Annotated in this window: 46 protein-coding genes and 4 tRNA genes (2 of these 50 cut by a window edge); 23 read left to right on the forward strand and 27 right to left on the reverse strand. The window is 69.6% G+C overall.

Going from position 1 to position 57,671, the window contains the following annotated elements; all coding sequences use genetic code 11:
- A protein-coding gene (locus RAC69_RS01925; RefSeq protein WP_375084744.1) for a beta strand repeat-containing protein crosses the window boundary here: on the reverse strand, positions 1-13,249 show its 5' portion. 4,877 nt of this gene lie to the left of the window's left edge; 13,249 of the gene's 18,126 nt are visible here — the first part of the coding sequence; its start codon is at positions 13,247-13,249; its stop codon lies beyond the left edge, outside the window.
- 313 nt (positions 13,250-13,562) lie between these two features.
- Between RAC69_RS01925 and RAC69_RS01930 the strand changes: the two genes are divergently transcribed.
- Positions 13,563-14,114, forward strand: a complete 552-nt coding sequence (locus RAC69_RS01930) for a helix-turn-helix domain-containing protein (RefSeq protein WP_375084746.1) — start codon at positions 13,563-13,565, stop codon at positions 14,112-14,114.
- A 23-nt stretch (positions 14,115-14,137) separates the two neighbouring features.
- A complete protein-coding gene (locus RAC69_RS01935; protein WP_375084749.1) occupies positions 14,138-15,187 on the forward strand; it encodes a 2,3-butanediol dehydrogenase in 1,050 nt (349 codons plus the stop codon).
- Between the two features lie 78 nt (positions 15,188-15,265).
- Here RAC69_RS01935 and RAC69_RS01940 read toward each other — a convergent pair whose 3' ends face one another.
- From RAC69_RS01940 to RAC69_RS01980, 9 genes are all read right to left on the reverse strand, one after another.
- Positions 15,266-15,718, reverse strand: a complete 453-nt coding sequence (locus tag RAC69_RS01940; protein WP_375084751.1) for a BLUF domain-containing protein — start codon at positions 15,716-15,718, stop codon at positions 15,266-15,268.
- Positions 15,715-15,969, reverse strand: a complete 255-nt coding sequence (locus RAC69_RS01945) for a hypothetical protein (protein ID WP_375084753.1) — start codon at positions 15,967-15,969, stop codon at positions 15,715-15,717. The genes RAC69_RS01940 and RAC69_RS01945 overlap by 4 nt, the downstream gene beginning before the upstream one ends.
- Before the next feature lie 4 nt (positions 15,970-15,973).
- Entirely contained in the window at positions 15,974-16,228 is a 255-nt protein-coding gene (locus RAC69_RS01950; protein ID WP_375084754.1) for a hypothetical protein, read from the reverse strand.
- A 92-nt stretch (positions 16,229-16,320) separates the two neighbouring features.
- A complete protein-coding gene (locus RAC69_RS01955; protein ID WP_341934372.1) occupies positions 16,321-16,659 on the reverse strand; it encodes an ATP-dependent DNA ligase in 339 nt (112 codons plus the stop codon).
- Positions 16,660-16,995: 336 nt separating this feature from the next.
- The gene (locus RAC69_RS01960) at positions 16,996-17,271 is read right to left on the reverse strand and encodes a hypothetical protein (RefSeq protein WP_375084756.1); all 276 of its coding nucleotides are present in this window, start codon (positions 17,269-17,271) and stop codon (positions 16,996-16,998) included.
- A gap of 53 nt (positions 17,272-17,324) precedes the next feature.
- On the reverse strand, positions 17,325-17,663 hold the full coding sequence (locus tag RAC69_RS01965; protein ID WP_375084757.1) for an ATP-dependent DNA ligase: 339 nt from the start codon (positions 17,661-17,663) through the stop codon (positions 17,325-17,327).
- A gap of 295 nt (positions 17,664-17,958) precedes the next feature.
- A tRNA-Val gene (locus RAC69_RS01970) sits at positions 17,959-18,030 on the reverse strand.
- 25 nt (positions 18,031-18,055) lie between these two features.
- A tRNA-Cys gene (locus tag RAC69_RS01975) sits at positions 18,056-18,126 on the reverse strand.
- A gap of 53 nt (positions 18,127-18,179) precedes the next feature.
- Positions 18,180-18,252, reverse strand: a tRNA-Gly gene (locus RAC69_RS01980).
- A gap of 152 nt (positions 18,253-18,404) precedes the next feature.
- Here RAC69_RS01980 and RAC69_RS01985 point away from each other — a divergent pair.
- The 7 genes from RAC69_RS01985 (at position 18,405) to RAC69_RS02015 (ending at position 23,457) form a co-directional block, all read left to right on the forward strand.
- Positions 18,405-18,480: transfer RNA gene (locus tag RAC69_RS01985), tRNA-Val, on the forward strand.
- 243 nt (positions 18,481-18,723) lie between these two features.
- On the forward strand, positions 18,724-19,191 hold the full coding sequence (locus tag RAC69_RS01990) for a hypothetical protein (protein WP_375084759.1): 468 nt from the start codon (positions 18,724-18,726) through the stop codon (positions 19,189-19,191).
- Positions 19,192-19,211: 20 nt separating this feature from the next.
- Positions 19,212-20,390, forward strand: a complete 1,179-nt coding sequence (locus tag RAC69_RS01995) for a zinc-dependent alcohol dehydrogenase (RefSeq protein ID WP_375084760.1) — start codon at positions 19,212-19,214, stop codon at positions 20,388-20,390.
- Positions 20,391-20,455: 65 nt separating this feature from the next.
- A complete protein-coding gene (locus tag RAC69_RS02000) occupies positions 20,456-21,616 on the forward strand; it encodes a glutathione-independent formaldehyde dehydrogenase (RefSeq protein WP_375084762.1) in 1,161 nt (386 codons plus the stop codon).
- 1 nt (position 21,617) lies between these two features.
- On the forward strand, positions 21,618-22,175 hold the full coding sequence (locus tag RAC69_RS02005) for a type 1 glutamine amidotransferase domain-containing protein (RefSeq protein WP_375084764.1): 558 nt from the start codon (positions 21,618-21,620) through the stop codon (positions 22,173-22,175).
- A gap of 95 nt (positions 22,176-22,270) precedes the next feature.
- On the forward strand, positions 22,271-22,879 hold the full coding sequence (locus RAC69_RS02010; protein WP_375084765.1) for a TMEM175 family protein: 609 nt from the start codon (positions 22,271-22,273) through the stop codon (positions 22,877-22,879).
- 155 nt (positions 22,880-23,034) lie between these two features.
- Positions 23,035-23,457, forward strand: coding sequence for a GIY-YIG nuclease family protein (locus RAC69_RS02015; RefSeq protein ID WP_375084766.1), 423 nt, complete (start codon positions 23,035-23,037; stop codon positions 23,455-23,457).
- 52 nt (positions 23,458-23,509) lie between these two features.
- Here RAC69_RS02015 and RAC69_RS02020 read toward each other — a convergent pair whose 3' ends face one another.
- The gene (locus RAC69_RS02020) at positions 23,510-23,890 is read right to left on the reverse strand and encodes an SPW repeat protein (RefSeq protein WP_375084768.1); all 381 of its coding nucleotides are present in this window, start codon (positions 23,888-23,890) and stop codon (positions 23,510-23,512) included.
- 94 nt (positions 23,891-23,984) lie between these two features.
- Here RAC69_RS02020 and RAC69_RS02025 point away from each other — a divergent pair, with 94 nt between their 5' ends.
- The gene (locus RAC69_RS02025; RefSeq protein WP_375084770.1) at positions 23,985-24,659 is read left to right on the forward strand and encodes a Pr6Pr family membrane protein; all 675 of its coding nucleotides are present in this window, start codon (positions 23,985-23,987) and stop codon (positions 24,657-24,659) included.
- Here the strand turns inward: RAC69_RS02025 and RAC69_RS02030 are convergent.
- From RAC69_RS02030 to zapE, 3 genes are all read right to left on the reverse strand, one after another.
- On the reverse strand, positions 24,638-25,216 hold the full coding sequence (locus tag RAC69_RS02030) for a type II toxin-antitoxin system PemK/MazF family toxin (protein ID WP_375084771.1): 579 nt from the start codon (positions 25,214-25,216) through the stop codon (positions 24,638-24,640). The genes RAC69_RS02025 and RAC69_RS02030 overlap by 22 nt on opposite strands.
- A 19-nt stretch (positions 25,217-25,235) precedes the next feature.
- Positions 25,236-26,474, reverse strand: coding sequence for an ammonium transporter (locus RAC69_RS02035; RefSeq protein WP_341934367.1), 1,239 nt, complete (start codon positions 26,472-26,474; stop codon positions 25,236-25,238).
- A 114-nt stretch (positions 26,475-26,588) separates the two neighbouring features.
- Positions 26,589-27,641, reverse strand: coding sequence for a cell division protein ZapE (gene zapE / locus RAC69_RS02040; protein ID WP_375085297.1), 1,053 nt, complete (start codon positions 27,639-27,641; stop codon positions 26,589-26,591).
- 146 nt (positions 27,642-27,787) lie between these two features.
- On the opposite strand from zapE, the gene RAC69_RS02045 reads away from it, so the two are divergent.
- Positions 27,788-28,681: a sulfurtransferase gene (locus tag RAC69_RS02045; protein WP_375084772.1), complete on the forward strand. Its 894-nt coding sequence runs from the start codon at positions 27,788-27,790 to the stop codon at positions 28,679-28,681.
- 18 nt (positions 28,682-28,699) lie between these two features.
- Positions 28,700-29,131, forward strand: a complete 432-nt coding sequence (locus RAC69_RS02050) for a SufE family protein (RefSeq protein WP_341934365.1) — start codon at positions 28,700-28,702, stop codon at positions 29,129-29,131.
- Here the strand turns inward: RAC69_RS02050 and RAC69_RS02055 are convergent.
- Positions 29,115-30,269, reverse strand: a complete 1,155-nt coding sequence (locus tag RAC69_RS02055) for an alpha/beta hydrolase (RefSeq protein WP_375084774.1) — start codon at positions 30,267-30,269, stop codon at positions 29,115-29,117. The genes RAC69_RS02050 and RAC69_RS02055 overlap by 17 nt on opposite strands.
- A gap of 25 nt (positions 30,270-30,294) precedes the next feature.
- Here RAC69_RS02055 and RAC69_RS02060 point away from each other — a divergent pair, with 25 nt between their 5' ends.
- From RAC69_RS02060 to RAC69_RS02075, 4 genes are all read left to right on the forward strand, one after another.
- The gene (locus RAC69_RS02060; protein WP_375084775.1) at positions 30,295-30,876 is read left to right on the forward strand and encodes a DUF3000 domain-containing protein; all 582 of its coding nucleotides are present in this window, start codon (positions 30,295-30,297) and stop codon (positions 30,874-30,876) included.
- Entirely contained in the window at positions 30,869-32,062 is a 1,194-nt protein-coding gene (locus RAC69_RS02065; RefSeq protein WP_375084776.1) for a ribonuclease D, read from the forward strand. The genes RAC69_RS02060 and RAC69_RS02065 overlap by 8 nt, the downstream gene beginning before the upstream one ends.
- A 74-nt stretch (positions 32,063-32,136) precedes the next feature.
- Positions 32,137-33,342 (forward strand): thiolase family protein, encoded by a 1,206-nt coding sequence (locus tag RAC69_RS02070; protein WP_375084778.1) that lies wholly within the window; start codon positions 32,137-32,139, stop codon positions 33,340-33,342.
- Positions 33,343-33,348: 6 nt separating this feature from the next.
- Positions 33,349-35,508, forward strand: coding sequence for a 3-hydroxyacyl-CoA dehydrogenase NAD-binding domain-containing protein (locus RAC69_RS02075; RefSeq protein ID WP_375084779.1), 2,160 nt, complete (start codon positions 33,349-33,351; stop codon positions 35,506-35,508).
- Between the two features lie 95 nt (positions 35,509-35,603).
- Here the strand turns inward: RAC69_RS02075 and RAC69_RS02080 are convergent, their stop codons facing one another.
- From RAC69_RS02080 to RAC69_RS02090, 3 genes are read right to left on the reverse strand one after another with little or no spacing between them, the layout of a single operon-like run.
- On the reverse strand, positions 35,604-37,247 hold the full coding sequence (locus RAC69_RS02080) for a GMC oxidoreductase (RefSeq protein WP_375084781.1): 1,644 nt from the start codon (positions 37,245-37,247) through the stop codon (positions 35,604-35,606).
- Positions 37,244-38,164, reverse strand: a complete 921-nt coding sequence (locus RAC69_RS02085; protein ID WP_375084782.1) for a diacylglycerol kinase — start codon at positions 38,162-38,164, stop codon at positions 37,244-37,246. The genes RAC69_RS02080 and RAC69_RS02085 overlap by 4 nt, the downstream gene beginning before the upstream one ends.
- Before the next feature lies 1 nt (position 38,165).
- The gene (locus RAC69_RS02090) at positions 38,166-39,788 is read right to left on the reverse strand and encodes an FAD-binding oxidoreductase (RefSeq protein ID WP_375084783.1); all 1,623 of its coding nucleotides are present in this window, start codon (positions 39,786-39,788) and stop codon (positions 38,166-38,168) included.
- Between the two features lie 20 nt (positions 39,789-39,808).
- Between RAC69_RS02090 and RAC69_RS02095 the strand changes: the two genes are divergently transcribed.
- From RAC69_RS02095 to RAC69_RS02110, 4 genes are all read left to right on the forward strand, one after another.
- Positions 39,809-40,417: a TetR/AcrR family transcriptional regulator gene (locus RAC69_RS02095; protein WP_375084784.1), complete on the forward strand. Its 609-nt coding sequence runs from the start codon at positions 39,809-39,811 to the stop codon at positions 40,415-40,417.
- Complete coding sequence (locus RAC69_RS02100) at positions 40,414-41,865, forward strand: glycerol-3-phosphate dehydrogenase/oxidase (protein ID WP_375084785.1); 1,452 nt, start codon at positions 40,414-40,416, stop codon at positions 41,863-41,865. Before RAC69_RS02095 ends, RAC69_RS02100 begins: the two co-directional genes overlap by 4 nt.
- A 248-nt stretch (positions 41,866-42,113) precedes the next feature.
- The gene (locus RAC69_RS02105) at positions 42,114-42,788 is read left to right on the forward strand and encodes a TetR/AcrR family transcriptional regulator (RefSeq protein ID WP_375084786.1); all 675 of its coding nucleotides are present in this window, start codon (positions 42,114-42,116) and stop codon (positions 42,786-42,788) included.
- A complete protein-coding gene (locus tag RAC69_RS02110; RefSeq protein WP_375084787.1) occupies positions 42,785-43,360 on the forward strand; it encodes a hypothetical protein in 576 nt (191 codons plus the stop codon). The genes RAC69_RS02105 and RAC69_RS02110 overlap by 4 nt, the downstream gene beginning before the upstream one ends.
- 27 nt (positions 43,361-43,387) lie before the next feature.
- On the opposite strand, the gene dxs is transcribed toward RAC69_RS02110, so the two are convergent.
- The 5 genes from dxs to dut form a co-directional block, all read right to left on the reverse strand.
- Positions 43,388-45,328 (reverse strand): 1-deoxy-D-xylulose-5-phosphate synthase, encoded by a 1,941-nt coding sequence (dxs, locus tag RAC69_RS02115; RefSeq protein ID WP_375084789.1) that lies wholly within the window; start codon positions 45,326-45,328, stop codon positions 43,388-43,390.
- Positions 45,329-45,483: 155 nt separating this feature from the next.
- Complete coding sequence (locus RAC69_RS02120) at positions 45,484-48,366, reverse strand: aconitate hydratase (RefSeq protein ID WP_341934352.1); 2,883 nt, start codon at positions 48,364-48,366, stop codon at positions 45,484-45,486.
- Positions 48,367-48,474: 108 nt separating this feature from the next.
- Positions 48,475-49,221, reverse strand: coding sequence for a DUF3159 domain-containing protein (locus RAC69_RS02125; protein ID WP_375084791.1), 747 nt, complete (start codon positions 49,219-49,221; stop codon positions 48,475-48,477).
- Positions 49,218-49,805 carry a DUF3710 domain-containing protein gene (locus tag RAC69_RS02130; RefSeq protein ID WP_375084793.1) on the reverse strand — a complete coding sequence of 196 codons (588 nt, stop codon included), beginning with the start codon at positions 49,803-49,805 and terminating at the stop codon, positions 49,218-49,220. Before RAC69_RS02130 ends, RAC69_RS02125 begins: the two co-directional genes overlap by 4 nt.
- Complete coding sequence (gene dut / locus RAC69_RS02135; RefSeq protein WP_341934349.1) at positions 49,798-50,271, reverse strand: dUTP diphosphatase; 474 nt, start codon at positions 50,269-50,271, stop codon at positions 49,798-49,800. The genes RAC69_RS02130 and dut overlap by 8 nt, the downstream gene beginning before the upstream one ends.
- 12 nt (positions 50,272-50,283) lie before the next feature.
- Between dut and RAC69_RS02140 the strand changes: the two genes are divergently transcribed.
- Positions 50,284-50,748, forward strand: a complete 465-nt coding sequence (locus RAC69_RS02140) for a DUF3093 domain-containing protein (protein ID WP_375084795.1) — start codon at positions 50,284-50,286, stop codon at positions 50,746-50,748.
- 81 nt (positions 50,749-50,829) lie between these two features.
- On the opposite strand, the gene RAC69_RS02145 is transcribed toward RAC69_RS02140, so the two are convergent.
- The gene (locus RAC69_RS02145) at positions 50,830-51,123 is read right to left on the reverse strand and encodes a DUF4193 domain-containing protein (RefSeq protein ID WP_096715394.1); all 294 of its coding nucleotides are present in this window, start codon (positions 51,121-51,123) and stop codon (positions 50,830-50,832) included.
- A 196-nt stretch (positions 51,124-51,319) separates the two neighbouring features.
- Here RAC69_RS02145 and sepH point away from each other — a divergent pair, with 196 nt between their 5' ends.
- Complete coding sequence (gene sepH / locus RAC69_RS02150; RefSeq protein WP_375084797.1) at positions 51,320-52,366, forward strand: septation protein SepH; 1,047 nt, start codon at positions 51,320-51,322, stop codon at positions 52,364-52,366.
- A gap of 69 nt (positions 52,367-52,435) precedes the next feature.
- Here the strand turns inward: sepH and RAC69_RS02155 are convergent, their stop codons facing one another.
- Complete coding sequence (locus tag RAC69_RS02155; RefSeq protein WP_375084798.1) at positions 52,436-53,557, reverse strand: alkaline phosphatase family protein; 1,122 nt, start codon at positions 53,555-53,557, stop codon at positions 52,436-52,438.
- A gap of 58 nt (positions 53,558-53,615) precedes the next feature.
- Here RAC69_RS02155 and RAC69_RS02160 point away from each other — a divergent pair, with 58 nt between their 5' ends.
- Positions 53,616-56,057 carry a DNA topoisomerase (ATP-hydrolyzing) subunit A gene (locus RAC69_RS02160; protein WP_375084799.1) on the forward strand — a complete coding sequence of 814 codons (2,442 nt, stop codon included), beginning with the start codon at positions 53,616-53,618 and terminating at the stop codon, positions 56,055-56,057.
- A 42-nt stretch (positions 56,058-56,099) separates the two neighbouring features.
- On the opposite strand, the gene RAC69_RS02165 is transcribed toward RAC69_RS02160, so the two are convergent.
- Both RAC69_RS02165 and RAC69_RS02170 read right to left on the reverse strand, forming a co-directional pair.
- Complete coding sequence (locus tag RAC69_RS02165; RefSeq protein WP_375084800.1) at positions 56,100-57,005, reverse strand: arginase family protein; 906 nt, start codon at positions 57,003-57,005, stop codon at positions 56,100-56,102.
- A 37-nt stretch (positions 57,006-57,042) separates the two neighbouring features.
- Positions 57,043-57,671: the 3' portion of a 3-oxoacyl-ACP synthase III family protein gene (locus tag RAC69_RS02170; RefSeq protein ID WP_375084801.1), read on the reverse strand. 304 nt of this gene lie beyond the right edge of the window; the window shows 629 of its 933 coding nt (coding positions 305-933); its start codon lies off the right edge, out of view; its stop codon occupies positions 57,043-57,045.

Raw genomic sequence — 57,671 nt, forward strand, 5'->3', positions numbered from 1 at the left:
GGCCGGGGAGCAGCACACCGGGGCGGGTCGGATCGGGCCAGACGTACTGCGGAGCCGTCGACCCCGTGAGGCGATCCGTGAGCGAGACGCCGGTCAGCGTCACGTTGCCGGTGTTCTGCAGCGAGTAGGTCCAGGTGACGATGTCGCCGGCCACTCCCTCCGCCGCGGGGTCGAGATCAGCATCCTTCGTCACGACGATCGATGCCCGGATGCCCTGCGTGTCGACGGTCTCGATGCCTGCAGGACTCGTGACGGGTCCGCCGCGGGAGCTGCCGCTCGCCGTCGCCGTGTTCGCGATGGAGCCCGCGTCGACGTCGCTCTGCGTGATCGTGTAGTCGGCCGCGGCCGTGGCCGACTGACCCGGAGCGAGCACGCCGGGCGTGCCCGGCCAGTCGATCTTCGGCGTGCTGAGGCCGGGCATCGGGTCTGCGAGCGTGATGGCGCTCACCGTGACGTTGCCCGAGTTCGTGATGCGGAACGTGTAGTCGACGGTTCCTCCGACGCCTCCGTCGCCGTCGATCACTCCGTTCTTCACGACGGTCAGCGCAGCGGCGGGCTGCACGGTGTTGACCACGACGGGGTTGGAGTCGGCGACGACGATCGTGCCCTGCTCGGTCACCGCTTCGACGCCCGCGACGTTGCGGACGAATCCGCGGTCGATGTCGGCCTGGGTGAGGGTGTACCTCGCTGTGCCGACGACCGTGTCACCCACGAGGAGCTCGCCCTCTGCACCCGGCCAGTCGATCTCGGGCAGCGAGAGGCCGGCGAGCCGGTCGATCAGCCGCCCCTCCTGAACGGTCACGTTCCCGGTGTTCGTCACGACGAGCCGGTACTCGATCACGTCTCCCACGGCTCCGATGCCGGGCTCGAGCAGGCGTCCGCTCTTGACCGTGGTCAGTTCGGCGTCCTCCGCGATCGGGACGGTGGCTGAGTCCGTGCGCTCGACGGCGGATCCGTCCGGTGCCGTCGCGGTCAGCGTGGCGGTGTTGTCGACGCGTCCACGATCGACGTCGGCCTGGGTCAGCTCGTACTCGGCGGTCGCGCTGGCCGATGCCCCGGGCGCGAGCACCCCGGCCTCGGCCGGCCACACGACCTCGATCGCCGAGAGCCCGACGAGCGGATCCGTGAGCCCCGCATCGCGCAGCGTCACGTTGCCGGTGTTGAGGAGCTGGAACGTATACCGGACGGTGTCGCCGGCACGACCTGTCGCACCGGGCTCCAGGACGCCGGACTTGGTCACGGTCGCGTCCGGTGCGGCTGCCACGGTCGGCACGACCACGCGGTCGGAGTCGTCCGATACGACGGAACCCGAGGGGTCGGTGCCGGAACCGGTGGCGATGTTCGCGACCCCGCCGCGGTCGACATCGGACTGCGTGATGACGTAGCGCGCCGTGCCGATGAGCGTCTCGCCCGGGGCGAGCACGCCCTCGGCGCCCGGCCAGACCACTGCGATGTCGGAGAGGTCCTCCAGCTCGTCGACGATGCCCACGTCGTCGAGGGTCACGTTGCCGGCGTTGCGGACGGTGACGGTGTACTCGATCACATCGCCGACCGCTCCCGTTCCGCCGGTCGCGAGTGCCGCCGACTTGGTCGTCTTCACGGCGGGTGCCGCGTCGTCCAGTGCGGTGACGACCTCGGCCGAGGTCGCGGTCACGGCGTCCCCACCGGGGGCGGTCGCGCTCGCCGTCGCCGTGTTCGCGACCGAACCGGCGTCGATATCGGCCTGCCTGACGACGTAGGTCGCTGTCGCCGTGGCGACCTCGCCGGGTGCGAGCACGCGGTCGACGGTCGGCCAGGTGATGACGGGGGTGCTGAGACCCGGGAGCGAGTCGGCGAGCACGACGCCCGAGAGCGTCACGTTCCCGCTGTTCTCGATCGTGAAGGAGTAGTCAATCGTGTCGCCGGCAGCGCCGCCGGACGGGAGGTCGTCCTTCGTGACGACGAGCGCGGGAGCGGCGGTGAGCGGAACCGTGGCTGGCGCGGATGCCGTGACGGGGGCGCCACCGTTGGGCGGTGTGCCGGTTCCCGTGACAAGGCTCGTCACACCGCCGGCGTCGACGTCGGCCTGCGTCAGCGTGTAGGTGGCCGTGGCCCTGACCGACTCGCGCGGTCCGAGGACTCCGACCGGGGTCGTCCAGGTGTAGCTCGGCGCGCCGACGCCGGCGAGGGCATCGGCGAGGGCCACTCCGCTGAGCGTGACGTTGCCGTCGTTGGTCAGCACATACGTCCAGGTCACGACGTCACCGGCTCGCCCTGTCGCGCCGTCGGCGAGGCGTCCGCCGTTGACGACCGAGAGGCGAGGTGCGGTGGTCTGGGTGGGGACGACGCTCTCCGGCGAGGACACCGTGATCGGCTCACTGCGCGCAGGCGTACCCGACGCGGTCGCCGTGTTCACCACACGCCCCGCATCCACATCCGCCTGCGTGATCACATACGACCCCACAGCCGTCGCCGTCTCCCCCGGAGCGATCACACCAGGAGCACCCGCCACCGGCCACACCACATCCGACAACACCACCCCCGGCACCGCATCCGACAACACCACACCCGACACCGTCACATTGCCCGAGTTCGTCACCCCGAACTCATACGACACCACATCACCCACCGCGCCCGACCCCGACGCCACACCCGACTTCGACACCACCAACCCCGGAGCCGGAAGAACCGTATTCACCCGCACCGTATTCGTATCCGCCGCCACACGACCCCCACCAGGAGTCCGCGCCGCCACCGACGCCGTGTTCTCCACGAACCCACGATCCACATCCGCCTGCGTCAAGTCATACTTCCCCCGACCCGTCGCCTGCTCCCCCACACCCACACGACCAGGCCGCGACGCATCCGGCCACACGATCGACACGTCATACAGACCCACCATCGGATCCACCAACACACCATCCGTGACCGTCACATTCCCCGTATTCGTCACCACCACCTCGTACTCCACCGTGTCACCCACCACACCGATACCACCCACACCCAACACACCCGACTTCACCGCAGACAACGCGGCTCCGGGGGTGATCGGGACGGTGGCCGTCGCGGTGGCCGGGGCGAGAGTGCCGCGGACAGGGGTTCCGGTGACGGTGACGGCGTTCGAGACGGCCCCGGCGTCGACGTCGGACTGCAGGAGCGTGTAGGTGGCGGTGGCGGTCGCCGCCGCGCCGGGCGCGAGGACGCCGGGCCGAGCGGGGTCGGGCCACGAGACGGTCAGCGGGCCGAGACCCGAGAGCGCGTCGTCGAATGCGACCTCGCTCACGGTGACGTCGCCGGTGTTGACGACCGAGAAGCGGAACTCCACGGTGACGCCCGCTCGGCCGGTCGCGCCGGGGGCCAGCGAGCCGCGCTTCGTCGCCGTGAGCGTCGGCGTCGCATCGGCGAGCGGCGTCGTCGCCGTGGCGTCGGCGGAGGCCACAGCGACCGCTCCGGGAGCGGTCCCGAACGCGCGGGCGACGTTGACGACCTCGCCCGCGTCGACATCCCCCTGCGTCACGGTGTACCGCGCCGACGCCGTGACCGCGTCGCCCGGGGCGAGCACGCCGGTCTCGCCGCTCGGCCACGCGCCGAAGACGACGCCGGAGAGCCCCTCGAGCTGATCCGTGAGGCCCGCGCCGGTGATCGTCGTGTTCCCGGTGTTGCGCACTGTGAACGTGTACGCGATCGAGTCTCCCAGCGCGCCCGTGCCCGAGAGCGCGTCGTCCTTGGTCAGCGAGAGCGCGGGGGCACGGTCCTCGGTGGCGAGAGCGACGGCGTCGGATGCCGTGACCGGCGCGCCAGAAGGGCTGAGGCCGGAGACCGTGGCGGTGTTGGTGACTCCGCCGGCGTCGACGTCCGCCTGCGTGACCGTGTAGGTCGCAGTGGCGGTGACCGTCTCCGAGGGCCGGAGCACGCCGGTCGCCCCAGGCCACGCGCCGACGCTGATCTGCGAGAGGCCGGGCAGCGGGTCGCTGAGGGCGATCGCGTCGATCGTGGTCGTGCCGCCGTTCGTGACCGTGAACGTGTATGTGACGACGTCTCCTACCGCGAGGTCGGAGTCGCGCGATGCGGTCTTGTCGAGAGTGAGGCCAGCGGTCGACGAGATCGGCACGGTGGCGGGCGCCGTCGCGGTCACCACGGCCCCGGAGGGCGCGGTGCCGCGACCCGTCACGATGCTGACGATGGACCCCGCGTCGACGTCGGCCTGGGTGAGCACGGTGGTGGCGGTGGCCGTCACCGATGCGCCGGGCGCGAGCACTCCCACCGGCCCTGTCCACTGGTACACGGGTGCGCTCGTCCCCGCGAGCGCATCGCTCAGGGCGGCGCTCGTCAGCGTGACGTTGCCCGTGTTCTGCAGCGTGTACGTCCAGGTGACGGTCGACCCCGCCGCGGAGCCGGGTGGCAGCGATCCGCTGTTCGTGACCGCGACCGCGGGTGCGGCGGCCTCGACCGGCACGACGCTCTGCGGCGATGCGGTGGTGACCGGACCGCCCGGCGCGGTGCCGGCGGCGGTCGCCGTGTTGAGCACTCGTCCCGCGTCGATGTGCTGCTGGGTGATCGAGAGAGTCGCGGTGGCCGTCGCGCTCTGGCCGGGGTTCAGCACTCCGGCAGTGCCCGGCCAGGTGACGGCGATCGTCGACAGACCTGCCAGAGGATCCGTGATCGCGACTCCGGTCACGGTGACGTTGCCCGTGTTGCTGACCGTGAACGCGTAGGTGATCACGTCGCCGAGGCCCGCCTCGCCCGGAAGAGTGCTCCCCGTCTTCGTGAGGCGCAGCTCGGCGCGTTGTGCGCCGGTGGCGACGTCGACGGAATCGGTGGCGGAGACCTCGTCGCCCGAGGGCGGCGCGCCGGAGGCGGTCACGGTGTTCGACACCGAGCCGGCGTTCACGTCGGCCTGCGTGATCTCGTACGTCGCGACGGCGGTCGCCTGGGCGCCCGGTGCCAGGACGCCGGGTGTCGCGGCATCCGGCCAGGTGATCGTCGGCACCAGGCCGGGGATGCTCTCGGCGAGCTCGACGTCGGTGAGCGTGACGTTGCCGGTGTTGACGACGACGAAGTCGAACCGGATGTCGTCGCCGGCCTCGCCGTCTGCGACACCGTCTCCCAGCACCGTGCCCGTCTTCTCGACGGAGATCGACGGTGCTGCGCTGAGCGGGATCGTGACGTCGTCGGACTCCTCGACGGCGGCGCCGCCGGGAGCCGAGGCGGTGCCGGTGACCACGTTGGCCACGCTCCCGGCGTCCACGTCCGCCTGCGTCAGCGTGTAGATGGCCGTCGCGGTGACGACCTGGTTGGGCGCGAGGGTACCCGCTTCACCCGGCCACGAGAAGACGAGCGGGGACACGGCGGGCTCGAGGTCGGTCAGAGCGACCCCGGTGAGAGTGACGTTGCCGGTGTTGCGCAGCGAGAACGAGTAGGCCACGGTGTCGCCTGCCCGCGGGGTGGCTCCGCCTCGCAGCGTTCCGGTCTTGACGACCTCGATGTCGGGGGTCTGCGCGGCGGTCGGCGTCACGACGGTGTCGGACGGATCGCTCACGGCTGTTCCGGTCGGCGGTGTGCCGGTCGAGGTGGCCGTGTTCGTCACGGATCCCGTGTCGAGGTCGGCCTGCGTGATGCGGTGGGTGGTCGTGGCCGTCACGGACTCGCCGGGCTGCAGCGTTCCGCTGACGCCCGGCCACGGGCCGTACGCGAGCGGGCTCAGCCCGGGAGCGGGGTCGGAGATCGCGACCCCGGTCAGGGTGACGTTCCCGGAGTTCGTCGCGCGGATCGTGTAGGTGATGAGATCGCCGAGTTGCCCGGCGCCGCTCACGGCGGCGGTCTTCGTCGTGAGGATGCCGGGCGCGGACGCCGTGGTCGGCAGCACCACCGTCTGCGAGGTCGCCGACACGGCCGCCCCCGTCGGCGGGCGCCCCGTGACGGTCGCGGTGTCCGAGATCGATCCGGCGTTCACGTCGCTCTGGCGCACCTGGTAGGTCGCGGTGGCCGTGACCGTCTGGTTCGGTGCGAGCGTGCCCGGCGTACCCGATGCCCAGGCGCCGTACGAGATCGTCGACAGTCCGCTGTGCGGATCCGCGACGGCGACGCCCGTGAGGGTCACGTTCCCCGCGTTGCGCACGGTGTAGGTGTAGGTGATCGTGTCGCCCACGGCCCCCGAGCCGGAGGTGTAGGCGCCGGCTTTCTGCAGGGTGAGAGCGGGAGCCGAGGTGAGCGGCACGGTGCCCGATCCGGTCGCGGCGGTCGCCGATCCTCTGCTCGGCGTCCCCGTCGCGGTGGCCGCGTTCGACACCGCCCCGGCGTCGACGTCGGTCTGACGCACCGTCGAGATCGCGGTCGCCGTGACCGCGTCGCCGGGAGCGAGCACCCCGGACGTGCCGGACGGCCATGCGCCGTAGGTCAGGTCGCCGATGCCCGGGAGCGAGTCGGTCGCGCTCACGCCGGACAGCGTGACGTTGCCGACGTTGCGGATCGACACCGTCCAGGTGATCGTCTCGCCGGCCACGCCTGTCGCGCCCACCGGCAGCGCGCCCGACTTGACGACCTGGAGGCGCGGGTCACCCGCCGCGGTCGGCGTCGTCACGGTCGCGGACGCCGCCGACACCGCGACGCCGCTCGGCGACTGGGCGCTTCCGGTCGCGACGTTGACGACGGATCCGGCATCGACGTCGGCCTGGGTGATCGTGTGGCTCGCGCGGGCGACCACCTGTGCCCCGGGGGCGAGGGTGCCGGCATCGCCGGGCCACGTGTAGGTGAAGGGTGTGAGACCGGCGAGAGGATCCGTGACGACCACGCTGCGCAGCGTGACATTGCCCGAGTTCGTGACGCGGACCGTGTAGTCGATGACATCGCCCACGGCGCCGGTGCCGGACACGGTCGCCGACTTGGTCGTGGTGAGCGCGGGGCCCGCGGCCACGGTGGCGATTGTGACGGTCGGCGAGTCCGCGCCGACGGCCGGGCCACTCGGCGGAGCACCGGTGACCCGAGCGGCGTTGCGCACGGTGCCCGCGTCCACATCGGCCTGGGTCACGACGTAGGTCGCTGTCCCCACGACCTGCTCTCCCGGTGCGAGGGTCCCCGCGGTACCCGGCCAGCTCAGAGCGATCGGGCCGAGTCCCGCGTGCGGGTCGGTGACGGCCACGCCCGTGAGCGTGACGTTGCCGGCGTTCCGGGCGGTGAACGTGTACGTGATGATGCTGCCGACGGCTCCGGCGCCCTGCGTGTAGACGCCGGTCTTGCCGAGTGTGAGGAGCGGCCCCGCGGTGACGGGCAGCGTCGCGGCGGCTGTCGCCTGCACGGGCGCTCCGGTCGGCGGCGTGGCGGTCGCCGTCGCCGCGTTCGCGACGGAGCCGGCGTCGACGTCCGCCTGCGTGAGAGCCCTGGTCGCGCTCGCGGTGACGCTCTGACCGGGCTGCAGAGTGCCGACTGCTCCAGGCCACCCGGTGTACGCGATGGTCGACAGACCGGGCAAGGGGTCGGCCACGCCGACACCGGTCAGCGTGACGTTCCCCGCGTTCCGCACGGTGAAGCTGTACGTGACGACATCGCCCGCGCGTCCGGTGGCCCCCGGCGCGAGGCTGGCGGTCTTGTCGAGCGTCAGACGCGGTGCCGCCGTCGCGGTCGGGGTCACGAGCTCGTTCGAGGAGCCGTCGACGGCGGCTCCGCCCGGGGCCGTCCCCGTCGCGGCGGCGCGGTTGCGCACCGATCCCGCGTTCACGTCGCTCTGGGTGATGACGTAGGTGGCTCGAGCGGTGGCTGCCTGGCCGGGAGCGAGCACACCGGTCGCACCGGGCCAGGTGATCGCGAGCGCCGACAGACCCGGCAGCGAGTCGTTCACCGTGACGCCCGTGAGCGTCTGGTTTCCGGTGTTCTCGGTCCGGATCGTGTAGGTCACGACGTCGCCGACGCGGTTGCCTCCGGCGGTCGTGGCGCTCTTGCTGACGGTCAGCCCCGGCGCGGCGGCGGTCGTCGACACCACGGCTTCCGTCGAGGTCGCGCTGACGACGGCGCCCGTGGGCGGGCGACCGCTCACGGTCGCGGTGTTGCGCACCGACCCCGCGTCGACGTCGGTCTGGCGGATCGTGTAGGTCGCGGTCCCCGTGGCGGTCTGCCCGGGTGCGAGGGTGCTCGCAGCCCCCGGCCACGTGATGACGGGAGTGCTGAGACCGGCGAGGGAGTCGGTGAGGGTGATGCCGCTGAGCGTGACGTTGCCCGAGTTGCGGATCGTGAACGAGAAGGTCGCGGTGCTGCCGACGCCGCCGTCGCCCGCCGTGATCGACCCTGTCTTGAGCACGGAGATCGACGGCACGGCGGCGATCCGCACGGTCGAGGGGGCGGTTCCGCTGACAGCCGCTCCCCGCGGCGGCACGCCCGAGGCCGTGGCGGTGTTCGCGACCGCGCCCGCGTCCACGTCGGTCTGCGTGATCGTGTAGGTCGCCGTGCCCGAGACGCTCTGCCCCGGCTGCAGCGTTCCGGCTGCTCCGGTCCACCCCGTCAGCGTGATCGGTGCCGCACCGATCAACGGATCGACGAGCGAGACCCCGGTCAGCGTGACGTTTCCCGCGTTGCGCACGGTGAAGGCATAGCTGATCGTGTCGCCCGCGGCTCCCGTACCGCTCAGCGTTCCGACCTTCGTCACCGCGATGGCGGGGGCGATCGCGGCCGTCGGCGTCGTCACGGTGCCCGAGCCGGCGCTCACGGTCGTGCCGCCGCCCGCGCCGCTCGCGGTGGCCGTGTTCGTGATCGCGCCGGCGTTCACGTCGGCCTGGGTCACGGTGTAGGGCGCCGTGGCGACGACCGTCTGACCCGGTGCGAGGGTGCCGGCGGCGCCCGGCCACTGGTACTGCAGCGAGCCGAGTCCGGCGAGGGGGTCGGCGATCGTGACGCCGGTGAGCGTGACGTTCCCGGTGTTCGTCGCACGGAACGTGTAGGTGACGACGCTGCCGACGCCGCCTCCGCCCCCCGCGGCGGTCTTCGTCACCGCGATCCCGGGTGCCGCGGCGACCGTCGCGACCGAGATCTCGCCGGAGGATGCGGTGATCGCGGGGCCCGTCGGCGGGGTTCCGGCGACCGTCGCGGTGTTGCGGGCCGCCCCGGCGTCGACGTCGGACTGACGGACCGCGTACGTCGCGGTCGCGGTGACGGTCTGGTTCGGCTGCAGAGTGCCCGCGGCGCCCGGCCACGTGTACGAGATGCTCGAGAGCCCGGGGTGCGGATCGGTGATCGCGACACCCGTGAGAGTCACGTTGCCCGTGTTGCGGGCCGTGAACGTGTAGGTGATCGTGCTGCCGACCGAGCCGTTGCCGGCCGTCACGGCCCCTGATTTGGAGATCACGATCCCGGGGGCCGAGGCGAGAGAGACCGTCGCCGGTGCCGTGCTCGTGACCGCGGTGCCGCTCGGCGGCGTGCCGGAGCCGGTCGCCGTGTTGCTCACGGCGCCCGAGTTCACGTCCGTCTGCGAGATCGTCGACGTGGCCGTCGCGGTGACCGTCTGACCCGGCTGGAGCACGCCAGCGGTGCCGCTCGGCCAGGTGCCGTAGGAGGGCGCGGAGATCCCCGGAAGGGAGTCGGCGACCGAGACGCCCGTCAGGGTGACGTTGCCGGAGTTGCGGAGCGTGATCGACCAGACGATCGTGTCGCCTGCGCGACCGGAGGATCCGCTCTGCAGGGCCCCGGACTTCGTCGTCACGATCGCCGCGGACGTCGCCACGGTGTTCGTCGTGACCGTCCCCGAGGTGCTCGTCACCGGTGTCGTGCCGTAGGCCGCGGTCGACGAGGCGACGTTGCGCACCGAGCCCGCGTTCACGTCCGTCTGCCGGATCGTGTAGGTCGCGACGGCGGTGACGGTCTGGCCGGGAGCGAGGGTGCCCGCCGTGCCCGGCCACGTGTAGGTGAAGGCCGAGAGGCCCGGCAGGGTGTCCGAGACGGTCACGCCGGTGAGTGTGACGTTGCCGGTGTTGGTCGTGCGCACGGTGTAGGTGACGACGTCGCCGACGGTAGCGGTGCCCGAGACGGTCGCCGACTTCGTGGTCGTGCTCGCCGGTGCGGCCGCCGCAGTCGTCACGCGGGTCGTCGGAGACGAGCCGGTGACCGCCGCGCCCCCTGGCGTCCTGGCCGACGCGGTCGCGGTGTTGGTCACCGCGCCGGCGTCGACGTCGGCCTGCCTCACCGTGTACGTCGCGCGCCCCTGCACCGTCTGACCGGGGGCGAGCGTGCCCGCCGTGCCCGGCCAGGTGTAGGTGATGGCCGAGAGACCGGGGAGCGGGTCCGCGATGGCCACCTGCGTCAGGGTGACGTTGCCGTTGTTGGTCGCCGAGAACGAGTAGGTGACGGTGCTGCCGACCCCTCCCGAACCCGCGGTGATGGTTCCGGACTTGAGCACGGTCAGCGCACCGGTCGGCGTCACCGGCAGGGTGAAGGCCCTGGTCTGCGTGAGGCGGGCGCCGCTGGGCGGCAGCGCGGTCGCCGTCGCGGTGTTGGCGACGGAGCCGGCGTCGACGTCCGATTGCTTGAGCGTGTAGGTGGCCGTCGCCGTGACCGCCTGCCCCGGTGCGAGCGTGCCCGCCGTGCCCGGCCACGTGTAAACGAGTGCCGACAGCCCGGCCAACGGGTCGGAGATCGCTGCCTCGGTGAGCGTTACGTTTCCGCTGTTCGCGAGACGGAAGGTGTAGGTGACGACGTCGCCGGCGCGGCCCGTGCTGCCCGGTGCGAGCGCGCCGGTCTTCGTGAAGGTGACGGCGGGAGCGGATGCCGCGGTCGACACGACCGACTGACTGCTCGGCACCGTCAGCGTAGCCCCGGCGGGGGTCCGGGCGGTGCCCGTGGCCGTGTTGCGCACGGCGCCCGCGTCGACATCGGCCTGTGTGATCGTGTACGTCGCGGTGGCGGTGACCGCCTGACCGGGTGCGAGGGTGCCGGCGGTTCCCGGCCAGCTGTACGCGAGTGCGGAGAGACCGGCGAGCGGGTCGGAGATGGCGACGGACGTCAGTGTCGTGTTGCCGGTGTTGCGGGCGGTGAAGCTGTAGGTGATGGTGCTGCCGACGCCGCCGGTGCCCTGGGTGACGGAACCCGACTTCGTCGTCGTGAGTCCCGGTGCCGAGGCGACCGTGGGGACGGTGGTCTGGGGGGACGATCCGGACACCGTGGTGCCGTTCGGCGTCCGAGCGGAGGCGGTGGCGGTGTTGCGGACGCTCCCGGCGTCCACATCCGCCTGGGTGATGGTGTAGAAGGCGGTGGCGGTGGCGGTCTGTCCGACGGGGAGGCTTCCGGCGGTCGCGGTGGGCCAGGTGATGACCGGAGGCGAGAGCCCGGGCAGCGGGTCGACCAGCGAGGCGTTCGCGAGGGTGACGTTGCCGGTGTTGCGGATCGTGAACGAGTAGTTGATGCGGTCGCCCACACGCCCCGTCGATCCGCTGGCGAGCGCACCCGTCTTCGTCACGGTCACGGCACCCGCGGCGGCGATCGGGGTCACCCGGTTCGCCGAGCCGGAGGGTCGCACTCCGCCGTCGTCGTCAGCGGCGCTGACCGTGGCCGTGTTGGCGACCGATCCCGCATCCACGTCCGTCTGCTTCAGCGTGTACGTCGCCGACGCCGTGACGGACTGTCCGGGTGTCAGCACTCCTGTCGTGCCCGGCCAGGCCCCGAAGGTGATCGCGGAGAGCCCGACGAGCGGGTCGCTGATCACGATGTCGCGCAACGTGGACTGGCCGGTGTTCGTGACGGTGAACGTGTACACGACGACGTCGCCGGCGCGTCCGGTGCCGCCCGCCGCCAGGGCGCTCGTCTTCGTCAGGCTGATGGCGCTGAGCAGCACCGTGGTGCTGTCGCTGTCCTGGGCGAGGAAGTCGCCGACCACCGTTCTCGCGGTGGCCTCCGCCGTCGACACGTATCCCGTCGACGACGGTGCCGTCGCGGTGCAGGTGTAGGTCGTCGACTGCAGAGGAGCGAGAGTCAGGGTGCCGAGGTTCCTCGCGCAGCCCGCCTGATCGTCGGTCACGACGATGTTCCGCAGGGTTCCCGCGCCGGTGTTCGTGATGCGGATCGTGAACGTCGCGAGCTCGCCGGCCGTGCGCGACTGCGTGTCGAGGGTTCCGTCGTAGGTCTTCACGAGCTGCAGACCGGCGGTCGGCACCGAGAGCATCGCGTTGCGCAGCAGGTACGAGTCGCCGGATGTGCCGAGCCGCAGGTTCACGGTGGAGTCCCCCGCCACCACGTTGGTCAGCGGCGCTGTCGCGACGTCGACGCTCTGGTTGGTGAACGCGGTCCCGGCCGTTCCCGTGTATCTCACCGAGCCGATCGCCCGCGAGATGCCGATGTTGCCGGTGGCTCCTGCCGCGTTGGGGATCTCCGTGTAGGTCGTCGATCCGCCGCGCGAGTACGAGGCCGCATCCCCCGTGATGTTCCGGTCGCCCTCGAAGAGCGTGAAACCGACGCGGGTGCCGGCGGCGACCGCGGTGAACCCGTTGAAGGCGACGGTGAGGTCGGCGTCGTTCGCGCCCTGACGCACGTGGCCCTCGTAGTAGATGATGTTGTGCGGCACGGAGGCGGGGTTGTCGGGGATGAAGGTCCCGTAGTCGTAGACGACGTTGATCGACCAGCCCGCGTAGCAGCCGGCACCGGTCGGGGTCCAGATGTTGCCCGCGGAGATGGTGATCTCCGAGCCGGTGGTGACCGAGGCGAAGGCCGAGGTCACGTCGGCGCTGGCCGAGTAGTAGAGCGCGGTCGCCTGCGATGCGGGATCCTGCAGCATGCTCTGGGGCGCCACCTCGATGATGCCGGCACCGCCGACCTTGAGCTGCACGGCCCTCGTCGTGTACCCCGTCGCGCTTCCCGCTGGCATGGTCGCGACGCCGCGCGCCGCGGAGTACTGCGAGCAGAGCCGACGGGTGTCGCCCGTGTACACGCCGGTGTTCGCGCTCCAGGTGAGGAAGGCCTTGACGACCGTCGCACCGGCCGGGACGGTGATCGTCGCACTGCTGGAATTCGACGTGAAGCCCGAGACCGAGTTGTTCTGGGTCATGACGAAGTTGTCGTTGACGTTCTGCGCGTTGGTGCTCGATGCGGCGTGCAGGTCGGCGCAGGTGCCATTGGTCGTGGCCGTCGTCGCCGAACAGGCGAGCACTCCGTTGCCGGCCATGATGAAGTCGCCGTTGACGTTGGCCTGGTAGTTGGGGGCGGTGCCGGAGTTCGTCCCCCACTGGACGACGGCGGCTTCCGCGGTCTGCGCGGTGCCGAGGGTGAGTCCCGCGACGATGACCGCGATGGCGGTCGTCATCGCGACGATCGCGCGTCGCAGGCGACGCCGACCACTCCCCCTGCCCACGACTACGACCCCCCTCAAGGTCCGCCGACCACCCTCCCGTGGATCGACGTGGTCAACAGATTAGGCGAATTACCAGGTGGTGACAATGGTGCCCGTGTGACCGGAGTGACCGACGCAGGATCATATGGCCCCGCGAACGGGGGTTTCTTGCTTTGTCTCTTTCCTCTCACGCACAGGCCCACCTCACCTCGACTCTTTGGCCGCTGTCGCAGAGGAATCCACGGTCGGCGGTATTTATCTGACACTCGTCAGATAGGCTGGCCGCGTGGATGCACGAGCGCGACGCACGAGAGACGTTCTCCGCGCGGCGGTCCTGGTGCTCGGTGAGCGGATGCCGATCGGCGACGTCACGGTCGCCGCCGTGTGCGCCGAGGCCGGCGTGACGAGGGACACGTTCTACCGCCACTTCGAGAGCGCGGTCGCACTGCTCGCCGATGCGCTCGCCGCCGAGATCGCCGAGGCGATGGAGGTGCTCCCGCGCACCGATGAGATCGGCGACGGCGAGCGAGCGCTCCTCGAGCATGTGCAGCGGCGCTCTCGCCTATACCGCGGCGCCATGCATCCGCTCCTCGCCGCTCCCGTGCGCGACAACCTCGACCGCTCGATCCGCGCCGGACTGCTGCTGTGGGTCGAACTCCACCCCGAGATCGTCCCCGACGTCCTCGCGCACGACGCGGCGGCGTTGGCGATCGCCGTGGCCTACGCCGCCTCGGGCACGGTCGGCGCGATCGAGGAGTGGCTGCGATCGGGAGACGACGACATCGACCGTGCCGTGAGGCTCATCCTCGCGGCGTCACCGGAGTGGTGGCTGCGCTGACGGCCACCGGAATGGAGAGAAGGATGAAGGCCGCACTGTTCCACGCCAAGGAGGACCTCCGCGTCGAGGACGTCCCCGAGCCCACCCCCGGGCCGGGGCAGGTGAAGCTGCGCAACGCGTTCGCGGGGATCTGCGGGTCCGACCTGCACGTCTACTACACGCCCGAGGCAGCCGGACTGGACTTCGACCACCCGCATCCCGTCACCGGCTCGACCCTCCCCCAGATCCTCGGCCACGAGTTCTCCGGCACCGTCGTCGAGCTCGGCGAGGGCGTGACGGACGTGGCAGTCGGAGATCGCGTGGCCGTCTGGCCGATCTACTACTGCGGAGACTGCACGGCCTGCCGTCGCGGCATGTTCAACGCCTGCCAGAAGATCGGCTTCCACGGGCTCAGCTCGCACGGCGGCGGCATGGCGGAGTTCACGACCGTCGACGCCGCGAAGCTGCATGTGCTCCCCGAGAACGTCGACCTGCGGATGGGCGCTCTCGTCGAGCCGATGTCCGTCGCGTGGCACGCCGTGTCCCGTAGTCGTGTTGCGGAGGGCGGCAGCGCCCTGATCGCCGGCGCGGGTCCCATCGGCATCGGCGTCTGGTTCGCGCTCAAGGCGCAAGGCGTGCAGAAGGTGCTGGTCTCCGAGCCGAGCGCCGACCGCCGCGCGATCATCTCCGCTCTCGGCGCGACCGTCGTCGACCCCGTGAACGGGGATCTGGCTCAGGCTGTGGCAGAGCTCACCGGCGGCAACGGCGTGGACGTGGCGTTCGATGCCGCGGGGGCCGGCCCCGCCGTGACCTCGTCACTCGCGAGTCTCGTACCGGGCGGACGAGTGGTGGTTGTCGCGATCCACGAGCGCCCGATGGAGTTCCTGCCGACGCAGCTCGTGATGGCCGAGACCGAGATCTCCGGCGCGCTCGCGTACCTGCCCGAGGACTTCGACGCCGTCATCGAGGCGATGTCCCAGGGCGCGTACGACACGACCGGCTGGGTGCAGGAGGTTCCGCTCGAGGGGGTCGTCGACGCCATCCGCGCGCTCCGTGGCGGCGCAGGCGCGAAGATCCTCGTTCAGGCGGACTGAACGGGTGACGCGCGGATACTCTGATGCGCGAGAGAAGGGCCGGGATGATCGTCCGGCCCTTCTCGTGTGTGCGGCGACTCAGGCGTCGACGGATGCCGCGCTGCGCACCCGGAACCAGAGCGTGAGCTCTGCCAGAGCGCGACGAGCAGTGTCCTCGTCGGAGTCGGCGTCGAGGTCCGCGAACGAGTCACGATACCCCTCCGGCGCCGCGTCCTCGCCTCCTCGCAGCGCGCGATACCCCATGGTCCAGTCAGAGAAGCGCCGCTGCGACACGCGTTCCTCGAGCAGCACGCGCATGTCGTGGTGACGGGGATCCCGTCGGATGCGCTCGGCCAGCCCCCGCACGGTGTCGGCGACGCCCTCCAGCACCTGGATGAACCGGCCGCCGCGATAGAGCAGCATTCCCGTGACATCCGCCGCCGCGTTGTTGCGACGGCACTCGGTCAGCAGCTGCTCGAGCGCGGTCTCACGGAACGGCTGCGACGCACTGCTGGTGTAGACGAGCGACAGCACGCCGATCTCCCCGGTCACGAAACAGTTCCCTGCAGATCGTCGCCTGCCAGCATGCCGTCGAGGTCGAGCCGTTCGGCGCGTGCGACGACCGCGGCGGTCGCCGCCGAGAGACTGTCGAAGTCTCCCAGCTGCTCGGATCGCGCGTCGAAGGCGCGGAACCCACCGCTCGCCTGCCGATCCACGTAACCGAGGAAGTCTCCGCCACGGCTGCCCACATGGAAGCCCTCTTCGACGCACGCCCAGAGGACGTCCGAGGACGACGCGGTCATCCGTTCACCAATCCCATTCATTGTTCGGGTACGACAGCGGCTCGTACTCGGCCGGCGAACGCTGGTCCGTCTCCACGGAGACCACCACGCGGGACGTCGAATGGATGAGCACGCTCACCAGATCGTCACCATCGGAGAGGTCGACGAAAGCGGGAGGCGACGCTGCCGCCGCTTCGATCTGTGACATCACGTCGACGAGATCGCGCTCGCCGCTGAGGACGAAGTCCCGACCGTCGATCTCGACGTGCGTCAGCTTCATGTGCCATACCTCCCCATCCTTGCCCAGCCACCGTAGGACGGGAACGGCGTTCGATGAGAGGGGCTTGCAGGATGCCCGAGCGCGGGGTAGAGCTATGACGCTTCGGCGACTTCCAGACCGCCCTGAAGCGGCGTCTCGGCCGGCTCGGGCACCAGACGGAGCCCGCCGGGACTGTTCGCGGTGACAGCGAGGGCGTCGATCCACGCGCGATTGATCGAGGGCTGTCTGCTGCCGAAGTACTTGAAGGCGAGCGCGCTGCCGGCGTGCACCCACACGGTGATGCGGCCTCCGCCCAGACTCGACTCGTTCGCCCAGCTGAAGGCGAAAGGTTCGCCGCGCCGGAGCTTCGCCGTCATGACCAGCTGCAGGTGGGTGAGCGCCCGGTCCTCGATGTCGACCTTCTCGTCACCCTCGTAAATGAGACGTCCCACGATGTTGCGATCCTCGTCAGCCACGGGAACCTGTCATGCCAGGCGCGATCGCGGTGATCACTCGGTGGTGAGGACAAGCATCGCACATGTTCGACCGAGTTCAGCTATCGCCGCGAAGAGGATTCATCTCAGGGGGTGCCCCGACGGTCTGGGGAACCATGCGGGGCACCTGCCGGCTTCGCTGGGGACTCCACCGGCCCGAACTCCGGCCCGGAACTCGGCGGACCGGAGGTTGTACGACCTTGCTACTCCCCTGGGGCGGGCGCGTCATCGGGGTTGCTGTCGCACGGCTCGGTGCGCTATGGGCGGCATCGTGCGGCGCGGCGGCGCAGCGGCCTAGAGGAAGTCCCAGTCGCCCTCATCGTTTCGGCTCATCACGGGGTCCGAGCTCGACACCGCGACGTCCTCCGTGACGAAGGTCACTCGGCTCGTCGGGGTGATGAGGACACGCACGCGACGGTTCCCGGCCGCAGTGAATCGCACGAACTGACCGGGAGTCTCGATGGCACGCTCCACCTCCCGCTGTACCGCGTCGAGGTCCACGCTGGCCGCGAGGACGAAGCTCAGGCCGTCTATCAAGATCTCGGTCTGATCCTGTGTCCGCGGCCCCATGCGAACGAATGTACGGCTACCGCCCTCCCGCGCAGAGGGGGTTGCCAAATCGGTCACTGCAATGCATCGTCGGAGTTCTGGTCCAGCGCAGTGAGGTTGGACGGCTCGGGAAGCAGATAGAGGCCCGTCGGCGTGTTCGCCGTAAAGGCGAGCGCGTCCACCCAGACCCGGCTGATCGTCGGATCCCTCTTCTCGACGTACTTGAACACCAGTGAAGAACCCGGATGGATCCACACCGTGGTGCTGCCTCCGCCCACGCTTCCGTCCTCTCGCCACGACAAGGGAAACGGCTCGCCGCGCCGGAGCTTCGCCGTGATGACGAGCTGCAGGTGCAGGAGTGCACGATCGCCGATGACGACCTTCGGACCGCCCTGGTAGATGAACGTACCCATGACTGGTGCTTCCTCTGTTCGGCTTCTCCAAGGAAACCTGTGCGAGAGGCGCGACCTCGATGATCGCTCGATGGGGATGAACACACCATCCCACATACCCGGGGCGCGTGCCAGCTCCAGCGACGGCACAGGGGCTCGTCACTGCATGCAGGGGCTCGTGACCGCATGCAGGGGCTCGTCACCCTCAGGAGAAGCAGACGCCGCTGCCCTTCCCCCTCGGGCAGTTCGTCGCGCCGGATACCGCCCGAGGCGACGACGACACGAAAAAACCCCCGGAGAACCGGGGGTTTCAGTGTGCGCGATACTGGGATCGAACCAGTGACCTCTTCCGTGTCAGGGAAGCGCGCTACCGCTGCGCCAATCGCGCCCGTGTGGGCTATTCAGTTTCTGAGAGGTGGCGACGGGATTCGAACCCGTGTAAACGGCTTTGCAGGCCGGTGCCTAGCCGCTCGGCCACGCCACCGTGTGGATTGACCCCACGTGCGGAAGGCCCTCCGAAGAAGGCCCCTGCACTTGAGCGGATGACGAGACTCGAACTCGCGACCCCAACCTTGGCAAGGTTGTGCGCTACCAACTGCGCTACATCCGCGTTGTTCCCGGTTGTTGTCCCGGGCACTTATGAAACATTAGCCGATGATCGGCCGGTCTCCAAACCCGTGTCGATTCTCGCGCGTGTCCCCCGGAGTGGTCGTCGGGCGCCGTGAGCGTCGGGTAGTATCGGTTGACGTACCCCTCGGGTATGGGCGATTGGCGCAGTTGGTAGCGCGCTTCCTTCACACGGAAGAGGTCATCGGTTCGAGTCCGGTATCGCCCACCACACAGAAGCCCCGCGGCCCCGGCCGGCGGGGCTTCTTCCGTTCCACAGGGGGGTGCGCAGGGACCAGACGGCGTTGGCCGTCGGCATCCCACCGTCCCGTCTCCTCGACGGGACCTCGCATTGTCCTCCCGCTTTCCCGATCTGTGAAGGCCCTCAGTCGATCGATGAGCGGCTGCGGACGATTGCGGGGTCCGACCGAGGGTGGATCCTGACCTTTCCACCCCCTGACAGCAGGGAGCGGAAATGAGTGTGAAGACAGCGGTCTCCGTGGCCATCGCCGGTGTCGCCGCAGGGCTCGTCGCGCGAAAACTCGTCCGAGACAAGCAGGATTCGGCTGGCGACGGCCGTCATCCGGAGGGATGGAAGGCGGTGAGCGTCCTCGGCGACGCGGAGTCGTTCGGCAACGGCGCCTACCCGGAGCCGTTGCAACGGCTCGCGGGCGCCCTCGAGATCAGAACCAGCCCGGCGCCCGCCGACAAGGGCTTCGAGGTGCACGCACGCGTCCGTGGCGATGCGGACGTGGCCGCGGTCTTCGGCGACGAGGATCCGGAGCAATCACTGCGAGCCGCCCTCCGCGACGCGAAGCAGTTGGTCGAGACGGGCGAGATCCTTCGCAGCACTCCCCGACCGCACGGCCACCGAACCGCCACGGTCTTCGGCGCCGTCGTCGACAAGGCGGAGGCCGAAGCCAAGGACGGGGGTGTGCTGTGAGGGCGCTGTGCTGGACCGGTGTGAACAAGCTCGAGGTGGAGAGCGTCGACGATCCGAGCATCCTCAACGATCAGGACATCATCGTCCGGGTGATCCTCACGACGTCGTGCGGCTCCGACCTGCATCTCCTCGGCGGCTACGTTCCGACCATGCGTGCGGGCGACGTCCTGGGCCACGAGTTCATCGGCGAAGTGGTCGAGACGGGCTCAGCCGTCACCAAGCACCGGATCGGCGATCGGGTGGTCGTCTGCTCCTTCATCAGCTGCGGGAAGTGCTGGTACTGCCGCCACGAGCTGTACTCGCTCTGCGACAACGGCAACCCGAACGCCGGGATCCCGGAGATGCTCTGGGGCCAGGCACCGGGCGGCTGCTATGGATACTCGCACGCACTCGGAGGCTGGGCGGGCAGTCATGCGGAGTACATCCGCGTTCCCTACGCCGATCAGGGTGCGTTCCCTGTCCCCGAGGGAGTGAGCGACGAGAGGGCTCTGTTCGCCTCCGACGCCGCACCCACGGGATGGATGGGGGCCGCCTTGGGCGGAGTCAGCCCCGGCGACACCGTCGCCGTGTGGGGCGCGGGAGGCGTCGGGCAGATGGCTGCGCGCGCATCCCTACTCCTCGGCGCCGAGCGGGTGATCGTCATCGACCGTTTCCAGGAGCGACTGAACCAGGTCGAGCAGGTGATCGGGGCCGAGACGATGAACTACGAGACCAGCGAGGTCACCGCCGAGCTGCGTGAGCTCACGGGCGGCCGCGGACCCGACGTGTGCATCGAGGCAGTGGGGATGGAGGCGCACAGCGACCGCGTCGATTTCGCCTACGACCAGGTCAAGCAGCAGCTGCGCCTGCAGACCGATCGGCCCACCGCTGTGCGAGAGGCGATCTTCGCGGCTCGCAAGGGCGGCAGCGTGTTCGTCCTCGGCGTGTTCGGCGGATTCGTCGACAAGTTCCCCCTGGGCCCTCTCATGAACAAGGGGCTCACCCTCCGCTCGGCACAGCAGCACGGTCACCGTTACATCCCGATGCTGCTGGAGCGGATGGCGAAGGACGAGCTGACGACCGAGCACCTCGCAACGCACGTGATGCCGCTCGAGGACGCGCCCCGGGGTTACGACATGTTCAAGGACAAGACGGACGGATGCGTCCGCGCCGTCTTCCGGCCAGGGGCCGACGAGACCGCAGCCGCCGGAGAGAGGTGATGCCGCGCCGCGCCGATCTCCTCTGAACTCTCCGACATCCTCCCGTACCGAAAGGAACAGAGAAAATGAGAGCAGTCGTCTACGAAGGTCCGCGCTCCGTCACCGTCACCGACGTGCCGGACGCCCGGATCGAACGCCCCACGGACGTCCTCGTCCGGATCACCACGACGAACATCTGCGGGTCCGATCTGCACATGTACGAAGGCAGGACGAGCTTCGAGACCGGGAGGTGGTTCGGTCATGAGAACCTCGGCGAGGTCATCGAGGTCGGCGATGCCGTCGACAAAGTGAAGGTGGGTGACTACGTCGCTCTCCCGTTCAACGTCGCCTGCGGGCATTGCAAGAACTGCGAGCGGGGCTTCACGAACTACTGTCTGACGGCCCAGCCCGTGCCCGAGTGGGCGGGCGCCGCGTACGGATTCGCGGACATGGGACCGTGGGCCGGCGGCCAGGCGGAGCTGTTGCGCGTCCCGTGGGGCGATTTCAACTGTCTGCGGCTGGGCGAAGACGCCAGGGAGAAGCAGAACGACTACGTCATGCTCGCCGACATCTTCCCGACCGGCTACCACGCCACGGAGCTCGCGAACGTGCGACCGGGCGACCAGACCGTCATCTACGGCGCAGGTCCGGTCGGCTTCATGGCCGCGTACTCCGCCATCCTGAAGGGTGCAGGCAAGGTCATGGTCGTCGACAGGCACCCCGACCGGCTGCGCATGATCGAGGAGATCGGAGCGATTCCGATCGACGACTCGGCGGTCGATCCCGTCGAAGCCGTTCTGGACATGACGATGGGGCTGGGCGCGGACAACGGCTGCGAGTGCGTCGGCTATCAGGCGCACGATCCCGCGGGAGACGAGGATCCGACGCTGACGCTGAACCGTCTGGTCAAGTCGGTGCGGTTCACGGGCGAGATCGGCGTCGTCGGAGTCTTCGTCCCGCAGGATCCCGGCGCCGAGGACGAGTTGGCGAAGCAGGGCAAGATCGCCTTCGATTTCGGCGAGTTCTGGTTCCGCGGGCAGAAGCTCGGCAGCGGGCAGTGTCCGGTGAAGCGGTACAACCGTCCGTTACGCGATCTCATCGCCGCGGGCACGGCGACACCGTCCCGTATCGTCAGCCACGAGCTCTCCCTCGAAGAGGCTCCCGGCGCGTACGAGCACTTCGACAACCGTGACGACGGGTGGACGAAGGTCGTTCTCCACCCCGACCTCGCAGCGAAGGAGTCCTGACATGGCCGGCGCACTCGACGGCCGACGCGTGGCGATCCTCGCCGCCGACGGAGTGGAGAGAGTCGAGCTCGAGCAACCGAGGCAGGCACTCGACGACGCGGGCGCGACCACGGTCGTCCTGTCGATCGGGACGGGCACGATCGCCGCACGCGACAACGATCTGCAGGATGCCGGCGAGTTCACCGTCGACCGTGCGGTGGGCGACGCGACACCGGACGAGTTCGACGCGCTTCTCCTCCCTGGCGGGACCGTGAATCCCGACAAGCTGAGGATGGATGCCGCGGCCGTCGCGTTCGTGCGTGATTTCGTCGACTCGGGGAAGCCGGTGGCCTCGATCTGCCACGGACCGTGGACCCTGCTCGAGGCCGATCGGGTGCGAGGCCGCCGACTCACGTCGTGGCCGAGCGTCCGGACCGACCTGCGCAACGCGGGCGCGGAGGTCGTGGACGAGGAGGTCGTGACGGACGGGACCATCACGACGAGCCGCTCGCCGGACGACCTCCCCGCGTTCTGCGAACGGATCGTGCGGGAGTTCGCCGGCGGATCGGTCCGCGGCTGAGTGACCTCGACGGACGAGGAGGGTGAGCGATGAGCGGTGACCGCGGGTCTCATCGACCCCCGCGACGTCTCAGTCGCACCGACCCGAGTCGGGCGGTGGGATTCAGCGACGCGATCATCGCGATCGTCATCACCCTCCTCGTCCTCGACCTGCGCCCGCCGGACGCGGAACCGGGTGAGCTGCTCCCGGCGCTCCTCTCGGAGTGGCCGACGTACCTGGCCTACGCCGGTTCGTACGTGTACCTCGCTGTCATCTGGCTCAACCACAAGGCGGCCTTCACGCGCATCCGCGAGATGGATCGTGGCCTGCAGTGGGCCAACCTCGGGATTCTCGCGACGCTCGCTCTGGTGCCCTGGCCCACAGCGGTCATCGCCGAGACCGCGCGGTCGGGGAACCTGACCGACGAGCGGGTCGCCGTGGCCCTGTACTCGCTCGTCGGAGCGCTGCTCTGCTCGTCGTGGCTCGTGTTCTTCCACTACCTGGCGCGGCATCCGGAGCTCACACGGGAGGAGGTGGACGATTCCTACTTCGCGTACGAGAGGCCGCGCGCCCTGGTGGGCATCGTGCTGTACCTCGTCGCCGGCGCCGTCGGAGTCCTCGTGCACCCGCTGATCGCATCGGCCGTCTTCCTGATCCTCCCCGTCTTCTACGGGCTCACCAGCCACGGGCGCGATCACGAGGCACGTCCGACGTCCCGGCCCTGACTCCTGCTGGCCGCGCGGCCGCGCGCCGTAAGGGAGGGGGGCGAGAGTCGTGTCGTCCGGAGTCACCCCCGACCAGTCCCGCCTGTCGGACGCGAAACGACGTGCGTGTCCGCCCCGGCCGGCCCGATGTCGGTTCCGGCGGTTACGCTCGCACGATGCCGAGACGGTCACTCCCCAGCGCGTGCGCACTCTGCGGTCGCATCGACGCCGAACGCGTCGACGGCGACCTCGTCTGCGCGTGGTGCGGGTGGCGGTACGGCGACGCTCCGGACGCCGATCTGCCGCCCGTCGTGGTCGAGGTCGTCTACTACCTGCGCTATGACAGGCGGGTGAAGATAGGGACCAGTCGACGACCGCGTCAGCGACTCTCCGCGATCCGACACGACGAACTGCTCGCCTTCGAACCGGGTGGTCGCGCGATCGAGCAGGCCAGGCACCGCGAGTTCGCCGCGATCCGCGAGGGCGGCGAGTGGTTCACGTTCACCGCGGAGCTCGAGCACCACATCACCGCGCTGCGCACGACACGCGACCCCTGGCAGCTGTACGCGCGGTGGGTGGCGTCCGCCACGCGCAGATGAGGGCCCGCAGGGAACGGACCGATCGTCCCTGCGAGCCCTCGGTCTCTGGAGGTCAGGCGCGTGCGGCCTTGACCTTCGCGGGCTGCGGCTGCGAGAACAGCACCACGACGATGACGGCGGCGCCGACCACCACGTGCGGGAGCCACACGTTGGGCGCCTGGTTCGCGAATCCGAAGATCCAGGGCGACAGGGCCAGGAAGAGGCTGGCGACGATGTCGAAGACGAGGTGGACCGGCATCGGGATGAAGCCGAAGGGGCCCCATTCGTACTTCGTGAACAGGCTGTAGACGATCAGGCCGACGCCGAGCACGATCGGGATGATGACTGCGGGGCCGCCCAGGCTCGCGAAGCCGAACAGCCATGGTGCCGCGATGAGCGCCACGCCGACGACGTAGTCGAGGATTCCGTGGACCTTGGTGGGGATGAAACGCATGATTCCTCCTTGGTGGCGCCGCTTCCTGCGGCTCACTGATGGTTCGCCACCCGCCGCGAAACGGATTGGAGAGGATTCCTCGTACCCTGATCGGATGACGTCGACCCGCTCTGCGATCCGCACGATCGCCGCCCTGCGCCTCTCGGTCGGCGCGGGGGCGATAGCGCTCCTCGGCTGGACCTACGTGATCGGCATCCCCCGCAGCGGAGCCAATCCCTTCGACTACTTCGGGTACTTCACGAACCTGACGACGCTGATCACGTCAGCGATCCTGATCGCCGTCGCCCTGACCGTCCTCCGGGGCCGCAGCGCACCCGCGTGGCTGTCCACAGCCCGCGGTGCCGCCGTCGCGTGCATGATCGTCGTCGGTCTCGTCTACAACCTCCTCGTGCCGGGCACGGGGTCGGCTCCCGCGTGGGTGAGCCTGATCCTGCACACGGTCCTCCCGGTTCTGCTCGTCCTGGACTGGACGCTGATCGACGACCGGCCGAGCCTGCCCTGGCGACGGCTGTGGCTCGTCCTCCCCTATCCCCTGCTGTGGCTCGTCGTGGTGCTGGTGCGCGGCGTGACGGACGGCTGGGTCCCCTACGGCTTCCTGCTCCCGGAGCGGGGGCTGCCCTCGCTTCTCGTGCACATCGCCGGGCTCCTCGTCACGTTGCTCTCGGCGGGAGCCGTGGTGTGGCTGCTCAGTCGCGTGCGACTGTCATATCCCCGCGGCACGCGGGGCGGTCGACGAACAGCGCAGCGTCACCCGGCCGCCCACCGGTAACGACGCGACAGCGCGGCCGCCACCCGGCCGTACCGCGCCCGATCGAGCACTGCCGCCTCTCGACGCAGCCCCGTCTCGTGCACGCTGTACAGCTGCTCGATGTCGACCCAGGACTCACGACGCTGCGAGTCCCACTCCCCCGCGCCGATCGAGAGGTAATCCCGGTCGCCGTCGTGCGGACGGCTGGTCATCCGCACCGCGAACACCCGATGCGCCGACTGACGGCCGATGACCAGGAGGGGACGGTCCTTGCCGCGCCCGTCGTTCTCCTCGTAGGGCACCCACGTCCAGATGATCTCGCCGGCGTCCGGAGCGCCGTCACGGTCGGGCGCATAGCCGATCCGCAGGTCGTCGATGCGATCAGGATCGATCCGCACCGTGTCGGTGCCCGCGGCATCCGTCCCTCGACCTGCACTGCGCGCCCGCTCCGTCTCGGAGGACCGCCGCACGCGCGCGACAGGGCCTCCCGGACGATTCGTCCGAGAGGCCCTGTTCGATCCGAGTGCGCGGATCAAGATCTGCGAGAGTGCGTTCAGGATGCCGTTGCCGTTGCCCACACGGTCACCCTATGACAGCTCAGGCGTCTGCGAGCGCGTAGCCCTCCTCGCCGTGGACGACCTGGTCGACACCGGCGATCTCGTCCTCGTTGGTGACGCGGAAGCCGATCGTCTTCTGGATCGCGAAGCCGATGATGAAAGCGACGACGAAGGAGTAGATCAGCACACCGGCCGCGGCGATGACCTGCACCGCGAGCTGGCGGGCGTCGCCGCCGACGAAGAGGCCGGTGTCGGTCGCGAAGAAGCCGAGGTAGATGGTTCCGATGAGACCGCCGACGAGGTGGATGCCGACCACATCGAGCGAGTCGTCGAAGCCGAGGCGGAACTTGAGCTCGATGGCCAGGGCGCAGACGACACCGGCGACGGCTCCGAGCAGCAGTGCCCAGCCCGGGGTCAGGTTCGCGCAGGCCGGGGTGATCGCCACGAGACCGGCGACGGCTCCTGACGCCGCTCCGACGGAGGTCGGCTTGCCGTCCTTGATCTTCTCGACCAGGATCCAACCGAGGATGGCGGCTGCCGTGGCGCCGAGGGTGTTGAGTCCGATGAGGCCGACGCCACCCATGTCCTCCGCGAGCCACTCGGCTCCGGCGTTGAAGCCGAACCAGCCGAACCACAGCAGCGCGGCGCCGAGCAGGGTCAGCGGCACGTTGTGCGGCTTGAGGATGCCCTTCTGGAAGCCGATGCGCTTGCCGAGGACCAGCGCGAGGGCGAGCGCCGCGGCGCCCGCGTTGATGTGCACGGCCGTGCCGCCCGCGTAGTCGATGACGCCGATGCCGCTGTCCTCGCCGAACAGGGTGGTGCCGAGGTTCATGATCCAGCCGCCGCCCCAGACCCACGCGGCGACCGGGAAGTACCCGACGGTCGCGAACACGCCGGCGAAGATCAGCCAGCTGCCGAACTTGGCACGGTCGGCGATGGCGCCGGAGATGAGGGCGACCGTGATGATCGCGAAGGTCGCACCGTAGGCGACTCCGAGCAGGGCGACGTTGGAGCCCTCACCCGAGGCGAGGCTCGACAGGCCGAAGTCGGCGAAGGGGTTTCCCGCGAACGCCATCGGGTTGTCGACCGCACTCATCGAGAAGCCGAAGAGGATCCAGAGCACCGCGACGAGGCCGATGGAGCCGAAGCTCATCATCATCATGCTGACGACGCTCTTCGCTTTGACGAGGCCGCCATAGAAGAAGGCGACGCCGGGCGTCATGAGCAGGACGAGGGCGGTCGCGGTGATCGCCCAGGAGATGTTGCCTGGAGCATCCATGAAGAACCTCACATTCGGGTGACTGAGAGCTTCAGTGTGACGAGGCCCGATTTCAGGAATGAGCGAGGTGTGTTGCAGGGACGTTACAGGAGGACCCGCTATGTGAACATCGCGTTACGTGCTGCTGCGATCCGCGTGTGTGAGGGCATTGAGTCGCGACACCGCCCTGAGGTATTTCTTGCGGTACCCGCCGCCCAGCATCTCGCCGGAGAAGACGCCGTCGAGGCTGACCCCCGTCGCGACGATCGGGATCTGCGCGTCGTAGACCCGGTCCACGAACGCCACGAAGCGGAGGGCCTCGGACTGGTCGGTGAGAACGCGCACGTCACGCAGCCCGACGAGGTCGAGGCCGGTGATGAGTCGGATGTAGCGCGACGGGTGCACGCGCGCGAGGTGGCGGATCACGTCGTCGAAGGAGTCGTCGGATGCCGTGCCGCCGGCGGCGCCTGCCTCCACCGCGACCGCATACTCTCCGGCATCGCTGACGACCGCGTGGCCGTCGAGCGCACGCTGACGGAAGTCCACGCCGTCGATGCGGAGCGTCTGGAAGCTGTCGGCCATCGCGTGGATCTCGCGGAGGAAGTCCTGCGCGGCGAACCGGCCTTCGCCCAGTGCATTCGGCGGGGTGTTCGACGTGGCCGCCAGACGCGTCCCGGTCGGGACCAGTTCGCCGAGAAGCCGGGTCATGACCATCGTGTCGCCCGGGTCGTCGAGCTCGAACTCGTCGATGCACAGCAGATCGGAGCCCTTGAGCAGGTCGACCGTGTTCTTGTACCCGAGCGCCCCGACGAGCGCGGTGTACTCGATGAACGACCCGAAGTACTTCCGACGCGCGGGCATCGCATGGTAGATCGACGCGAGCAGGTGGGTCTTGCCGACGCCGAAGCCGCCGTCGAGATAGACGCCCGGCTTCATCTCGGGCTCCTTCTTCGCCCGGCTGAACAGTCCACCGCGTTTGACCGGTCCGCCCCCGCGGCCTGCGAATCGGATCAGCGTCTCCTTCGCCTCCTCCTGCGACGGGTACTCGGGGTCGGCCTGGTAGCTGTCGAAGGTGGCGCCGTCGAACTGAGGCGGCGGCACGAGGCTCGCGAGCATCTCGGGGCCGGTGACGGTCGGTTCGCGGTCGATGAGGTGCACGAGGCCCGTGCGGGTGGGCGTGTCGGTCATCACGGTCCTGGATCGGGTGCTCACCTGTGTCGAAGTCTTACGAATCGGGTCCGGAGTGCACGGCGTGGATCTATCGTCGAAGTGTCGGCTCCACATTACGCCGTCACCACCCGTCCCATCGCCGCTCACCGACTGAGGAGATCCCTGTGGCCATCGAGTTCGACACGTCATCGTCCAAGTTCGCCGAGTACGCCGAGCCAGGCCGTCTCGTGACCACCGAGTGGCTCGCCGAGCACCTCGGCACGCCCGGTCTGGTCGTCGTCGAGTCAGACGAGGATGTGCTGCTCTACGAGACCGGCCACATCCCCGGCGCGGTGAAGGTCGACTGGCACACCGAGCTCAACGACCCGGTCGTGCGCGACTACGTCGACGGCGAGGGATTCGCCGCGCTGCTGAGCCGCAAGGGGATCTCGCGAGACGACACTGTCGTCATCTACGGGGACAAGAACAACTGGTGGGCTGCGTACGCGCTCTGGGTCTTCTCGCTCTTCGGCCACGAGGACGTCCGCCTGCTCGACGGGGGCCGTGATCGCTGGATCGCCGAGGGCCGTGAGATCACGCGCGAGACCCCGACCATCACGCCGACGGAGTACCCGGTCGTCGAGCGCGACGACTCCGGCATCCGCGCCTATAAGGAGGACGTCCTGGCGCACATCGGCAAGCCGCTGATCGACGTCCGCTCCCCCGAGGAGTACAGCGGGGAGCGCACCACCGCGCCCGCGTACCCCGAGGAGGGCACGCTGCGGGCTGGACACATCCCCACCGCGCAGAGCGTTCCGTGGGCGAAGGCGGTCGCCGAGGACGGCGGCTTCAAGTCCCGGGCCGAGCTCGACGCGATCTACCGCGACGGCGCGGGTTTGAACGACGGCGACGAGGTCGTGGCGTACTGCCGTATCGGCGAGCGGTCGAGCCACACCTGGTTCGTGCTGAAGCACCTGCTCGGCTTCGACGACGTCCGCAACTACGACGGATCCTGGACGGAATGGGGCAGCGCCGTGCGCGTGCCGATCGTCACCGGTTCGGAGCCCGGCACCGTCTGACGTGTGAGAATGACAGGGATGAGCACGAGCGAAGTTCCTGACGTCCTCGCCGAGATCCGCGACGGCTTCCTCGAGACCCCCGAGGCCGATCGCCTGCTGCTCCTGCTGGAGTACGCCGACGAGCTGCCGGAGGTGTCGGAGGAGGTCGCGAACCACCCCGAGATGTGCGAGCGCGTCGCGGAGTGCCAGTCGCCGGTGTACATCTACGTCGAGGTGCACGACGACGTGGTGACGATGCACGCCACGGCACCGCCCGAGGCTCCGACCACACGCGGTTTCGCCAGCATCCTCGTGCAGGGGATCACCGGTCTCAGCGCCGACGAGGTCCTCGCCATCCCCGACGACTACCCCCAGTCGATCGGGCTCACGAAGGCGGTGTCACCTCTCCGGATCGGAGGGATGACCGGGATGCTCATGCGCGCGAAGAAGCAGGTCAGGCAGAAGCGCTGAATCCCTGGACACGCATCCACTCGGTGATGGCATCGCTCCACCCCGCCTGGTCGTAGTTCCAGAGCTTGGTGTGCCTGGCGCCCGAGAACGGCGGCATCGTCACGAGGTCGGGCCTGGCCTCCTGCAGTGCATGAGACGCGTCTGCGGGGACGAACCCGTCGTCGTCGCTGTGCAGGATGAGGATGGGGACCGCGAGTTCCTCCGCGCGCGCGACCATGTCGAGCCGGTCGAACGGGATCGCGTCCTCCGCACCGCTGAGTCGAGCGGTCAGCGGCACCGAGAGTGCGCTCATCGCCAGGTCCGGGATCGGCGCGCGCAGGCCGATCTCCCTGGCCTGGAAGCGCAGGACAGTGCGCCAGTCGACGACGGGCGACTCGAGGATCAGACCGGCGATGCGGTCGCGGTTGCCCGAGTTCACCGCGGCCTGCAGAGCGACGGCCCCGCCCATCGACCATCCCATCAGGATCACCCGCTCGGCGCCGTGACGGAGCGCATAGGACACCGCCGCATCCACATCCCGCCACTCCGACGCGCCGAGAGCGTAGGCACCGCTGCGGCTGCGGGGGGCCTCGCCGTCGTTGCGGTACGACACCACGAGGTTCGGGAAGCCCTCGGCGTGCAGCACCGGCACTGCGCGGAGGCACTCCGCGCGGGTGACGCCGCGGCCGTGGACCTGGATCACCCAGGTCGATGACTCGGCCGGGAAGAACCATGCAGGGCACGGTCCGGCCGGTGAGCCGATCAGCACGTTCTCCCAGCGCAGATGCAGCTCGCTCGGCGTCGAGTAGTACCAGCCGCTGAAACCCGCCTGGCGGTCCAGGCGCGCCCCTGGCTCGACCTTCGTCAACAGCTTGCGGCGCACGGTCGTCGCGTCAGCGCTCAGCACGGCGCCGAGCTTGACGTATCCCTCGGTTCCCGACGTGAACAGACCGTATCGGCCGGGCAGCTCCGTGTCGGGTGTCCGCACGAGCTCGATCGTCTGCGCGCCGGTGTCGACCGAGATGATCTCGGCATCGGCCGGGCGCTTCCCCGGCATGACGACGCGTCGCGCCACGCTGAGGACGAGCAGCGTCGCTGCCGCTCCCAGAGCGACCAGTGCAGGGACAAGGAGCGCAACGGCGTGCCTGAGACTCTTCATCGCCTCCTGACTCTAGCCTGTCACCGTGACCGCACACCCCGATGCCGGGACGATCTTCGACGCCGCCGTGGCCGAGCTGCGCGAGACGGCGTTCCGCAGCGACATCACCGTCCGTGAGATCGCCACGCCACAGGGCCTCGCGCCGTACGCCGTCGCGCTCGCCGCAGACGTCCGCCCCGGCGACGACGGCGAATCCGTCTACGGCAGCGGCCGGTTCGTCCTGCTCCACGATCCCGAGGCACCGGGCGCCTGGGGCGGCAGCTGGAGGATCGTGATCTTCGCCCAGGCACCGCTCGAGACGGAGATCGGCACCGACCCCCTTCTCGCCGATGTGACGTGGTCGTGGCTGGTCGACGCGCTCGACTCGCGGGGAGCCGTCTCCCACTCGGCATCAGGAACGTCGACGAAGACCCTCTCGAAGGGGTTCGGCGGCCTGGCGGAGGAGGGCGACGGAGCGCAGATAGAATTGAGGGCGTCCTGGACACCCGATGGCCCGTTCCGACCCCACGTCGAAGCATGGGCCGAACTGGTCGGAATGCTGGCGGGTCTTCCGCCGGGTTCCGAGGGCATCGCCGTGATCGGCGCTCGAAAGGCAGCACGTGACTGAATACTCCGTGATCTCCGATATCTCGGAGTTCCACGCGGCCTGTGCCGCGCTCGCGGCGGGCGAGGGACCTGTCGCCGTCGATGTCGAGCGGGCCTCCGGCTTCCGGTACTCGCAGCGCGCCTACCTCGTGCAGGTGTTCCGTCGCGGTGCAGGCGTCTTCCTGTTCGACCCGCCGGCGCTCGGCGATTTCGCCCCGCTGCAGTCGGCGATCGGCGATGTCGAATGGGTGTTCCACGCCGCGAGCCAGGATCTCCCCTCCCTGCGAGAACTCCACCTCGAACCGCCGTCGATCTTCGACACGGAGCTGGCGGCGCGGCTGCTCGGCCACGAGCGCGTCGGACTGGCTGCCGTCGTGGAGAGCACGCTCGGGATCACGCTCAAGAAGGAGCACTCGGCCGCCGATTGGTCGACCAGGCCGCTGCCCGCCGCGTGGCTCGAGTACGCCGCGCTCGACGTGCTGCATCTCATCGACGTCCGGGAAGAGCTGCAGCGTCAGCTCGATGAGCAGGGAAAGACGACGTTCGCCGAGGAGGAGTTCGCCGCGACCCTGTCACGACGTCCGAAGCCGCCGCGCGAAGACCCCTGGCGCCGGCTCAGCGGTCTGCATCAGGTTCGCGGCGCACGCAACCTCGCGGTGGCGAAAGCGCTCTGGCAGGCCCGCGAGGCCTATGCCCAGGAGCAGGACGTCTCCCCCGGACGCCTGGTGCCCGACCGCTCGCTGATCGCCGCGGTGCTCGCGAATCCGCAGAGCAAGCAGGCCCTCGCGGGCATCAAGGACTTCCAGGGGCGCGCGAGCCGCACGCAGCTGGACCGCTGGTGGCAGGCCATGGTCGACGGGCGCTCGACCGAGGTGCTGCCGCGCGAGCGCGTGCCGAGCGACGCCCTGCCGCCGCCCCGCGCGTGGGCGGACCGCAACCCCGAGGCCGACGCGCGCCTCAAGGCCGCGCGACCCGTCGTAGAGGCTGTGGCCGAGGAGCTCTCGATGCCCACGGAGAACCTGCTCACCCCCGACTACCTCCGACGCATCTCCTGGGATCTGCCGGGGACCACGACGGATGACGTCGCGGCAGCGCTCGAGAATCTCGGGGCGCGTCCGTGGCAGATTGCACAGACCGCACAGAAGATCGCCGCCGCCTTTGTAGATGCCGGTCAATCGTCCGACGAGGCGTCCACACCGGCTTCGTAGGTTCGACCCAACCGATTCCTCCCGGTTTCCGGCCGTTCATAGACTGAGGCCACCGCACAAAACTTGGAGGCAGAGTGGCCGAGATCTCGGACGTCTTCTTCGTCGATGGAGTGCGCACCCCCTTCGGGCGCGCCGGCGAAAAGGGCATGTACTGGAACACCCGCGCAGACGACCTCGCTGTGAAGGCGACGATCGGTCTGATGGAGCGCAACGCGGCCGTCCCCGCCGACCGCATCGACGACGTCGCGATCGCCGCGACGAGTCAGACCGGCGATCAGGGCCTCACCCTCGGCCGTTCGGTCGCGATCCTCGCCGGACTCCCGCAGACCGTGCCCGGCCTCGCCGTCGAGCGCATGTGCGCCGGCGCCATGACGAGCGTCACCACGATGGGTGCGTCGATCGGTGTCGGCATGTACGACCTCGCACTCGCGGGCGGCGTCGAGCACATGGGCCACCACCCGATCGGCGGCAACGCCGACCCGAACCCGCGCTTCGTCGCGGAGAAGATGGTCGACCCCGGCGCGCTCAACATGGGTGTCACGGCGGAACGCATCTTCGACCGCTTCCCGCACCTCACCAAGGAGCGCTCCGACCGCTTCGGCATGCTGAGCCAGCACAAGGTGCAGGCCGCCTACGACGCCGGCAAGATCCAGCCCGACCTCGTGCCTGTCGCCATCAAGGACGCCGACGGTGCCTGGGGCCTCGCCACCGAGGACGAGGGCCGTCGCCCCCAGACCACGATGGAGGATCTCGCCGGCCTCAAGACGCCGTTCCGTCCGCACGGCCGTGTCACGGCGGGAACGTCCTCGCCCCTCACCGACGGCGCGACGATGTCACTGCTCGCCGGCGGCGGCGCCGTCAAGGAGCTCGGCCTCGCCCCGAAGATGCGCATGGTGTCGTTCGCGTTCGCCGGCGTCCAGCCGGAGATCATGGGCATCGGCCCGATCCCCTCGACCGAGAAGGCGCTGAAGAAGGCCGGACTCACGATCGACGACATCGGCCTGTTCGAGCTCAACGAGGCGTTCGCGATCCAGGTCATCTCCCTGCTCGACCACTTCGGCATCGCCGACGACGACCCGCGCGTGAACCAGTGGGGTGGCGCGATCGCCCTCGGGCACCCGCTCGCGGCATCCGGAGTCCGCCTGATGATCCAGCTCGCGGCGCAGTTCGCCGAGCGCCCGGACGTGCGCTACGGCCTGACCGCCATGTGCGTCGGGCTGGGCCAGGGCGGCTCGGTCATCTGGGAGAACCCGCACTACGACGGCAAGAAGAGGAAGTAACCCCCGATGGCCACTTCGATTTCCGACCAGTACGCGAAGATCGACTTCTCCCCCATCCAGGCCCTCACCGAGGGCGAGGTGATCACCCAGTCGCCGGTTCGCGACATCCGCCTCCCCTCGGGCAAGGTGCTGGCGCTCATCACGCTCGACAACGGCCGCGACCACACGCGGCCGAACACCCTCGGTCCCGCGACCCTGACTCAGCTCGGCGAGACCCTCGACCGTCTGACGGCGCGCGCCGCAGCCGGCGAGATCCAGGCGGTCGGCATCACCGGTAAACAGTACATCCTGGCGGCCGGTGCCGATCTGTCCGACATCAGCAAGGTCGGCTCTCGCGACAACGCCCGCCTGATCGCGCAGCTCGGCCACAAGGTCCTGGGCAAGCTCGGTGAGCTGGGCGTGCCGTCGTTCGCCTTCGTGAACGGCCTTGCCCTCGGCGGCGGTCTCGAGATCGCGTTGAACTCGACCTATCGCACGGTCGACGCCTCGGCTGCCGCGATCGCGCTGCCCGAGGTCTTCCTCGGCATCATCCCCGGCTGGGGCGGCGCCTACCTGCTGCCGAACCTCATCGGCATCGAGAACGCGCTCGAGGTCGTCATCTCGAACCCTCTCAAGCAGAACCGCATGCTCAAGCCGCAGCAGGCGTTCGATCTCGGCATCGTCGATGCGATCTTCCCCGCGGCGAACTACCTCGAGAACTCGCTGGTCTGGGCGGACGCCGTGCTCGGTGGCAAGAAGGTCGAGCGCAAGAACGAACCGGGCAAGATCGAGCGGCTCACCAAGTGGCCGATCGCGATCAAGATGGCTCGCGGCATGCTCGAGTCCAAGATCGGCACGGTCCCGAAGTCGCCGTACGCGGCTCTCGATCTGCTCGACAAGGCGAAGAGCGGCTCGAAGGCGGAAGGCTTCGCGCGGGAGGACGAAGCGCTCGCCGAGCTCGTCACCGGCGATCAGTTCGCAGCATCCATGTACGCGTTCGACCTCGTGCAGAAGCGCGCGAAGCGTCCTGTCGGCGCGCCCGACAAGGCGCTCGCGAAGAAGGTCGCGAAGGTCGGCATCATCGGCGCCGGGCTGATGGCCAGCCAGTTCGCCCTGCTCTTCGTGCGCAAGCTGCAGGTGCCCGTCCTCATCACCGATCTCGACCAGGCGCGCGTCGACAAGGGCGTCGCCTACATCCACGAGGAGATCGGCAAGCTCGAGGCGAAGGGGCGTCTCGACTCCGACACGGCCAACAAGCTGCGCGCGCTCGTCACCGGCACCACCGACAAGAGCCTGTACGCGGACTGCGATTTCGTCATCGAGGCGGTGTTCGAGGAGGTCGCCGTCAAGCAGCAGGTGTTCGGCGAGATCGAGAAGATCATCGCCGAGGATGCGATCCTCGCGACCAACACCTCGTCGCTGTCGGTGGAGGAGATCGGCGCGAAGCTCGCACACCCGGAGCGTCTGGTCGGCTTCCACTTCTTCAACCCGGTCGCGGTGATGCCGCTGATCGAGATCGTGAAGACGCCCACGACCTCGGAGGCAGCGCTCTCGACCGCCTTCGTCGTCGCGAAGAACCTCGGCAAGAACGCGGTGCTGACCGCCGATGCTCCCGGGTTCGTCGTCAACCGCCTCCTGGCCAAGGTCATGGGCGAAGCGGCCAGGGCCGTCTACGAGGGCACGCCGCTCACCGACGTCGAGAAGGCTTTCGCGCCGCTGGGACTCCCGATGGGGCCGTTCCAGCTCATCGATCTGGTCGGCTGGAAGGTCGCCGCGCACGTGCAGGACACCATGGCACACGCGTTCCCCGACCGCTTCTATGCGCACGAGAACTTCCACGCTCTCGCCGAACTGGACACGGTCGTCGAGAAGGACAAGGGCGGCCGCGTGACCGGCTGGACCAAGCAGGCCGAGAAGATCCTCAAGCCGGCGGTGGGCTCGAGCCCCGCGTCGGCCGCGACGATCCTCCAGCGTGTGCAGGACGGACTCGCGAGCGAGATCAAGCTCATGCTGGACGAGGGCGTGGTGCCCGAGGTCGAGGACATCGACCTGTGCCTCATCCTCGGTGCCGGCTGGCCGTTCATCGACGGCGGAGCGTCTCCGTATCTCGACCGGGAGGGAGCCTCGGAGCGCGCCTTCGGAGGATCGTTCCACTCGCCGCAGATCCGCGGCATCGAGAGCCGCTGAGTCAGCAGCGGAAGCCCCACCCGACGGACGACGTCGGGTGGGGCTTTCGTGTCGGCCGCGAACAGTCGGGCGAACGCAGCGGGACCGAGCGCGTCTCACGTCGCGGATCGCTGCGCCGGCCGCTCGTCCACCTCTCCGACGCGTGGCCAGTAGGAGAGGGCTCGCTCCGCGAGCGCGGTGATCGTGAGCGAGGGGTTCACCCCGGGATTCGCCGGGACGGCGGCTCCGTCGACGACGTACAGGTCGGGGTGCCCCCACACGCGATGGAACTCGTCGATCACGCCGGAGGCCGGCGACTCCGAGATGACGGCACCCCCGAGGAAGTGCGCGGTCAACGGGACGCCGAAGACCTCCGGCCAGGATCCGCGCGCCTCCGTGGTGACGCCGCCCTCCTGCTGCACGCGTCGCGCGATGGCCTCGGCCGCGCGGTGCGCCTGGGGCAGGTGGCTCGGGTTGGGCTCGCCGTGACCCTGCGCGCTGGTGAGCACGGAGCGTCCGAAGCGGCGCCGCAGCGACAGGGTGAGCGAGTTGTCCGCCGTCTGCATCACGAGCGCGATGATCCCGCGCTCGCTCCATCGGCGCAGCGAACCCAGGCGGATCTGACGCACCGGAGCGCGCAGCGCACGTCGAACGAGCAGACCGAGCCGTCGCCCGAGTGACGCGTCGCCGGGGACCATGATCGAGGCGAGGGCGCCCATGAGATTCGACCCCGGACCGTAGCGGACGTTCTCGACGTGCGTGCGCTCGTCGACATGGAACGACGAGGTGATCGCGATGCCCCGCGCGAGCTGCAGCCGCTCCGGCACGTGCGTCGCGACCGCGCCGTCGAGCGCCTCGGAGTTCGTGCGGGTCAGCCTGCCGACAGCATCCGAGATCGAGGGCAGCGCCCCGCTCGCCCTCATCCGGTGCAGGAGCTGCTGGGTGCCCCAGGTCCCGGCCGCGAGAACGACCTGACGGGCGCGGATCGTCCGTCGCCCGCGCGCGAGCCACGATCCGCTGCGCCGGGTCGTGACGGCGAAGCCTCCACCCGCGAGTGCACGGACCTCGGTCACCGTCCGCAGCGGCTCGATGACCGCACCACGGCGCTCGGCGAGCGGGAGGTAGTTCTTCATCAGGGTGTTCTTCGCGCCGACACGGCATCCGACCATGCAATTGCCGCAGAGCGTGCATCCGGTGCGGTCCGGACCCTCGCCGCCGAAGTACGGGTCGGCGACCCGCTCCCCCGGCTTGCCGAACCATACGCCGACCGGGGCGCGACGGAACGTGTCGGCGACCCCGAGATCGTCCGCCGCGCCCGACATGATCCGCTCGACGGGGCCGGTGTGCGGGTACTGGTCGACCACTCCGAGCATCCGCTTCGCCGTGGCGTAGTGCGGCGCGAGTTCGTGCTCCCAATCGCGCAGATCCCGCCACTGCCGGTCCGTGAAGAACGCGGTGCCGGGTTGGTACAGCGTATTGGCGTAGTTCAGCGAACCGCCGCCCACTCCGGCTCCGGCGAGGATCATGACGTGCGGCAGTCGGTGGATGCGCTGCACGCCGAAGCATCCCAACCGCGGTGCCCAGAGGTACCGTCGGACGTCCCAGTTGGTCTTCGCGAAGTCGTCGTCCTCGAACCGCCGCCCCGCCTCGTACACGCGGACCCGGTATCCCTTCTCGGCGAGACGGAGCGCCGCGACGGAGCCGCCGAAGCCCGACCCGACGATCACCACGTCCTCGTCGAACGCGGATGCGGTCGTCATCGCCCGTCCCCTTGGTCGTCGTTCCCGTCCGGCACCACGAGCGCCAGAGCCCGCCGACGCACGGTGATCGTGCACTCGTCCTCGCCGAGTCGCTCTCCGTCGGCGTAGACGACGAGGCCGGGAGCGCGGACGACGACCGATCGCACGCGGCGCTGCCTGACCTCGGTGCGTCCGAGGTGCGTTCCGCGCAGGAGAGACGGGAAGAGCCGGAGCAGTCGCAGACGACCGAGCGGTGCGACTTCGACGAGGTCGAGCATCCCGTCCGTCGGGTCGGCACCGAGGCACACCGGCATTCCGCCGCCGTAACTCGACGTGTTCCCGACCGCGACGAGCGTGCCCGGACGCTCTACCGTCGCACCGCCGTCGACCGCGACCGAGAACGGCAGCGGTCGCAGACGCACGAGCTCGATCACGAGCGCGAGATAGTAGCGCAGGGCGCCGTGCGGCCACCGCAGCCTGTTGGTCCGCTCGCTGACCTTCGCGTCGAACCCGAGAGCCGCGATGGTCAGGAACGCCGCGACCCTCGGTCCGGAGCGCACCTCCCCCACATCGATCGCGCGCACGACGCCGTCGAGCGCGAGGTCGGCCGCAGCGATCGGATCGTGGAGCGGCAGGTCGAGTGCCCGCGCGAGATCGTTGCCCGTACCGGCGGGAACGAGCGCGACGGGGACGTCCGCGGCGATCAGGTCATCGATGATGCCGGAGAGCGTGCCGTCCCCGCCGACGACGATGAGCACGTCCGGCCCGGCGGCGAGGGCGGTCCTCGCGAGCTCTCTCGCGCCGGTGGCCGTCTCCCCCGCGTACACCCGGACCTCGCTGCCGCGTTCGCGCAATCGGCCGACGGCGGCGTCCGTGGCGCCGCGGCCCGTTCCCTTGCCTGCGAAAGGGTTGCTCAGTACGGCGACGTGGCTCGCCATGTCAGTCTCCCCGCTCGGTGGGGATCAGCGCCCCGGGGTTGAGGACACCGGCGGGATCGAGCTCGCGCTTGATCGCTCGGAGGATCCGCACGCCCGTCGTGCCGATCTCGCTCTCGAGCCACGGCGCGTGGTCCCGGCCGACGGCGTGGTGGTGACTGATCGTTCCCCCGGTCGCGACGATCACGTCGTTCACCGTCGCCTTGACTCGCGACCAGACGCCGAGCGGATCGGCGCGGATACCGGCGAGAACCGTGAAGTACAGCGAAGCGCCGGTCGGGTATAGGTGCGACACGTGGCACATGACGTACGACCGCGCACCGGACGCGGCGAACCCGTCCCGCAGTGCGCTCTCGACGGCGGTCTTGAGTGCCGGGAGGTTCGACCAGGTGGTCGCCGTCTCGAGGGTCTCGCAGAACACCCCTGCGTCGAGCAGCGAGTCGCGCAGATACGGACCGTCGAAACGCCCCGACAGCCACTCCTCGGAGGCACTCTCTCCCCCCGATGTCCCGCCCGCTGCCCGCAGCAGTTCGCTCACCCTCGCCCGGCGCTCGGCGATCCCGTCGCCCTCGTACACGGTGACGACGCTCGCCCCTTTCGCGAGCGCCTTGCCGATCCGACCGACCTGCGCGAGGCTCACGGCGGTCTCTGACTCGTCGGACAGGCGGATGACCGTGGCGCCTCCGCCGCCCTGCGCGACACGACGCAGCCCGTCGGCGCCGCTGGCGAAGTCGGGGAAGGTCCACGACTCGAGCACGCGCTCGCGCGGGATCGGATGCACGCGCGCGCGAACCTCGGTGATCACGCCGAAGGCACCTTCTGACCCCAGGAACATGCGGATCAGATCGGGCCCCGCGGCGGAGCCCGGCGACCTGCCGAGCGCGAGATCACCCGTCGGCGTCGCGACGCGGATGCCGGTGACCATGGTGTCGAAGCGCCCGTTGCCCGCGGAGTTCTGACCAGAGGACCGGGCCGCCGCGAACCCGCCGATCGTCGCGTAGCGGAAGCTCTGCGGGTAGTGGCCGAGCTCGTACCCGTGGACGGCGAGCTGGGCCTCGGCATCCGGCCCGGTCGTGCCCGCTGCGATGACGGCTTCTGCGCTCACCTCGTCGACGTGCACGACCCCGGAGAGGCGACGCAGGTCCAGGCTGACGACGGCGCGGTGCGCGCCGCGCTCCGGTTCCAGGGCGCCGACGACGCTGGTGCCGCCGCCGAACGGGATCACGGCGATGTCGCGGTCGACGGCCACCTGCAGGCACGCGGCGACCTCTTCGTGGGTGCGAGGGCGCACCACACCGTCCGGCGCGGGTTGGCGGCGTTGGCGGAGGCGCAGGAGATCGGGGGTCGAGCGCCCGGCGGAGTGCCGCACTCGTGCATCATGGTCGGTCGAGACGTGGTCGGCACCGACGACCGCCGCCAGGGCCGCGACATCCGCGGGCTCCAGGGCGGAGGGCGCGAGGTCGACGTCGTCGAGGGAGACAGGGGTCTCGGGTCTGCGAATGCGTCCGAGCAACAGCGGGAGGAGCGAGCGGACGGCGAGTGGCAGGTCCCTGGCCTTCGCCGGGTCTCCCCAGCCGTTCCATCGCATCTCCGCGACCTCGGCTGCTCTGCCGCTCCCGTGAGTCATGCGTTACAGTGTGACACATCATGGAAGAACGTCAAGCAACGACCGTGCTCGTCGAGGGGGTCCTGCCGCAGTGGGACGCAACCCAGACGCGGATCCTCGACGCCGCCGACGATCTGATCGTGCGGCGCGGCGTGCACGGCGTGACCATCGCGGAGCTCGCGCGCCGCGCCGGCCACAGCCGTCCCACGATCTACCGCAGCTGGAGCGATGCCGACGACGTGGTGCGGTCCGCGCTCCTCCGACGGGTCGCCGCCATCGTCGCGGAGTTCCCCGAGCCGTCGCACTCGCGCGGAGAACTGGTCGACGACGTCCTCGGATTCTCGACCCGCTTCCGCAACGACGCCGTCTACGGTCGCCTGCTCGACGAGGAACCGGAGGCGTTCACCCGCTACACCCTGCAGAGGGTCGGGTCGAGCCAGCGGCTCATCCTGTCGTGGCTGTCCAGGGCGATCTCCGCCGCCCAGGAGCACGGCGACGTGCGCCGCGACACCCCGGAGGAGATGGCGGTCATGCTGCTGCTCGTCGCCCAGTCCGCCGTCCTGTCGCACGGCACCGTGTCGGACCTCGTCTCAGAGAGAGCCTGGGAGCGAGAACTGCGCGCCGTCCTCGACGGGCTGCTGCGCGCATGACCACCGCCTCCCCCGACCTCAACGCCGCGCGTCGGGCTGCGGACCTCGACCGCTCCGCCTCCGAGATCGTCGACGTGCTCGTCGTCGGAGGAGGCATCACCGGTGTCGGCGTCGCGCTCGACGCCGCCTCGCGGGGCCTCTCGGTCACCCTCCTCGAGGCGCACGACCTCGCCTACGGCACGAGCCGGTTCAGCTCGAAGCTCGTACACGGCGGGCTTCGCTACCTCGCGACGGGTGATGTGGCGACGGCCCGCGAGAGCGCTGTCGAGAGGCACCTGCTCATGACCGTCATCGCACCGCACCTCACCCGTCCGCTCGGCCAGCTGCTGCCCTTCGTGCCCGAGGTCAGTCTCCGGCAGCGCGGAACCGGGGCGATCGGCATGGCTCTCGGCGATCTGCTGCGGATGCGCGCGGGCACATCGCGGCGCACGCTGCCGGCGCCGCGACCCGTCAGCGTGCGACACGCCGCGCGACTCGCCCCCGGCCTCGTGACGCGAGGTCTGCGCGGCGGGATGCTCTCCTTCGACGGCCAGCTCGTCGACGACGCCCGACTCGTCGCGACCGTCGCCCGCACAGCGGCCGCGCACGGCGCTCGCATCCTCACCCGCGTGCGGGCGCGCTCGCTGCGCGCGGACGGCGCGAGCGCCGAGGACGCGCTCACCGGCACGCGATTCGATCTCCGTGCCCGCAGCGTGATCAACGCGACCGGCGCGTGGGCGGGAACCCTCGACGCGGGCATCATGATCCGGCCGAGCCGCGGCACGCACATCGTTCTGGATGCCGCGGATCTCGGCCATCCGTCGGTCGCCCTCACGGTGCCGCATGAGGGCTCCATCAGCCGTTTCGTCTTCGCACTGCCCCAACCCGACGGACCCGTGATCGTCGGCCTCACCGACGAGGACGCGCCGGGCGCTGTGCCAGACGTCGCGGCGCCGACCGAGCCCGAGATCGCCTTCCTGCTCGACAATCTGAATCGCGTGCTGGAGCGGCCCCTGACCCGGGAGCGGGTACGCGGCGCGTTCGCCGGTCTGCGCCCGCTCGTCGACACCGGCGCGGCTTCGACGGCGGACATCTCCCGACGGCACCTCGTGACGGAGTCCGACGGCGGGTTCTTCCATGTGCTCGGCGGCAAGCTGACGACCTACCGCCGGATGGCGGAGGACGCGGTCGACCTCGCGGTGTCCGAACGGGGGCTCGAGGCGGGGTCGAGCCGTACCGCCGGCATCCGCCTCGTCGATCGCCGCATCCCGTCGGCATCCGCTCCGCTCGTCGACGGCCTTCCTCTCACCAGGGACGATGTCGTGTTCGCTGTGCGATCCGAGGGCGCGTTGACCGCATCCGACGTGCTCGACCGGCGCACACGCGTGGGCCTCGTCGATGCCGACCGGGAACGGTGCGTACCCGCCGTCGAGACCGTGGTCGCCGAGACGCTCGCCGAACTCGTGTGACGGAACCGCCGGCGTGCGCCGTGACGACCGTACGTCGGGCCGGGTAACGACGGCCGAACAGCCGTAGCGGAACGTGTATAGCGCCGCCGTGGACACGGTCCTGTCGATTCTCGGTAGCGGGAGACGGCCCAGGCGAGCGGCCTCGACGGTGCCGACGCCGAGGCCCCAGTACATGCGCTGAACTCATCGGCCCGAGCTCGATCTCAACCCGACTGGCCTTCTGCAGGCTACGGAGGTAGTTTTTGAACATGTTCGAAAATAACCTTGCCCTCAGCAAGAGCGATCGCACCCGCGCACGGATCAGCGCCGCCGCGATCGAATCGTTCACGACGCGCGGATACACCGACACGACGATGAGGTCCATCGCCGAACAGGCCGGAGTTTCGACAGGCAACGCCTACTACTACTTCCCGTCGAAGGATCACCTCGTGCAGGCACTGTATGAACAGGTGCAGCGCGAGCACCAGCACCTCGCGCGGGAACGCCTTGCGGGCGAACACGGACTGGTCGAGCGTCTGAGGATCGTGTACACGAGCGGTCTGGACGCCCTCGGTCCATACCGCGCCGTCGCGCCCGGGTTCCTCACGGCTATGATCCCTCCGGACTCGCCGCTCAACCCTCTGTCGGCCGAATCCTCCCCCGCGCGCGACACGATAGTCGCGCTGTTCCGGGACGCCGTCGATGGCGCGCAGCACCGTCTCCCTGCCGATGTCATCGCGCCGCTGCCGGACGCACTGCTCGTCGCACACCTCGCTATCGTGCTCCGGTGGACCTACGATCGGTCACCCGAACAGACGAGGACCCGCTCGCTCCTCGAATCGGGGCTGCGGTTGCTCGACCTCGCGCTCCCTTTCGTCCGCGTCCCCGGAGTACACGCCGCGGCCCGGGAACTCCTCACGCAGGTCGCGGAAGTGCAATCGTGACGTCGACAGTCAAGAACGCCGACTCCTCGATCCGCACACCCGACAGACCGATGGACTTCACCGGCGACGAATTCATGAACGGGGCGCTGTGGACGTGGGGGCTGTTCAATGCCGTCATTCCGATGGGCGTCCTCACGAGCATGCTCTGGAGTCTGTCCACTTCATCCGGGTGGTCCTGGACGAGCGCCGGCCCTCAGACCATCGGCTATGCGATCATCGTCTGCGGGATCGTCGTCGTGGTCTCTCTCGTGCTCGTGCCGCTCGGACTCGCGCTGACGTGGCCGTTCGCACGTCTGCTCCGCCGAGTGCGCCCCGTGCCCGTCCACCTCCTGGCCTATACGCTGATCGGAGCGGGTATCGGGGTGCTATACCTGGCTGCCGTCGGTGGACTGAGCACCTTCGGCACCGTGAACACTTACACGATCCTGGTCGCGACCCCCGCCTTCGCCATCACGATCGCGACTCCGCTCGGGTGGTGGCTGTCCGCGCGCCGCGCGCTACGGAAGGACAGGGGGCTGCTCTCCGCGGGCGTCGATGAGGATGCGGCTGTCGAGGATGCCGCGGCGCAGTGATGCCGATGCCCGCTCGGCAGTCGCTGATCAATTGCGCTCGTGCAGCGGGAAGTCGATCGCGCCGGTCTCGCCCGACTGACGGGCCATCGGAATGCGGGTGCCGAGCACCTGCGCGACGACGTCCTGCGCGATCTTCGATGCCGTGAGCCCCGCGTCGGCGAGGATCTGGTCGCGGGAGGCATGGTCGATGAACTCGTCGGGAAGCCCGAGTTCGTCGACCGCCGTGTCGATGCCCGCCTCACGGAGAACCTGCCGCACGCGGGTGCCGACACCACCGACGCGGATGCCGTCCTCCAGCGTGATCACGAGACGGTGCCGCGCAGCGAGTTCGACGATCGACGGCTGCACCGGGATCGCCCAGCGCGGGTCGATCACCGTCGCGCCGATGCCCTGCGCACGGAGCCTCTCCGCGACATCGACCGCCAGCGATGCGAACGGGCCGATGCCGACGACCAGGACGTCTTCCGACTCCCCCCGGGCGAGGACGTCGACGCCGTCTTCGAGGCGCTCGATCGCCGGCAGATCCGGCGCGACGTCGCCCTTCGGGAAGCGGATGACGGTCGGGGCGTCCTCGACGAGGACGGCCTCGTCCAGCGCTTCCTGCAGACGGACCGCGTCGCGCGGTGCGGCGATGCGGATGTGCGGGACGATCTGCAGCATCGCGAGGTCCCACATGCCGTGGTGACTGGGGCCGTCCGGCCCGGTGACACCGGCCCGGTCGAGCACGAAGGTCACGCCGGCACGGTGCAGCGCGACATCCATGAGCACCTGGTCGAACGCGCGGTTCATGAAGGTCGCGTAGAGCGCGACCACCGGGTGCAGGCCGCCGAAAGCGAGCCCGGCCGCGGAGGCGACCGCATGCTGCTCCGCGATGCCGACGTCGTACACCCGGTCGGGGAAACGCTCCGCGAACGGAGCGAGACCGGTCGGACGCAGCATGGCCGCGGTCATGGCGATCACATCGGAGCGGCGCTCGCCCACCGAGACGAGGGCGTCCGAGAAGACGTCCGTCCACCCGCGACCGCCGGAACCGAGTGTCTCACCCGTCGCCGGATCGATGCGTCCGACGGCGTGGAACTGGTCGGCCTCGTCGTCGCGGGCCGGCTGGTAGCCGCGCCCCTTCTCGGTGATCGCATGAACGATCACGGGTGCGCCGTAGGACTTCGCGAGCTCGAGGGTCTCGATGAGCGCAGGCAGATCGTGCCCGTCGACCGGACCGAGGTACTTGATGTCGAGGTTCGAGTAGAGCGCTTCGTTGTTCGTGAAGCGAGACAGGAATCCGTGCGTGCCGCCCCGCACGCCGCGGAACACCGCGCGCCCGACAGGACCGAACGCCCGGAACAGGCGGTCGGAGCGCTGATGCAGGTCCTTGTACGCGGCGGCCGTCCGCACGCGGTTCAGGTACCGCGACATGCCGCCGATCGTCGGCGCGTACGACCGACCGTTGTCGTTCACGACGATGACCAGGTTGCGGTCGTTGTCGTCGGAGATGTTGTTGAGCGCTTCCCACGTCATGCCGCCGGTCAGCGCACCGTCGCCGACGACCGCGACCACGTGGCGATCGGCGCGTCCGGTCGCCGTGAGGGCTCGCGAGACGCCGTCGGCCCAGCTCAGCGAGCTCGACGCGTGCGACGATTCGACGACGTCGTGCGGGCTCTCTCCGCGCTGCGGGTAGCCGGCCAGACCGCCGCGAAGCCGCAGCGACGAGAAGTCCTGCCGCCCGGTCAGCAGCTTGTGCACATAGGACTGATGCCCCGTGTCGAAGATGAACGGGTCGTCCGGCGAGGAGAAGACCCGGTGCAGGGCGATCGTGAGCTCGACGACGCCGAGGTTCGGACCGAGGTGGCCTCCGGTCTGAGACACGTTCTCGACGAGGAACTCGCGGATCTCGCCGGCGAGCTCGACGAGCTGGTCCTCGGACAGGGAGTCGAGGTCACGGGGTCCTGAGATGCTCCGGAGAATGGGCATCTGCACCTCCTCACAGGCACCGTCGGGGCAGCCGATTCCGGTTCGGATGCAGGTTCGATCCTACCCCGCCCACCCCGGGAAGGACCGGAGCGCAGAAGCCCCTTGACACACGCAGAGGGGCCCGGTTCCGAAGAACCGGGCCCCTCTGTCGGCGATCAGACCAGCGAACGCAGCACGTACTGCAGGATGCCGCCGTTGCGGTAGTAGTCGGCCTCACCGGGGGTGTCGATGCGGACGACCGCATCGAACTCGACGACCTGCTTACCCTCGGGCGAGTTCTCGCTCGGGGTGGCCGTGACCTTGACGGTCTTCGGCGTGACGCCGTTGTTCAGCTCCTCGAGACCGGTGATCGAGACGATCTCCGTTCCATCGAGACCGAGCGACTCCCAGCTCTCACCGGCGGGGAACTGCAGCGGGACGACGCCCATGCCGATGAGGTTCGAGCGGTGGATGCGCTCGAAGCTCTCGGTGATGACGGCCTTGACGCCGAGGAGGCTGGTGCCCTTCGCCGCCCAGTCGCGCGACGAACCCGAGCCGTACTCCTTGCCGCCGAAGATCACGAGCGGCGTGCCCTGAGCCTGGTAGTTCATGCTCGCGTCGTAGATGTACGACTGCGGGCCACCGGGCTGGGTGAAGTCGCGCGTGTAGCCGCCCTCCACGACCTGACCGTCGTTGACGGCCGAGACCATGAGGTTCTTCAGACGGATGTTCGCGAACGTACCGCGGATCATGACCTCGTGGTTGCCACGGCGCGAGCCGAAGGAGTTGAAGTCCTTGCGGTCCACGCCGTGTTCGGTGAGGTACTGCGCGGCGGGGGTACCCGGCTTGATGTTTCCGGCGGGCGAGATGTGGTCGGTGGTGACCGAGTCGCCGAGCGTGGCCATGACGCGCGCACCCTCGATGTCCTTCACCGGGGTGAGCTCCATCTTCATCCCGTCGAAGTACGGCGCCTTGCGGACGTAGGTCGAGTTCTCGTCCCACTGGAAGGTGTCGTCCTCGGGGGTGGGGAGGCTGCGCCAGCGCTCGTCGCCGTCGAACACGGTCGCGTACTGCTTGATGAACTGCTCGCGCGAGATCGACGAGTCGACGATCTCCTGCACCTCGTCGGGCGTGGGCCAGATGTCCTTGAGGAACACGTCCTGGCCATCGGAGCCCTTGCCGAGCGCGTCGTTCTCGAAGTCGAAGTGCATCGACCCGGCGAGAGCGTACGCGATGACCAGCGGCGGGCTGGCGAGGTAGTTCATCTTCACGTCAGGGCTGATGCGGCCCTCGAAGTTGCGGTTGCCCGACAGCACGGCGGTCACGGCGAGGTCGTGCGAGTTGATCGCCTCGGACACCTCTTCGATGAGCGGACCGGAGTTTCCGATGCAGATCGTGCAGCCGTAGCCGACCGTGTAGAAGCCGAGGCCCTCGAGGTCCTTGTCCAGACCGGACTTCTCGTAGTAGTCGGTGACGACCTTCGAGCCAGGGCCGAGCGTCGTCTTGACCCACGGCTTCTGCTTCAGACCCTTCTCGAGCGCCTTGCGGGCGACGAGACCCGCGGCGATCATGACCGACGGGTTCGACGTGTTGGTGCACGACGTGATCGCGGCGAGCGTGACGGCTCCGTTGTCGAGGATGTACTTCTCCCCCGACGGGGTGGTGACGGGAACCGGGTTCGATGCGTTGACCGGAGCGCCGCTGTTGATGTGCACGGGGCGCGTGGTGCGCGGCTCCTCCTCACCGGGGACGTTGCCCGGGTCGGATGCCGGGAACGAGTGCTTCGACTCGAGGTCGACGACGTCATCCGACGTGGAGGCCGTGGCGTAGCTGAGGATGTCCTGCTCGAACTGCGACTTGGCCTCGGAGAGGAGGATGCGGTCCTGCGGGCGCTTCGGACCGGCGATCGACGGCACGACCGTGCCGAGGTCGAGCTCGAGGTACTCGCTGAAGACGGGCTCCTGCGAGGCGTCGTGCCAGAGCGTCTGCTCCTTGGCGTATGCCTCGACGAGTGCGACGGCCTCTTCGCTGCGGCCGGTGAGGCGCAGGTAGTCGAGGGTCACGTCGTCGATGGGGAACATCGCAGCGGTCGAGCCGAACTCGGGGCTCATGTTGCCGATGGTCGCACGGTTGGCGAGCGGCACAGAGGCGACGCCCTCGCCGTAGAACTCGACGAACTTGCCGACGACGCCGTGCTTGCGCAGCATGTCGGTGATGGTGAGCACGACGTCGGTCGCGGTCACACCGGCGGGGATGTCGCCGGACAGCTTGAAGCCCACGACGCGCGGGATCAGCATTGACACGGGCTGTCCGAGCATCGCGGCCTCGGCCTCGATGCCGCCGACGCCCCAACCGAGCACGCCGAGGCCGTTGACCATGGTCGTGTGCGAGTCGGTGCCCACGCAGGTGTCGGGGTAGGCGCGAAGCACGCCGTCGACCGTGCGGTCGTAGATGACCTTCGCCAGGTGCTCGATGTTCACCTGGTGCACGATGCCGGTGCCGGGCGGGACGACCTTGAAGTCGCTGAAGGCCGTCTGGCCCCAGCGGAGGAACTGGTACCGCTCGCCGTTGCGCTCGTACTCGATCTCCACGTTGCGCTCGAGCGCGTTCTCCGAGCCGAAGAGGTCGGCGATGACGGAGTGGTCGATCACCATCTCGGCGGGCGAGAGCGGGTTGATCTTGTTGGCGTCACCTCCGAGCGCCGTGACGGCCTCGCGCATGGTGGCGAGGTCGACGATGCAGGGCACACCGGTGAAGTCCTGCATGACGACGCGCGCCGGCGTGAACTGGATCTCGGTGTTGGGCTCGGCCGCGGCATCCCACGATCCGAGAGCCTCGATCTGCGCCTTCGTGACGTTCGCGCCGTCCTCGGTGCGAAGCAGGTTCTCGAGGAGGACCTTGAGGCTGAAGGGGAGCTTGTCGAAACCGGGCACCGTGTCGATGCGGAAGATCTCGTAGTCGGTGCTGCCGACCGTCAGGGTGCTCTTGGCACCGAAGCTGTTCACCGTGGACACGAATCCGTCTCCTTCTATTCGGATGGGAGCGACAGGCGCCTCCATCTTGCTCGCCAGCGAGCCCCTGCGGCTAGCAAGGCAGACCTAACCAGTCTGCTCCGCTCGGCCCGTGGGCGAAAGCCCGCAATTTATCTTGATGTCAAGATAAATCTATCACGACTGGGACGTGTTCTCCGCCTGCGGCTCGCGCGGATACAGCGCCCGTACGACGAGCCAGGTCACCGCGATCAGCGGGGCGAAGAGCGGGAGTCCCATGATCAGCTTGAGGGTGCCGAGGACCGCGACCTCGTTCGCGAGGTAGAGCGGCAGCTGCACGGCGAGCCGCGCGAAGAAGAGTGCGGCCCAGGCGACGCCGAGCCAGAGGAAGGCACGACGCTTGCGGCGATCGTTCCGCCACGCGGTGCCCTCCCCCATGAGGAAGCCGGCCGCGAGTCCGATGAGCGACCAGCCGATCAGCGCGGAGACCAGCATGGCCGTGCCGTACACGGCGTTCGTGATGAGTCCGGGAACGAAGTTGTCGGCGCCGCGCCCGGTGAACAGGGCGAGTCCGGCTGCCGCCGCAGCGGCGACCAGCCCGCCGATCGCGGCGGAGGGCGGTGACTTCTGCACGAGGCGCACGACCGTGAAGACGGCGGCGAGACCCACCGACACGCCAAGAGACAGGATCAGCGGCTCGGGACGGATCGTGAAGAGGATGACGAACGCGAGGCTCGGCAGGACCGATTCGAGGATGCCGCGCCAGCCGCCGATCGCCGACCAGACCACCCGATGGGTGGCTCCCGTCCCGGAGGGGTCGAGGCCCGCGCGGCGCGCTGCGCCGCCGAGCGCTGCGCCGAGGATCTCCGAGGCGCTCTGCTCGCGCTCGGGCTCCGGCGCGGGCGGGGTCAGCGGGGTGCTCACGCCGAGCCCGGGGTCGCCGGCATCTTCAGCGGGATGAGGTCGCGCGGCGGCATGGGGGCGCCGCCCCGCACGACGACGATGGAGCGGAACAGGTCCTCGACCTTCGCCGCCGCATCGAGATCGGATGCCGCGGCGCCGCCGATCACGCCACGCAGGAACCAGCGGGGACCGTCGATGCCGACGAAGCGCGCGAGCCGCAGCTCCGAGCCCTCGCTGGCGGGCGACGGCACCTCGGCGAGCAGCTCCTTGCCGAGCGACCCCTCGCGCTCCTCGACGCGGCCGCCCTGCGCACGCACCTGGTCGCGGAGCTGCACGCGGGTCTCATCCCACAGGCCACCCGAGCGGGGCGCCGCGAAGGGCTGCACCTGCAGCGACGACTCGGCGTAGTCGAGGCCGACCGCGACGATGCGCTTCGACTGCTCCTCGACCTCCAGACGCAGGTTGAGCCCTTCACGCGGCAGGATCTTGATGCCGCCCAGGTCGATGTAGGGGCGGACCGGGTTCGCCTCGGAGTCGTCGAACGGACCGTCGGTCGCGCGGTTCGCGGGTGCCGACTTCGAAGGGGTCGCGTTGTTGTCAGTCATGGGCCTGTCCTGCCGGGGTCGAGTGGGTTCCTGCCTGGTAGCCGGTCGAGCCGAAGCCGCCTTCGCCGCGCACGCTCTCCGGCAGCTCTTCGACCGGGATGAACGTGGCTCGGGTCACGGGCATGACGATCAGCTGCGCGATGCGGTCGCCGACGGCCACATCGTACGCGCTGTGGATGTCGGTGTTGATCAGGCTCACCTTGATCTCGCCGCGGTAGCCCGCGTCGACCGTGCCGGGTGAGTTGACGATCGAGATGCCGTGCTTGGCCGCGAGACCGCTGCGGGGCACGACGAACGCGGCGTACCCCTCGGGCAGGGCGATGCGCACGCCGGTGGCGACCAGAGCGCGCTCCCCGGGCGCGAGGTGCACGGCCTCGGCGGCGACCAGATCCGCTCCCGCGTCGCCGGGATGGGCGTAGCCGGGCACGACAGACGCGATAATGGGGACATCAACGGAATCAGTCACCCCAAGAGGCTAATGCAGAACACCGTCCCCGACGCACGAGTCCGCTACCGCGAGCGGCTGTCGCCGAGCCTGTGGCTGCTGGTGACGATCGCTCTCGCCGGACCGATGGTCGCGCTCATCTTCATCCCCGCCGGTTCGACGCTGGCCCTCGTGATCGGCGCCGCCGTGTCGGCGCTGCTCGTGGCGGGCGCGATCGCGCTCACGCCCGTCGTGTCGGTGCAGGGAGACGAGCTCCGCGCGGGGCGCGCACACATCGCGGTGCGCCACCTCGGCCGCCCCGTCGCGCTCACCGGTGACGAAGCTCGGCAGTCCCGTGGGCCCGCCCTCCCGGCACGCGGCTGGCACCTCGTCCGCGGGGGCATCGACGGCGTCGTCGTGGTTCCCAACATCGACGAGGACGATCCGGTGACGGCGTGGACCATCTCGACCCGCACTCCTGACCGTCTCGCCGCCGCGATCGAGGCCGCCCGCTCCTGACCGGGCACCCGGCTCCGTCGGCGGAGACGACAACGCGCCCCTGACCGAGGTCGGGGGCGCGCACGTCTCGCTCGGATGCGCTCAGGCAGCGCACTCCTTGCAGATGGGGCCATCGGGGCCCTCGTGGTCGAGCTGGGAGCGGTGCTTCACGAGGAAGCAGCTCATGCAGGTGAACTCGTCCTGCTGCGCGGGCAGCACGACGACATCGAGCTCGAGGTCGGACAGGTCGGCACCGGGGAGGTCGAAGCTGGACGGATTGTCCGCGTCCTCGTCTCCCGTGGAGCCGGAGTTCTTGTCCGGCACACGCTCCTTGAGGGCTTCGATCGACTCGGAGTCGTCTTCACTCTTGCGGGGAGCGTCGTAGTCGGTTGCCATATGGAGAATCTCCACTTTCATGCGAGTGGGTGGTGCGCCGTCGGGGTAATCGGCGGCCATAGTTTGCACGACCGTGAGTGAATAAGCAAATGCCCGCGGGTGCGACAGAGCAAACTCACGGCACGCCCAGGGTATTCCCCGGTCGGAGCGCCGCTGCGTGACACCATGAACGCACAGCCACAAGAGGGGCATTCGCATGGAAAACGTCACCATCGTCGGCACCGAAGCAGGGGTCCTGGTACTCGCCACAGAGTCGGGCGAGCGGTTCGCGCTGCCCATCGACGACGTGCTGCACCGGGAGATCCGCCGGGCGACGAGGCAGAGCGAGCCGGCGACGCAGCGCCTTGCGGCCAGCCCTCGCGACATCCAGGCTCAGATCCGCGCCGGCCTGACGGCTCCCGAGGTCGCCGAGCTCCTCGGCATCGACGTCGAGGACGTCGAGCGCTTCGAGGGACCGGTGCTCGCCGAGCGCGAGCACGTGATCGGCCAGGCTCTCGCCGTGCCGGTCCTCATCGGCAGCGACGTCGAACCCGATGCGCAGCCCACCTTCGGCACGGCGATCCGTGCGAAGCTCGCCGACGTCGAGGCGTCGGCCGAGCGCTGGGCGAGCTGGAAAGAGGATCGCACCTGGATCATCAAGCTCGAGTTCACGGCCAACGAGGTCGACCACGACGCCCGCTGGTCGTTCGATCCCCGTCGCAGCGCGCTCGCGCCGCTGAACGCGGACGCCACCCAGCTGTCGCGTCAGGGGTCGCTGCCCGAGGGCCTCATCCCCCGCCTCCGAGCCGTGGAGTCCGAGCGCACCACGTCGCCGTACAAGGACGACAGCCGATTCGACTCCGGCGCTTTCGGCCCGCGCCTCGTCCCGACCCCGGCTGTCGACGTCGAGGGCGACGAGGTGTCGCAGCCCGAGCGATCGTCGTCGGCCGTGCAGGATGCCGCGACCAAGCGCGCTCCGGAGTCGACGAGCACCAGCCCTGAGACCGCCGATCTGCTCGAGGCGCTCCGTCGCCGCCGCGGTCAGCGCGAAGCCGCCCCGCTCCTCGACGAGACGGACGAGGACGAGTCGGACTCCCATCCCATCGCCCTCTTCGACGCCTTCGAGACCACCGAGCCGGAGCAGGCAGAACCCGAACCCGAGCCCTCCCCCGAGCCCGCGAACGAAAGCGGCACCCGTCGCCGCCGCCGTAACGCCATGCCCTCCTGGGACGAGATCGTCTTCGGAGCGCGCACCGACGAGTGAGCTCGGCGTCACCGCGCCCGAGGCTCCGAGTCCACCGGGCGGGGTGACCGGGTCTGCGACGGCGTCGCGTCAGCGCGCGAACGCGCCGAGTCGGATGAGCGGAACCTGGCGCTCCTCCGGGGTCAGACCGCCGTGCTGGCCGACCATGCCGCGGTTGCGCTGATCGGCGGCGGTGCCGTCGTACACCGCGACGTTGCCCCGGGAGACGATGAGCACGTCGCCGATACGCGATGCCGCGGCATCCGTCACCACCGGGCCGAACAGGCCGGCCGCGACGGCATCCTCCCGCGTCCCCACGTCCGCGTACCCGGCGAGGTCGCTGCGCCAGCGTGCGGCGACCTCGGCGGCGTCGGCGTCCGGTTCGAGGTAGGCGTGCAGCATCCGCGGCTCTCCGCCGAGGTGCCGTACTCCCGAGAGGTGCTCGGCCTCGAGCACGATCTGCCGGTGGGCCGGCACGTCGACCATGCCGTGATCCGCGGTCACGAGCACGCCGACGCCCGGCGGCACCCGCACGGAGAGGGCGGCATCGAGCTCCTCCAGCGCAGCGATCCAGTGCGGCGAGTCGACGCCGTGCCGATGGCCGGCTTTGTCGACCTCCGGCAGGTAGCAGTAGACGAGGGCGCCCGGATGGCGTTCGGCGAGGTCGTACGCGACACGCACGCGATCCGCCGGCGCCTCGGCCGAGACGAAGTCCGCGCCGCGCAGGGTGGCGCGGGTGAAACCGCTGCGGGCATACGCGGCGACACCGACCGCGAACGCGGGGCGTCCTTCTGCCGATGCGCGCTCGAACACCGTCGGGGACGTCTGCCATGCGAGCGGATCGACCCCCTCGCTCTCCCAGCCGGAGAGCTGATTCACGAGAAGGTCGCGCTCGCGATCCAGCACCCGGTATCCGACGAGGCCGTGCTCCCCCGGCCAGACTCCCGTGAGCAGGCTCGTCAGCGCTGCAGCGGTGGTCGACGGGAAGACGGTGTGCGCGACGTCCTTCCTGGCCATCCCCGCCGTGAGCGATCTGGCGTGGCCGGCGTGGGCACGCAGGGTGATGGCGCCCAGACCGTCGATGAGCACGAGCACGACCGATTCGGCCCGCGGCAGAGCCTCGGACCCGCCGCGGAGAGCGGCGAACAGGTCGTCCGCCACCCCGACGACGCTCCGGGCTGCGAGCGACTCGGGCGGTAGCATGAGGGACATCCGAGCCAGTCTGACACAGGCTCCGGTACGCCCTCAGCCCGCATCACCCAGGATGGCCATGCCGAAGACCCCGCCGCCCGAGCTCGCCCCGGAGAGAATCCAGGACATCGATCTCGAGAGTGAGATGCAGGGGTCGTTCCTCGAGTACGCGTACTCCGTGATCTACTCGCGCGCTCTGCCCGACGCCCGCGACGGTCTCAAGCCCGTGCAGCGGCGCATCCTCTTCCAGATGGCGGAGATGGGCCTGCGCCCCGATCGTGGACACGTCAAGAGCGCGCGCGTGGTCGGCGAGGTGATGGGAAAGCTGCACCCGCACGGCGACTCCGCGATCTACGACGCACTCGTGCGCCTCGCACAGGATTGGGCTCTCCGCGTCCCGCTCGTCGACGGACACGGCAACTTCGGCTCCCTCGACGACGGCCCCGCCGCCGCTCGGTACACCGAGGCGCGCCTCGCGGCGCCGGCGATCGCCCTGACGCAGGACCTCGACGAGGACGTCGTCGACTTCATCCCGAACTACGACGGCCAGTTCCAGCAGCCCGCTGTGCTGCCCGCCGCCTTCCCGAACCTGCTCGTCAACGGCGCGAGCGGCATCGCGGTCGGAATGGCCACGAACATGGCGCCGCACAACCTCATCGAGGTCGTCGCCGCCGCGACGCACCTGCTCGAGCATCCCGAGGCCACGACCGAGGAGCTCATGGAGTTCGTCCCCGGTCCCGACTTCCCCTCCGGCGGCATCCTCATGGGCCTCGACGGCGTGAAGGACGCGTACACGAACGGGCGCGGCGCGCTGAAGGTGCGGGGCAAGGTCTCGGTGGAGTCCCTCGGGCCGCGGCGCACCGGCATCGTCGTGTCGGAGCTGCCGTACATGGTCGGCCCCGAGCGACTCATCGAGAAGATCCGCGACGCCGTGCAGTCGAAGAAGCTGCAGGGCATCAGCGATGTCACCGATCTCACCGACCGCAACCACGGCCTCCGGGTCGCGATCGGCATCAAGACCGGCTTCGACCCGAACGCTGTGCTCGAACAGCTCTACCGGCTCACCCCGCTCGAAGACTCCTTCAGCATCAACAACGTCGCACTCGTCGACGGTCAGCCGCGCACGCTCGGCCTCAAGGAGATGCTCAGCGTCTACGTGAGCCACCGCATCGAGGTCATCACGCGCCGCAGCCGCTACCGGCTCGCCCGCCGCGAGGAGCGCCTCCACCTCGTCGAAGGACTGCTCGTCGCGATCCTCGACATCGACGAGGTCATCCAGGTCATCCGCTCGTCCGACGACTCCGAGCAGGCGCGCACGCGACTGCGCACGGTCTTCGACCTCAGCGAACCTCAGGCCGAATACATCCTCGAACTGCGTCTGCGCCGCCTGACGAAGTTCTCACGCATCGAGCTCGAGAGCGAGCGCGACGCACTGCAGGCGGAGATCGCCTCCCTCCGTGAACTGCTCGGCAGCGACGTCCTCCTGCGCGCGGCCGTGGCGAAGGAGCTGGATGCCGTGGCCGACGCCTACGGCACGCCGCGCCGCACGCTGCTCATGAACGCTGCCGCGCCGAAGCCGCGCGCGGCGAAGGGCGCCGTCGATCTGCAGATCGCCGATGCGCCGACCGTGCTCGTCCTGTCGACCACGGGCAGAGCAGTGCGCGTCGACCTCGCCGAGGGCCAGGAGCTCACCGCGCCCGCCCGTCGCAGCAAGCACGACGCGATCCTCGCCACGGTCGATACGACGGTGCGCGCCGAGCTCGGCGCTCTCACGACGGAGGGCCGCGTCCTGCGCTTCTCCCCCGTCGATCTACCCTCGGTTCCCTCGTCGTCGGTGCAGCTCGCCGCCGGCACACCGCTTCGCGACTACCTGGGGATCACGACCCGCGGTGAGCGCATCCTCGGCTTCGTGAGATTCGACAGCGACACCCCGATCGCGATCGGCACGGCCCAGGGAACCGTGAAGCGCATCGTCCCGTCCGCCCTTCCCGTGCGTCCGGACATCGAGGTCATCGGCATGAAGCCCGGTGACACGATCGTGGGCGCAGCCGAGGCCTCCGACGACGCCGAGCTCGTGTTCGTGACCACCGATGCGCAGCTGCTGCGCTTCTCCGCCTCGACCGTGCGCCCGCAGGGCGCTCCCGCCGGCGGCATGGCCGGCGTGAAACTCGGCTCGGGCGCCTCTGTCCTGTTCTTCGGCGCGGTCTCGCCGGGGACGGATGCCGTCGTCGCGACAGTCTCCGGCACCGAGAGCGCACTGCCAGGCACCGACCCGGGGCGCGTGAAGGTCTCCGCCTTCGCCGAGTACCCGGCCAAGGGCCGCGCGACGGGCGGTGTCCGGGCTCACGCCTTCCTCAAGGGTGAGGATCGGCTCACCGTCGCCTGGGTGGGGCCGGCACCGGCACAGGCGGTCGACCCGACCGGTGCGGTTCGCAAGCTGCCCGAGGCGGGTGCACGACGCGACGCGTCCGGCCAGCCCGTCGAAGGCGTGATCGGCAGCATCGGGCGAACGCTGGTCTGACGTTCTCGGCCCGCACGCGACGAGAACCGCGCAGCGTGCGGGTCAGAGTGCGAGGTCGCGACCCAGGTCTCTGAGGCCGGTGGCGACGATCTCCGCGATCGTCCGCGCGTGCCTCCCGGTCGGATCGAGGTCGGGGTCGAACACCGTGACGGATGCACCCCACGCGCGCGGAGCGAGGAGCCCGAGCAGTCGGATCAGCTCGTCGGGCGAGAGTCCGCCGACATCCGGACTGTCGACCGCGGGCATGTATTGAGGATCCATCACATCCACGTCGATCTGCAGCCAGAAGCCTCGGTCCAACGCTGGGAGTTCGAGTACATCCGCTGCGGCACGCGCCGCCCCGTGCATGACGACCCTGTCTGCGGGCAGCACCAGGCCGATCGTGTCGGCCAGCTCGTCGAGGTGCTCGTCGTCGCGACGGCATCCGATGTGCGCTGTCGCCGCGCGGTCGAAGTACGGACCGAGGCCGTCGATGTCGGCGATCTCCGGGAGGTGGAGTCCCACGGCGGCAGCGAGATCCTCGCCGGCAAGCGCTCCGATCTCGGGGCTGTTGCTCGGATGCCGGAAGTCCGTGTGACCGTCGACGTGCACGAGTCCGCTCGGCCGCGCGACTCGCGAAGCGAGACCTGCGGCGATGAGGAGACTGCAGTCTCCGCCCAGCACGAGCGGAGCGCGCCCCTCTCTCGTCAGCGTGACGAGCCGGGCCGCGAGCCGCCGCGCGTGGTCGACGATCGCTTCGTGATTGCGAACCGCGTTCCGGGAGCGGTTCGGATGATCGACATACCTTCCGGGGAGGATCGCTCCCGCATCCGTGGCCCCCTCGCCGAGGAGTCGGGCGTGCAGTCCTGCCTCTCGCAACGCCTCCGGTGCCTTGGCCGTGCCGGGCACCGCCCCCGGCTGCGGCGGTCGGAGGCCGAGGTTCGTGGGGGCGGAGACGATCGCGATCATCACGTCATCCTCGCAGCACCCACCGACGCCCGCTCCGTCAGAGACGAAGGGCGAGGACGTTCGCGGTGAGACCCGCGGCGGTACCGCAGAGGATCACGGTGTCGCCGCGGCCGACGCGCCCCGCATCGAGCGCCCGCGCGAGCATGAACGGGACGGAGGCCGAGACCATGTTCCCGAAATCCGCGACCTCGTCGACTCGACGGTCGGCGGGGATGCCGAGTCTGTCGAGCATCGGTCCGAGGGCCGCGGAGGCCTGATGCGGCACCCACAGAGCGACGTCGTCGTGCGCGACGCCCGATCGCTCGTGGAACGCCGAGAAGAACTCGGGCAGCACGCGCATCATCGCGAGCAGCGCACGCCTGCCGTCCATGTCGAAGAGGTAGTCCGCGGGGTCGGCGTCCGCATAGACCTGCGCCGGGGAACGCGACAGGCCGCCGCGGATCTCGGTGTCGTGCGCAGAGGCCGGCCAGGTGCGCTGGGCGCTCGCGATCACGCCTCGCTGAGGATCGGACGAGCGCTTCAGCACGACGGCGGCACCGGCATCGCTGAAGAGCTCGTAGCTCTCGCGCTGCTCGGGGTTGAGGAACCGGGACCCGACGTCGCCCGAGACGATGAGGATGGTCTCCGCATCCCCCGCCTCGAGGTATCGCGAGGCGACGTCGAGCG

This window comes from Microbacterium sp. LS_15 (assembly GCF_041954735.1).
In the GTDB taxonomy this organism is placed as follows: Bacteria; Actinomycetota; Actinomycetes; order Actinomycetales; family Microbacteriaceae; genus Microbacterium.

Excerpts from the sequence above, each read along its gene's own strand:
- RAC69_RS02130 (WP_375084793.1), bottom strand. The coding sequence starts at position 49,805 with ATGACTGACAACAACGCGACCCCTTCGAAGTCGGCACCCGCGAACCGC.
- RAC69_RS02000 (WP_375084762.1), top strand. The coding sequence starts at position 20,456 with ATGAGAGCAGTCGTCTACGAAGGTCCGCGCTCCGTCACCGTCACCGAC.
- RAC69_RS01945 (WP_375084753.1), bottom strand. The coding sequence starts at position 15,969 with ATGACCGCGTCGTCCTCGGACGTCCTCTGGGCGTGCGTCGAAGAGGGC.
- zapE (WP_375085297.1), bottom strand. The coding sequence starts at position 27,641 with ATGACCGACACGCCCACCCGCACGGGCCTCGTGCACCTCATCGACCGC.
- RAC69_RS02155 (WP_375084798.1), bottom strand. The coding sequence starts at position 53,557 with ATGTCCCTCATGCTACCGCCCGAGTCGCTCGCAGCCCGGAGCGTCGTC.
- sepH (WP_375084797.1), top strand. The coding sequence starts at position 51,320 with ATGGAAAACGTCACCATCGTCGGCACCGAAGCAGGGGTCCTGGTACTC.
- RAC69_RS01935 (WP_375084749.1), top strand. The coding sequence starts at position 14,138 with ATGAAGGCCGCACTGTTCCACGCCAAGGAGGACCTCCGCGTCGAGGAC.
- RAC69_RS02085 (WP_375084782.1), bottom strand. The coding sequence starts at position 38,164 with ATGGCGAGCCACGTCGCCGTACTGAGCAACCCTTTCGCAGGCAAGGGA.
- RAC69_RS02075 (WP_375084779.1), top strand. The coding sequence starts at position 33,349 with ATGGCCACTTCGATTTCCGACCAGTACGCGAAGATCGACTTCTCCCCC.
- RAC69_RS01960 (WP_375084756.1), bottom strand. The coding sequence starts at position 17,271 with ATGGGGCCGCGGACACAGGATCAGACCGAGATCTTGATAGACGGCCTG.
- RAC69_RS02095 (WP_375084784.1), top strand. The coding sequence starts at position 39,809 with ATGGAAGAACGTCAAGCAACGACCGTGCTCGTCGAGGGGGTCCTGCCG.
- RAC69_RS02025 (WP_375084770.1), top strand. The coding sequence starts at position 23,985 with ATGACGTCGACCCGCTCTGCGATCCGCACGATCGCCGCCCTGCGCCTC.
- RAC69_RS02160 (WP_375084799.1), top strand. The coding sequence starts at position 53,616 with ATGCCGAAGACCCCGCCGCCCGAGCTCGCCCCGGAGAGAATCCAGGAC.
- RAC69_RS02080 (WP_375084781.1), bottom strand. The coding sequence starts at position 37,247 with ATGACGACCGCATCCGCGTTCGACGAGGACGTGGTGATCGTCGGGTCG.
- RAC69_RS02055 (WP_375084774.1), bottom strand. The coding sequence starts at position 30,269 with ATGAAGAGTCTCAGGCACGCCGTTGCGCTCCTTGTCCCTGCACTGGTC.
- RAC69_RS02140 (WP_375084795.1), top strand. The coding sequence starts at position 50,284 with ATGCAGAACACCGTCCCCGACGCACGAGTCCGCTACCGCGAGCGGCTG.
- RAC69_RS02020 (WP_375084768.1), bottom strand. The coding sequence starts at position 23,890 with ATGCGTTTCATCCCCACCAAGGTCCACGGAATCCTCGACTACGTCGTC.
- RAC69_RS02005 (WP_375084764.1), top strand. The coding sequence starts at position 21,618 with ATGGCCGGCGCACTCGACGGCCGACGCGTGGCGATCCTCGCCGCCGAC.
- RAC69_RS02105 (WP_375084786.1), top strand. The coding sequence starts at position 42,114 with ATGTTCGAAAATAACCTTGCCCTCAGCAAGAGCGATCGCACCCGCGCA.
- RAC69_RS01950 (WP_375084754.1), bottom strand. The coding sequence starts at position 16,228 with ATGAAGCTGACGCACGTCGAGATCGACGGTCGGGACTTCGTCCTCAGC.
- RAC69_RS02100 (WP_375084785.1), top strand. The coding sequence starts at position 40,414 with ATGACCACCGCCTCCCCCGACCTCAACGCCGCGCGTCGGGCTGCGGAC.
- RAC69_RS02145 (WP_096715394.1), bottom strand. The coding sequence starts at position 51,123 with ATGGCAACCGACTACGACGCTCCCCGCAAGAGTGAAGACGACTCCGAG.
- RAC69_RS02050 (WP_341934365.1), top strand. The coding sequence starts at position 28,700 with ATGAGCACGAGCGAAGTTCCTGACGTCCTCGCCGAGATCCGCGACGGC.
- RAC69_RS01965 (WP_375084757.1), bottom strand. The coding sequence starts at position 17,663 with ATGGGTACGTTCATCTACCAGGGCGGTCCGAAGGTCGTCATCGGCGAT.
- RAC69_RS01990 (WP_375084759.1), top strand. The coding sequence starts at position 18,724 with ATGAGTGTGAAGACAGCGGTCTCCGTGGCCATCGCCGGTGTCGCCGCA.
- RAC69_RS02035 (WP_341934367.1), bottom strand. The coding sequence starts at position 26,474 with ATGGATGCTCCAGGCAACATCTCCTGGGCGATCACCGCGACCGCCCTC.
- RAC69_RS02165 (WP_375084800.1), bottom strand. The coding sequence starts at position 57,005 with ATGATCGCGATCGTCTCCGCCCCCACGAACCTCGGCCTCCGACCGCCG.
- RAC69_RS02015 (WP_375084766.1), top strand. The coding sequence starts at position 23,035 with ATGCCGAGACGGTCACTCCCCAGCGCGTGCGCACTCTGCGGTCGCATC.
- RAC69_RS02120 (WP_341934352.1), bottom strand. The coding sequence starts at position 48,366 with ATGGAGGCGCCTGTCGCTCCCATCCGAATAGAAGGAGACGGATTCGTG.
- dxs (WP_375084789.1), bottom strand. The coding sequence starts at position 45,328 with ATGCCCATTCTCCGGAGCATCTCAGGACCCCGTGACCTCGACTCCCTG.
- RAC69_RS02090 (WP_375084783.1), bottom strand. The coding sequence starts at position 39,788 with ATGACTCACGGGAGCGGCAGAGCAGCCGAGGTCGCGGAGATGCGATGG.